This window comes from Candidatus Amarolinea dominans (assembly GCA_016719785.1).
GTDB classification, from domain to species: Bacteria; Chloroflexota; Anaerolineae; order SSC4; family Amarolineaceae; genus Amarolinea; species Amarolinea dominans.
The window spans coordinates 692,060-738,351 of record JADJYJ010000003.1 but is presented as its reverse complement, the minus strand read 5'-3'; the positions used below and the strand labels follow the sequence as shown (position 1 = coordinate 738,351).

Sequence of the window (46,292 nt, the reverse complement as noted above, 5' to 3'; positions counted from 1 at the left end):
CTTCGAGATCATCCCGGGGTATGCGAAGAGGGCAAGCGGCAGCAAAACGTCTTTCAGCGCCGGCAGCATCTACCAGGTCAACCGGCGTTGATCCTCCTCGAATTCGGGCCGCCTTGTCTGTTTCGACAAGCTCATCAGTACCGCTCGATCTCCGGCCCGTAAATCCCTTGGATATTGGCGGCTTCCAGGGACAGTCGTCATGCGCCAGATCCACTGGGGCAAGCGCTCCATCGGTCTGGCCTGTGATTTGTGGCGTTCGATTTCCGCCAACAACTCAACAACTTTCTTTTTCTCAAACCATTGATGTACAGTGGTCGGGGCCAGTCCCGGTGAATCAGTCTCTTTTGCCAGCGGCAGCTGGCAAGTGGATCGGGAGACGGCGCGCTGAAAACGACGCGGGATCGATCAGGGTCAAGCGCACGTTCCAGCACCAGGCGTAACGCCAGGGAGGTGTTTTCCGCTCAGGCATGCCCGCTTAATAGCCGGCTGCATACAGGCGTCAGGCGCGACGGCATCACCAGCGTGCGCAAGCCGGAACAGATACTGAGCCAGCTTGAACAGATCCTGCTGGACATGCTCCAAACCCTGTTGGTTTTCTAGGTTCACCCGGTCTTTGGGCGTGACAACGTTCCAGTCAATGATCTTGATGCGGCGATTCGCCCTGTCATAGCGTACATTGAGCAACTGAAAATCCTGGTAGCCGCGCCCTCTTTCATCCAGAAGTTGCAACACCCGGCAGACCTGTCGACCCACCAGGATGACTTCTTCTTCGCTCAGCCCCTGGTTGGCAGCTAACTGATTGATCAGATGTCCCTGCAGACCGTCAACGCCACGCCTGATTTCTTCATCCCGCTTCTGCAGATTGCTTACCAATTGCACCGAGGCCTGATCTTTCTCCCACATCACCCTCGCATCATCAAAACGTACTCTAGTTTCGACCGAAATGCCTCGTACAACTCATTCACCTGCGTCAATCGGTTTGGCGATCGTGCGGCGGCAGCGCCAGGGTATCCACCGATGAAACGGCCAAACTCCATGGCCCAGGAATGCTGGCGACATCTCTCGTTGGCTGACATCGTACACCTGTGGAATAGCATCCACTCCGTCACGTAGGTCCTCTTCTGCCTGGTAAAGCTGACGCAACACGCTGATCTCATCTTCGAAGGCGTCGCGCCAGAGATGCTCGCTTTCTGGTTTCAGAACTTTGAGCGCGACACGGTCGCGTTTGGTGCTGATCATCAAGGTCAAGCTCGCTCGCCAGCCAGACGGTGCTGGTTGCCCCCCGCCGAGGTACTTGCGAAGTTTGGCGTGGCGAGTAACGCCCAGAGAGCGGTGAGTCTTATCGGCGTCGTTCTGCCAGTCGTTCAGTGCTGGATTAGGTTCCGCCATAGTGCCATCCTTTTCCACGCTCAAACCAGCCAATCGGGGTCAAGAACCAGGCGTTTGCTTCGAATAGCGAACGAGTAATAACCACTCCGCATTAAGCGCATCGGTCGCGTCCGCGATCCATTCGGCCAAGCGCTCATCGCTCAGGTCATTCTGCGCCTGCAAGATTTCGAATGACCGCTTTCAGTTTCTGCCGGTTTCCTCGGTCCTGTCCCCACTGCTGGAGCGCATCCAGGGGTGATCGGCAGTGAGCCGACCAGATCTCGCGGTTCTGTATCCAGATGGATCATCAAACACCCGATAAGGGCCGTTACCCGTCGCAGGATCAACCAGCCCGATGAGCCAGGCGCACGAAATCCCTGACATCGTTAGGCTTTTGCTGCAAGATCAACATGGTGTTGGGGCTGAGCCAGGTTGTCTCCAAATCGGACGCTGCAGGCGGGGCAAGCTTCGCAGAGCCATTTCTTCGATCTGGGCAGCCTGCTGTTCGAGATCGAACAGATGCAGGGTAAGCGCCTGGCTCCGCGCCGCAACGTAACGTCGGCGCAGGCCTGGCAGGCATGTGATGCTGCGTAGAGGAATCCGGTGATGAAGCTCAAGTAAAAAACCCCAATTGGGTAACTGGATCGTCAGCCGCGCCGGTTCTGTACCTGTAGGAAAATGCTGTTGATTCACCCAGTTGGCGTCATAGCCGGCTTGATAGGTAAATTTGTGCAGCGGCAATGCCGCTTCGCCGACCTGATAGCCCAACATCAAAGGCGGCCCTTGCACCCGTGAAACGCGGGCATCAGAAGAGGTTTTGGCCGTATTCATCCCAGGCTGCCAATCTTGCGCCTCTTGCGTCAAGGCAGTGACTACTTGAAGCGTGTGTTGCCAGAGAACAGGAAAACGCTGCTTGTCGGGTGGAAAACGCCAATCTGACGGCAACGTTTCCTGGAACCCTGGGTACAGGACATCCAATCGCAAGGTCAGGGTAGCGTCCTGTCGGATCCAGGCCCAACGCACATAGTCCGGCAGCCTGGTCCGACAGGTGGATTTCGCAGACGACAACTGCCCATAAGCCGATTCGGGCACATCCTCAGCCAGCGACCCTGTGTAACCAGGTTTCATCTGCGCAGCTTGCCATTGCTCTGAAGCCTGATAGACCGAGTTCTCTGTGGCTTCCAGTGTGCTGCGCAGCCATTTCTGCCAGTCATCCAGTTCCTTCTGAGCCTGCGCAACGATCGCCTGCAAAGGCGCCAGCCGCTCTTCCGGCAGGCCCGCACGTGACAAGATTTCGTCCAGGCCAGCCAGCAAGGCGTAGCACGCCAGGAGATGGCCGCCTCTCGCGCCGGGATCGAGCAAACTCTGCAATTGCACCCGTAAGGCGCTGGCCAGCGCCAGTTCGGCGTTGATCGTTCCCGGCCACTGCCGCGGACGCTGTCCTTGAAAAACCGCCTTCTCGATGGCATTGAGCAGGTCATGCCCGGCGTTCTTGAGCAGTTCTCTGGCGCTGGTCTCGTCGGCTTCGATTTGCGCTCGACGCACGCTGCGAACGACGCCCCACTCTCGATTCACCAGGATGTCACGCGTCAGCCTGCTGCGCACCAGGCGCTGCATCTCAGGCATGGCAGCATAGTAGGCATGAACACCAAGTGCGTCAATAGCGGCGGCGTCAGCGGCTGCTGTTGGCATTCGGTTGCCGCAGTATTGAGTCCAGACTGGTGCTTGCGTCAGCGCCAACAACGCCAGGGCCATGCGATGAATGACATGATCGGCGGCCATCTGAGGGTTCACGTCTGAAGGCGCCTCACACAGAAACACCGCTTTGGCATCCTCTTGTCCCCTGGCCTCATGTGAGTGGAGGGCGCGGTTCTGTGAAGCCGGGCTGTACTCAACCGTGCGCGTGGCGTTCGGCTGCAGCAGACGCGTCAGATCGCGCAGCACGGCGGCTGCCAGTGGCTGTTCGTCATATCCCCAGTCCGTTCCAGGCAGGGCCAACATCCAACCGATGAAGGGGGATTTATTCTGCGCCTTGGCCACCAGGTGAATCAAATGAGCAACATCGAAGATCATACCGCTGCCAACCGGATCGAAGGCGCTGGCGACGACCCAGAAGTCGGTTTTCGGTTGGCGGCTCAGAATAGCCTGGAGCATGTTCCACAACTGCGATGGTTCGGACGTGATATCTTGCATGAAAACATCAAGCCCTGCGCGTCGCGACCACTCGCGCTCGTCCTGTCGCCGATAGGGCAGTTCCAGATATTCTCCGCGCGTCAGGTTGCTCTGCGTTTCTGACAACCCCCAGCCCAACGCCAGCGCTTCGCCAGCCGCGCGGATGACACGCAATGTCACCGCGCGCGGCTGGCCAGGCGCTGGCGGGGGCAGCCAGGCTGCCAGTGTTTCCACGACAGCCTGGCCGAAAGCGCCGATACCAACGATGGCCAGCGGAGCAAACGCGCCATCAAAACTAGGCGGCTTCACGCTCAGCCGCGTTGGCGCCTGGTGTAATCGGGATACTGAGGCAGCACCGGTAAAGCTGGGGCGGGCGCCGCCCGCGCTCCTGCTTCTGGGGCAGGCACGCGGGGTTCCTGCGCCGGGGCGGGCGCGGGCGCGGGCGGTTTCTTGTCCTTACCGGATCGAAACCAATTTACCATGCTGCGCCCTTGAAGTAGTAGGCGGCATAGTCGGCCAAATCGCGATAGACAGGATTCCGGAACGTTTCCTTGTCCGTGTCGGGGTCAATCATCCGTTCTGCGCGCTCCATCCATTGATTCGTGATACCGTCATCGCTGATGGCTGCCTGCACAGCTTGCTTGAGCGGGCTTGATTCTCCATCCTTCGCTTCGCGCTGCTTCAGGAGCGCAGTATTCAGGTCTTTCCAACGCAATTCTGCACCTTCACGCCCGCGCGCGTGATTGCGGTTGACGAGCACGAAGGCTTCTAAGGCCTCGAACGTACCCAAAGCGCCGCTTTGTTTGTTTGGTGTCAACCAGAACTCATACTCCCAGCCAGGCACCTGTAGTTCCCAATGACAGCGGTCAGGAAATTGCTTATCAGGAACTTCGCGTACCCAACCCAGGGCAAAACACTGCAACGCAAGCTGTAGCTCGCGCTGCTTACCCACCAGCGATACCATGCGCGCATTCAGGACGCGGTGCGCCTGACCTTCTGAACGCCACTTGGCCTCCAACTCGATGGCGGCCTTTTCTTCTCGCTGCGTGTATTGGCTCTGCAGCACACGTATCAGCTCCTTAAGACGATCAGGTGTGGCATCGTCAGCCTTCTTCAGGTTCTGATTCGTAAGCAGTCCTGCAGGTTTGCCATGTCTGGAACTCATCCAGCTTCAGACCCACCTGGGTACGGATCGCTGTCAGGCGATACGGATCTTCACAACCAATCACCTGCACGGGGTAGTTGTTATCCGGATTCTCACCGCCAGTTAGCTTCTTACGCACCTCTTTTTCCAGTCGGCCGGCATAGTCACGCGGATCCACTTCTCGATTAACGCTAATGCTGAAAGCCTCCATGCCGGGCTGCGCACTGGACACAAGGGAAGTCAACGGCTGCGTGAGATCGGTCAGGTCAGTAGCCAGCGTGTTGGCATTCTGATACGATTCGTGATTCTCGCACCACTCTAGAACGGGAGTCACCTTGTCCACCTGGCCAAATCGCTGTTCGCAGACGCGTTCAAGCGTCGCCACGTTCTGGTACTCGATCTGGCGCCTGGCTGCCGGCGTCAGTCCATCGCGCACTGCGGACAAGGCGCCGCTCGCCACGCCTTGAGGGCTGAGGTTGAGCGTCAGCGCCAGGCCGTTTCCCTGATCAACTGCATCCCACTGGACGCCCTCCAATGCCCACTCCATGTCACTGTCCGATACCTGGCTCTCACGGCTGGCGACCTGCACCGGGCGCTCGACCTGCTCGCTGCGTTGATCCTCCCGGATATTGGTGACAATGCGGTCGAGGTCGCCCTGAATCGAGGACAAGAGTCCGTTCATATCGAGCGCCTTGTCCCCTTCGAGTAAAGTCGTGGTCCATCGCTCCAGCTCGCGCCGTGTTTCAGTGCTGCGCATAGACGTGACCGCCTTGACGGCGTTATGGAGACATTCTTCACGTACATAGTTGAACAGGTTCACCTGTGCATGGAGGAGCCCTCTCTCGGCCTTATACCGCTTCAGGATGAGGTCCAGGCCTGATGAATCCCCCTCAGACCACCAAGCTTTTTCGTTGCATCGCGCGCCAGGCGCTCTCTTTGCCTGGGCTTCCCTGTTCAGGTTGGCAAGCGGTGCGCTGTGCCGCGCTTTTCGACGGCTTTCATGAATTCCTGGAAATCCTCGAAGTGCTTATCCAGGGCTGCCAACACGCGAATGGCGTACCCAATGCGCCACGTCGCTGATTCTCGGAAGGAGGTTGAGAACCTGCAAGCGCAGAATACCACGGAAGATGCCCACCTGTTCGACCGCACAGCGGCGGCGATGACGCCGAAGCTGCCGTAATCATCCGGTCCATCGGCCCCCATGCCGCCGAGATGATCGTGCAAGAACGTATTGATGTTCGTTGCAAACTCAATGAGAGCCGCATTGCTGGTGGGATCGCGCGGCGGCGAACTTGCATCGCTTGGCTTGAAACGCATCTCGAACGCGGCGCTCAACTCACGTGCGACATCCTGTCGCAGTTCATCATACTTCCCGGCCGCTGGAAAGACAATGACAGGAGCCAACCAGCTATCTGCCTCGCGTTCTTCCTTGCGCCGTGCGCCATAGCCAGCTCCAGCCGTTTTTTGCACTTGTTGTGGATTGTTGGCTCCCCCGACCAACACAATGCGTCCGATTTCGTTGAGGAGCTGTGTGACAGGCTGCTGGTCGCCGCCAAAGATGGCGGTTTGCGACAGGAAACTCAACGCCAAAGCAGGGGATTCCGGCGCTCCGCGTGGTTGCGCGTTCGCCACCAGGCGCCCACCGGACTTTCAGGGCGGGCATCGGTCAGTTCGCGCAGCATGCGATCGGCCAGTTTGAGCCGGTAGGTTTGGCGCAGGGGTGCGCTCAGGGGTATAGAACGAGTGGACGCCGAAAACTCCAAACCCCCTCAGCCAGGCGCCTGGGGTCGTTGGCTAGCGCCTGCGCGGTTCGTCGCTCGAAATTGGTAAACCAGGCGCCGGACTGATCGTCGAGAATCTGTCGAACCCAGGCCGATGCAGCCGGAAAGACGCCATACTTGGGATCGGTGTTGATTGGTTGCCCGCCGCGTTCGCCGTCAATAAAATAGATCCCGTCGAAGAGCCGGGAGTAGGCCACACTCTCATACTCACGATGACCAGGCAGAAAAGTCATGTTCGAGGCATAGCCTTCTGGTGGCATCATGGCGCGCGCCAGTTCACGCAAGGCCGCCCCCGCGCAGTTCCAGCTCGGCGCTGGGGCGCCCTGGGCTAAACGCCGTGGGCAAAACCACGATCGCGCGCGTGCGCACCGGGATGTCGCCGCACATCTTGCGAGCCAGGACACCAAACGGGATCATCATCGCAGAACCGGTTCCGCCGGCCACCGAGCCGACAACAATGATCTCGGAAACTGGCGCCGCGACGCTCTTTGCGAGCACTTCATTGATCACTGTGGGCAGTTTCTTCAGGATCTGTGAACGCACTTGCCCACCGAGGATATCTTTATAGACCGCCAGCAAACCAAACTGGCGGAACCGGCCAGCTCCACGATCCAAAATCCAATTATCGCGTCCCAAACCCGCCTTGTTCATCCAATAGTCCACATCGAACCAGTTCAGGTGGGGATGTTCTCCACGGGCGATTTCCTGCCCCAGCGGAAAACAATCACCGCCGATGTGGATCAGCTCGACATCACGCTCAAGCTCCACGGTGCCAATACGCTTGGCAGCCTTCTCATACATGGCCTGCTCGCCGCTGTAGATGCCGCCGGTAACTTGTTTCTGCGCCTCGGCCTGACTGACGGTATCGAAAGCGATCAGGCGTACGTTGGGAGGCATGACGCCTCCGTTCAGTTCGAGCAGGGCTTTCTTGAGATAGGTCAAGATCCACTGGCCGGTACCACCAACGCCGATAACTACGGCTGGTCTCGTCATTTTGTAGTTTCCCCTTTCGTGCAGATTCTGAGAACTGACAGCACATTATGCTGTGCGATAGAGATAGGCAACGACGCCAGCCCAGGCGGCGAACGCTGCCACAATCAGGATTACGAGCCAAAGCGTCTCGCGAATCCACCCGCTCGATGTCTTATCGAGCCGCATGGCGATTTTCTTTGTATAGTCAATCGTGACCGGCTCTCCCTCATTGACATCGTTGATTTCGAACGGCTCTTCACTGCCAGAATCGGAGGATGGCCAGACCAACGACGTATTGACTGCGACACGCGCCTCCGTCACCGTCGGAGGAACGCTCTTGACCTGGATATGGTCCAGATTGAGGAGCGGTATTGCGGCGCTCAGCACCTTCTGCTTGATGATTTGTTGTCGCCGGTTCAGGAGGCCAGAGATCTTGACGTCGCCCAAAGAGCCTGTTGAATCGAAGAAGCTGAGCGACGCGCCGACCAACGGGCCGCTGGCCAAATAAATGAGTCCTGCGCTTGCTGCAAGCAGCAGCACCAGGGCCAACAGGGCCAGCAGTGACCAGGGCTTGGTAAACAACGAGTCTCGACGCTCAAACGTGCGCGTGACAAGCGCGGTGCTGGTCGGGTACCACCCTGCGGCGGCGGCCTCAGCATTTGGCGTCACTTCCAACGCATAGGATCCGGGTTGATCTGCCTCCTTTGGCCAGTCGGCCACGAATCTTCCAAGTTCTTTGTCGGGACGGAAAGTCACATCGAATGCGCGGGTCTGAGTTGGTGAACGCAAACGCCCCGTAAAGAGGGCTTCATCCGTTGCCTTCTGGATATCTACTGCTGGTTGTAACTGCCCATCCTCAGATCGAACCTCCACGACAAGCGGAAGCGGTTTGACAGAGGAAACCACCCAAACGTCGGATGCAGTGCATAGGTTTCCGTAACCGGATGTGAGATCTGCCATACGAATTCTTGCGTTTCCACCAGACAGATCACGCGCACCGGACACCTGTTGCTTCGGTCGGAACACCCGTGTGCGGTAGTCATTCGTCAACTCTGTCACAATTTTGTAACAGCCGGGAGCATAGGCGGAGGCCGCCGCGCTGTTACTCCCCACTGCGGCGACATAGAGATTGTTGCCGGCCGTGCTCATGGGCTGGGTGTCAAGGAGTTGATCTTTGTCCGTGAATAGCTTGACTGTGAAGGGGCTGGCCTCTGGCGAGGCAATAGAAACCTGCGACAGGGGCTTGCCATCGGCGTCTGTCACCTGCGTCTCGACCTGAATCGGGTTGTGCAATCCGTCATCGAAGAACGAAAACCGCTCTCCTTCCGCAGGCCGTTGGATTTCGAAACTAAATTCCTGCAGGCGCTCCCGGTAGAATCGAACACTCGCCGACTGCATGATAGGGCGATAGCGGTTTCTAACATAGTTGGGCTTGAGATTTACCTCAAGGCGATACAGCCCGGCAGGGTCCGGGCTTTCCTCGGCTCCCAGAGACCGTAGTACTGCCGTGAAGGTGGGCCGGGCAGCACCTGCGTCGTAGTGTAAGTTCGCAGTCTCAATGAGCGTATTTGCGCTGTCGTACAGTTTTAGCTCAAAGGTGTCTGCGTTTGAATCAGCAATCACATCTGCCGGGCTAAAGGGCGCCGCCGCGGGTATTGGTGAACTGAATCCCCACTTGAATAGGAACCGCAATTGGTTTGCCATCCCTGACGTCGCTCGCCAACACAACATCATCCTGCTGCGGGGACAGTACCTGAAAGCCGAATTCCTCGACTGGTACCACCTTGAAACTGCCCTGCGCCTGGATCACTGTGATCGGCGTAGTGATCGGCTTAGACGAATCGAACGCGCGCGGGTTGTTCGTGGTTCCAATCAAGTCCCAGGTGTATGTTCCCTCGTAGGGAGTACGAATGTATACCGGCTCGCGCGTCTGACGATCACGCGCCTCATAAATACCGGCGAGGGCAGTCGTAATTGGTTTTATCAGACTATATTCATCAATAACATCTTTGCCTGAGGCGTCTTTGGAGCGCACGATCACCTTCAGGTCCAATGGGTAATTCTCTAACTCCTGAAGTGGAACTACGGTGCCATCTTTCTGTTGCTGCGAGAAACGGAAACTGAAGAAACTCGGCGCTATTTCATCATAATAAGGAGGAACGCTGATTGCTGGAAAGATCGTGGATGTAACGGGAGCGAGCAGCTCGCTGCGAGCGCCGTTCTCACCAATCCGAACATCCAAGTCGCGGCAGGCTTCGGCTCCTTCCACTTCAACGACGTATTTGCCAGGTGGCGGAAAATAAAAAACATATCGCTCATTCGGCCCGTCCTTGGTGTAGTCATCCACTTTCTTGCTTCCAGGTGTCGAAGTGCCGTTTTCGTATGTATCAGACTGCTTGTCATTCAGGATCGCCCTAATCCTGATTTTGACTTGATCGAGCGGGACCCCTGGGTTAGAGCCACGTCGGAAGATGTGGATAATCGCCACATCGCTCACATAGGGATTGATCCAGATCGGCTGCGTACAATCCCATGGATTGAGTTTTGAACCAAGAACCGGATCCAAAACATTGGCAACCAGGCTAGTTAGATCAGTATTCGCCAGCTTAGAATCAAGCGACGCGGCAGAATAAGCAGTTGACTGCCGTGTTCGTCGGCGATAGTTTCCCAGGTTTCCAACAGTGTTCTGTCTGCCAGATAGTCATAGCCGGCAATGCTGTTCGCATCACGAAAGGCGATAATCCACAGATAGGTGCTGGCTGCATTACCATCGCCTTTCCAGGGATACTCGGAACCGTTCTGATCGGTCACCGCCTTGAGTTGTTCCAAATAACCGTTGCGGACCCGTACTCTGTGGTATCCCAAACACACTTGTTGGTTTCGTCTACCTTGATGCATGGCCCGCCATCGGTTACCAACACAACCATACGGATCCGCATCTTCTCACCCAGGGGCTCCTGGCTCCACTGTTGGAGGACAGCAGCGCCAGCTCTGAGAGCGGCAATGTGGTCGGTAGCGCCGAGATCGTCGGTAACCGGGATGCTGGCTTTCAACGTGGTTCGCTCCTGCTTCCAGGCCGATAAAGCATCGAGTGCGGGAGAGATCGTCGTCGAGGGGAGGTAGATTCTGGTGGCCGATGTACCGGCACTGCCGCCCCCAAAACCGATGACAGAGATGCGATGCTTGACGCCGCTTCGGGAAATAGATGGCGTTGTCTCCCAGGATAATCAATGGCGGTCTTGACGGCGCGCTGCGCAGTTGATTCTGATCATTGTAGCCCATAGATTTGGACTGATCAATCAAGAACGCAACGTCGACTCCATTGCACTCTGATGAAATCGCCTGTGCAGTACTCTGAGATGGGTTTGCAAGAGCAAAACAGAACATGACGCCGAGGGTAAAACTAATCGCAAGCGCCTGCAGAAATCTGTTCGAAGCCATATAGTTCTCCTGCTGAATTCAGCTCGGCAAATGAATTTTGCAACAACAAAGGCCGCCACGCGCCCTACTTCCAGGCAAACGTAACGGCCTTCGGGAATCTTTCACCTCTAACAAGGCCACGAGAAGTTGCTATTTGGTTGAGCGGCCTGGGACGGGGGGCGGCCAGGGCCGGTGATCCGTCAGGTCGGTACGTCCAGGCTCTGCAGTTTCTCGATGTAACGCACCCGATTCTTCTGCAGAATGATCCTGACCTGGCCGTATTCACCCACTTCGGTTAGGAAAAGATCAACCATGCTGATCTGCCGCGGGGTCAGGACACGCAAAGGACGCTCCAGGATGACCTGGTGCGGATTACTTGGATTGTTCATACCTGCTTCGAGTTCATGCTGCTCTTTCCTGTGACGCTTGGTTGCCATTCGGCGAGGGCAAGCGCGGCGATGATATGCCGACGAGATGCTCAGGAACCGGTTGCGGTGCAGCTGCGCGTCTGTGCGCGCTGGTGAAATTTGCTGGCTGGACATTCACCACGAACGATGTGTCAATGTCTTACCACAATGATAATAGCAATTACAGACTAATGCAAATTCACAAGCACCGTCTTTGTTCTCTTGCGAACCTCAGTGGCCTTCATCTCCGTCGTGACGGGTTTGTACCCAATTTTGACCAGGCTGATCCCATCAGCCATCAGGCTCCTCTGCAGGCTCCTCCCCTCCTCCGCCTTGTCCACCAGCGTCTCTCCGCTCAGGCGCTCCCAGTCCTCGATGTTGACCATCACGGCCATGGGGCGACCGTGGGTGGCGATGACAAAGCGCCGGTGGAGAAATTTCACCCCTCGAGGATGTCCCTGGTGTTGAGTCGCAACTCGCTGACGCTCAGGCGCCGTATGTCCATTGATGATCCTCCTCATGCAGGCACTGCGATCATGCACGCGGCCGGTTGTTGCGCTTACTATAGCATAAAGACTCTTTCAGTGGTCTTCCATCTTTCTGTCAAAGTCTGTCAACTTTACAACTCGTGCGATTTGTACAACTCTTATGATTCGTGCAAACACGCGCCAGGCAAAACAGCCGGCCAGGTGGTGAACACCTGGCCGGCCAGATCGGGTCACTACAGCGGCGTCTGCTGGCTGAGGTAGTAGAGCACCCCACCCAGGATGAGGATCAAGATCAGGGTCGTGATGTCGTAGTTCCGGGACGTCTCGGGGCGTCGGCGGTTGTGCGGTTGCGACCAGCGCCTACGGCCGAATTCACCAGGACCACGAATCCTAACACGGCTGCGAATATCAAAAAGGTTTCCATCATACGCCTCCCGTTCATACGCCTCCCGTTACGATTTCATGCCCATCTTCGACAATCAGCTCAGGAACGGCCGGATCAGGCCAAACAGCGTGAGTAACAGGATGACCAGCAAGATCAGGGCGGCCAGGGTTGCCCCTGGATCGCGTTGGGTCGGGAGCGCCACAAGCGGCGAAATGAAAACGACTGGGGGCGAGTCTGGCGGCGGAGGGGCCAGGACAAAGATCACCACAACAACCAACAGTGCCAGTGCAATAACAACAGCCATCGTTACGCCTCCTTCTGTCAATCAGAACAAGAACCTGCGCTGTGCGATGCTGCGGGGAATCTACGTGGTCGTACGTGGAGATTGTAGAGATTTGGCTCCCGCCAAACCTGTCATCAATCCTACAGGTGCATGACAGGCAGCGTTCCAATGGGCTGAGGATGTTCTTGAAGGCGGCCATCATAGCATCAGTTGTCCTTTATGGCAACCGCGCCTGCCACGGCTCTCCCTACCCACCCTCATGATTGAACGGCTGGCCGCTCGGCGCCAGGCGGTAACCGAAGCCGCGCACGGTCTGGAGGTAGCGCGGGGACTTGGGATCCGGCTCGATTTTGGTCCTGAGCCGCCCCACCAGGCGATCCATGGCTTCGTTGCTGACGCCTTCCCGATTCTGCACATCGCTGTAGACGCTGGCGGCAATGTCGTCACGCGTGGTCAGGTGATTGCGGTTCTCCCACAAACAGTGCATGAGGCTCGCCTCGTTGGGCGTCAACTCGACGTTGAGACGCACGCCGTCGCGGTAAACCAGCACTTCGTCCGGGTCGTAGATCAGGCCGCGGGCAGATACCGCGGGCAATGCAGCCGGTGATGCAGCCGGTGATGCAGCGGGCGCTGGCTTGCGCCGCCCCAGCGTGCGCCGCAGCACTTCTTCAAGCTCGTGCAGCTCTTTGCCCTTCAATAGAATGTAGTCGGCGCCAAAACGCAGCCCACGCAGCCGGTTGCTCAAATCCTCGCTGGTCACCGACCACACCACGATCGGGATGTCACGCGTCAGGTCGTTTTCACGCAGCGCGAATCACCGCAAAGCCGTCCATCCCTGGCATCAGGATGTCCAGGATGATCGCGTCGGGCCGCTGCGCCAGCGCCAGTTCGACTCCCTCCGCGCCGCTGGCCGCCTCGCTGACCTGGTACCCCAACGGTGTAAACCAATCGGCCAGGCTCTCGCCAAACCCCGGCTCGTCATCAATCACCAATAGCTTCGCATCTGGCATTATGTCAACCCCTCAATTTCCAGGTAAAAAAATCATAAACGTCGCCCCGCCCCCCGGCGTGTCGTGGATTTCGATCTCGCCGCCATGCCGCTGCACAATCTCCTGGCAAATGGCCAGTCCCAAGCCAAGCCCCGTGGTTTGATCCTGGCTCGTGTTCGTGATCTGGAAATACTTCTCGAACACGCGCGTGCGCATCTCCTCTGAAATGCCGATGCCGGTGTCGCTGATCGTGATGCGTATGCGGTCCTTCCAGGTGTCATAACCCAGGGTGATGGCGCCGCCCGCCGGGGTGAATTTGATGGCGTTCTCGATCAGGTTATCCAGCACCTGCTCCAGGGTGTACTGATCCCCCCACACGGCCAGGCTGGCATTGGCAAAACGCTTGATGTCGAGATGCAGCTTCTTGCGCTGGGCGGGGTCTGCGGCCCGCCGCTGCGCCTGGCGCAAGAGAGTTCTCACGTTGAGCTGTTTCGGATCGAACGAGATGCCCGGATGGTCGCCGCCCGCCTCCAGCCGGCTGAGGAGCAGAAGTTTGTCAATCTGACGCTGTTGGCGCTCGGGTAACCCGTCAGTTTTCCAGGCGATCATGCTGCTTTTTGGTCAGAGCGCCCAGCTTGCCCGCCAGCAGGTTGCCGGTAATGTTCTTGGCCTGGGCGAGCGGCGAACGCAGCTCATGCGTTGCCTTGTGCAGCTCCGCGGTGCGCACTTCATTCGCACGCAGCAACTGCTGTTGGCGCTGCGCGCTGGCAAAGGCAATGGCAGCCTGCGTGGCAAAGGTGTGCAGACCGCGCACCTCGTCGTCGTTGAACTCATGTTCGTAGGTGGTGTAGACCGCCAACGTGCCAAAGACCCGGTCGCCGGTCAGCAGCGGCACGCAGAGCATGGAGACCAATCCCTGCTGGCTGGCCCAGTCCTTGTGCTTGAAATCCGGGTCCTGGGCGATGTCCAGCACATAGCGATGACGCTTCTCGCGCGCAACCCAGCCCATCACGCCCTCGTGCAGACCGATCTCCAACGCCGCGCCGCTGGCCGGCTCACCCGTGCGCGGGATCAGGATGAGGCGGTCGCCCTCCAACAGATGCAGGGTGCAATCGCTGTAGCTCAATGCCGGGCCGGTCATGATCTGCGCGATGCGGTCGCCAATCTGCTGGCGGTCCGGGGTGCGGCTGAGCAGTTCGTTGACCTCGAAGATGCTGGTCAGGCGCTGGGTCTGGCGCAGGTTGGAAATGGCGGTCGCCACCTGGCTGGCAATGGTGGAGAGCAGGTCGCGATCATCATCGCTGAAGCCAGCCTGGTCCAGCGCCCTCTGGCGTCAGTTTGTTGAGCACACGCAGCACGCCAAAGGTGTGGTAGGCGTCATCCAGCGGCACAGCGATCAAGTGCTGCGCCTGGCCGCTGCGCAAGATGTCGCGATAGCGCCGGCGATGCGCCTCGATCACCAGCGGGCAGTCGTTCACCTGATTGCAGGCCACGGCCTGGCCCAAAACGTGTCCCACGCTCCTGGTTGGCCTCGGCAGTCAGGTCATGTGGATCGCGGCTGGCCGCCGGCGGCTGACCGCCCTGGGCATGGCAAGGGCAATTGTCCGGATGCACAGGCGGCTGGGCGCAGCTCGCCAGGCCGGTCAGCCCTTCACCCACGCGGTAGATTTCGTCTGGAAACAGGCCGTCATCCTGGGCCATCGCTGTCCTGGCGGCGCAGGACGCCGTCCTTGAGCAGGAAGATCGAAGCTGTTTCAGCCCGCAACCGCGCCCGTGAGGTGACCACGGCGTGGTGCAGGACGGTCTGCAGGTCAAGCTCGCGATTGAGCGACCGGCTCAGCTCGTGCAAGAGGGCCAGGCGCTCCTTGCGCTCTTCCGCCTGCTGCCGCACCTGTTCGTACAACTCAGCGGTCTTCAGCGCCAGCGCGGCCTCGTGCGCGACGGTCTGCAGAAAGGTCTGGTCGGTCGGACGAAAGCGCTCGGCCAGCGACGACTGCACGCTGATCAGGCCGATGACGGCGTGCTCATACTGGATGGGCACGATCAGCGCGGCGCGCATGACGCGGCTGCCCGCGGGCGCAGCGGCCGGCGGCGGCAGGTTGTTATGCAGGCCGGCGACCCCGCTGCTCCACACGCCGCGTTCCAGGTCTGCCAGCGCCTGGGTGACGGTCTCCGCGCATGGGTACTGCCCGCCTGCACCGGCTGCTCATGCACCAGGCGCAGGCGCGTCTGCACCTGACCCACAGTCAGATGCAAGGTTTTCAGCGCGCCTCAAGCGTGGTCTGGCAGACGGTTTCCAGCGAAACCGGGTGGGTGGTGGTCTGGCCGATCTCACGCACCGCATCCATCTCAAGCTGGCGGCGGTAGTAGAGATCAGACTGATAGAGCGTCAGGGCCAGGCGATCGGCGAACTGCTGCACGACCTGCGCGTCGGCTGTGGGCAGACGCAGCGGTCCGCAGCGCAGCGTTGACAGCTTGAGCAACCCCCACACCGTGTCGTTGTGGACCAGGGGCACGGCGAGGATGCCACCCTCCGGCGAGCAGGGTGCAACCGGCGCCACCGGGGTTTGCGCCTCCGCCGGATGATCCTTGCCTTCCGGCCGCCAGGGCAGTTCTCCGTAGGCCAGGGCCTGCGCCAGCCAGGATGCCGTTTCGCCCTGCCAGGGATCGCCGGCGCTGGCGCGCTGATATTCGATGGGTCTGACCGGCGCGCTGTGTATCCCGGCCAGGCGTTGTGCGAGACCCGGTTCCAGGTTGATGGCACGCGGAGAGGGCAGGCGCCACGCTTCCACCGCGGGCTGCACCAGTTCCCGGCGCACGATCAGGCGGTTATTCTCACGGTCGAGGACGATCACGGCGGCGCTGTGATCGTATTTAATGAAGCGCTGCAGTTCATCCAGCAAGAAGCTATAGAGGTCAATCGGGTTCTCTTTGCGGTTGGCCTGTTCCATGATGCGCATCAGCAAACGCAGGCGGTGCGCATTCTGTTCATGCGCCAGCAGAACGCCAACCCGCCGCAGCCAGCGCTGTTCGCGGCCGGAGAACATGACGCCAGGCCGCAGCAGCGCCAGCACGCCGTTGGGCGCCTGGCCGCTAACGGCCGCCGGCAGGCCCAGGACCCCGCCGGGCAGTTGGGTGTTACCACCGGTCATGACCCGCGGCCACAGCTCGGCCGGCCACACGCAACGGCCCAGTCGGTAGGTCAAATCGAAACGGTTGCTGAAAGGGTCGGCCAGCGCCAGGCAGATAGCCTCGGCGCCAAAGAAGGTTTGCACGCGGCGCAGGCCAGCCAGGCGGGCCTTGTGCGCATTGTCGGGCGCGGCCCACAGCTCGCCCAGTTCGAGCAGGAGCTGATGGGCGTCACTCGTGGAATGGGCCTGCGGATCGGGCGGCTCCGCAGCGAGATCGTCAGATTGAGTCGGCGGCAGGGGTGTCATGGTGTGCCTCGATGACCACCCCTGCGCGCCAGGCTGGCGCGCAGGGGTCTTGCAACAACGGGCGATCAGCTGACCGGGGGTGGATTACGAACTTCAGGCGTTGACGCCGGCGCCGGGGCGCGCAGGTTGGCCAGGCCCAGGGCGGTGGCGCGGGTGTTTTCCTCGGTGGCGATGAGCAACGTCAGCACGCCGCCAGCCGCATAGAGGATGACGAAGTAAAACAGGCCGCAGACGACGGGCAGCAATGCAGCAATCCACAGGGCAGCGGTCGGAATGGTCAGCTTGAAGCCGAGCACATTCTGATAGTTGCCGCCGAGAATGAGCGCCAGGCCGGCGGCCAAGCCCAGGAGCAGGCAGATGGCGGCAAACAGGCGCAGCATGAAGCTGGTGAAGCGCAAGAACCCGAAACGCTTTTGCATGACGAGCCTCCTGTTACTTGCTCGTTGCGGGCTGGATCTGTTCGGCGCCCTTGGCCAGCGGGAACTCCATGTAGATGGTCAGGTCAAGGTTGGCGATGAACGGGGCAAACTTCGCCACCAGGTCGAGCGCGGCCGGGTCTACGCTGCCTGTGCCTTTGGCCAGTTCCAGCGCGTTGGCCAACTCGGCCTCGCCCCAGCCAATCAGCGGCAGGGGGTCGTTGTTGACCGAGACCTGCAGACCGGCGCTGCTGGACTGAATCGTGATGAATTGAACGTTGGAGCGCATCAGGGACTGGATGGTGTCCGGCGTCAGGTAGATGGGCAGGTTGGTCAGCCCCATCTGCGCCAGGGCAGCGGCATCCGGGCGGAACATCTGGCCGCCGCGCCAATGACCTGCGGCGCGCCGGCGGCATCGTAGACGATGGGCAACTGTACGACGGCCGCGGCCGGGCGCTGCGCCGTCGGCCGCGGGCGCGGTGGTTCCTGGTCTTCGGGGCGCACTTCGATCTTGGTGGCGCCGGCCTTGACGGGGATCATGAAGACCAGGTCAAGCCCGACGCTGCGCACCATGGGCAGAAGGGAAGGGATCCACTCAGCCAGGTGCATACCGTTGACCTGCGGATCGAACGTCTGCAGCATCTTGGCCGCATTTTGCAGTGTGTTCTGGTCCCATTTTACATATGGCAGCGCCTTCGAATTTACAAAGAGGTAAAGGCCATCGCCCCGATGCAGCAGTTCGATGTGCTGGATGTTGTTGGCCTGGAACTGGGTGACCTGCTCTGGGGTGAGCTGCAGCGGCGCCATGGGACTGCCGGTTAGCTTGGCAAGGTCGGCGAGCGACATGCCCATGACGGTGGGCGTGCCCTGTTCATCAATGTTGACGGTGATGCGGGGCAGTTCGATGAGGAACTCCTGGGGGCTGGTCTTTTCGCCTTGCGAGGTTGAAGGAACGGGGCGCGTGCCACAGGCCGTGAGCACAAGCACTGTGACGAGCAACAGAGAGACAATCCATCCGAATCGCTTTGACACCATAGTCAATTCTCCTGGTCAGGTATGTTGGCGCCCGAGCTGCGCCGGCTTGAGGTTGTGCGGGGGAAGTGAGTTTGTTGTGGACAAGCACGCCGGGGAACGAGGCCGCCGAATGAATTCGGGGCGAAGGGGCGTTCCGCCGCCAGATCGGCCTGCGCCGACCGCAGCTTGACGGAGATGAATGGGGCGAGTGGGACTCGAACCCACACGGACGGTTAGTCCTTCGGTTTTTAAGACCGATGCGTCTGCCTGTTCCGCCATCACCCCAGGAACTGGCGCTGATCTGTTGTCAGGTTTATTCTACACGCACTGACAAAAAATGTAAAATGGCGACTCACAAGAACGGTCTTCTGGTCGGACGACGTTGGACGAGAGAAGCGAACTCTGTGGCGGAGGGCATCGTCACGCCGGAGACGTGACCTACGGCTAACGGAAAGGCTTCTGCGTCCTGGCGTTAAGACACCTTCACGTCAACACCCTGATCTGGTTCGCCTGCGGTCCCTTGGCCGTGTGCTCGATGCCGTATTCGAGCAGCAAGTTCGGTTCGATCGCGCCGGCGTCCGCGGGCAGGGCGTCGCGATGAAAGAAGAGGTCCTCGCCCGTGGAGCGGCTGATGAAGCCATAGCCGCGGCGCAAGTTGTACCATTTGACCAGGCCGCGCTCGCGACTGACCGCGGGCAGCAGTTGCGCACAGGCCGGGCACAGCCGTCGCGTCGGTTCGATGCCGCCCGCGGCGCGCTGCTCGCCGGCCGTCCAAATGAAGGGGATGCCGCAGCGTTGACATTCGCTGGTGCGATCTCTGTATTCGTGCATGAAGGTCTCCTGGGGGTTGAACCGCCAAACTCCGTTTGACAGATACCCGGTTCTGGGCTAAAATTGGCGCGTGGTTGGCGACGTAGCCAAGTGGCAAGGCAGGGGTCTGCAAAACCCCGATCGCCGGTTCAAATCCGGCCGTCGCCTCTCAACCGGCTTCCGGGATTCTCAGTCCCGGAAGTTTCTTTTTGCGCAACGATGAATCAAGCGGGCATGGCCTTGCGCCTGCCCGCGTGGGCGACCGCAAGGGTGCGCCCCTACAAATTGGGGTCTGAGTCAGATCCCTCAGGGGGTATTTTAGTCCATTTCGGTGGTATGGTAAAATCGGTCGCCCCGAATTCTTTGGGGTAAGGAAGATCAAGAATGACAATGCAACGCATACGGTTTACCTACACGAAGGGTGAGCCGCTGAAGTGGATTGGGCACCTCGACCTGGCGCGCGTGTGGGAGCGGGTGCTGCGACGCACGCAGCTGCCGGTGGCGTACACGAAGGGCTTCAATCCGCAACTGCGCATTCAGTTTGCCTCGGCGCTGCCGGTGGGCTGCCGTGGTCGCGCGGAGCTGGCCGATTTGTGGCTGAATGAGCCGATAGCGCCGGCCCAGTTTGCGGCCGAGTTACAGCCCAAGCTGCCGCCGGGCATCGAGATTCGCGATATCCATGAAGTTGATCTGCACGCGCCCACGTTACAGGCGTTGATGTGGGCCGCGAATTATGTGGTTCAGATTTTGCCCGAAGGCGCGGTGGATGTGGCGCAGGCGGTCGGCCGCTTCACAGCCGCGGCGCAGGTACTCAAACAGCGCGCCCGCGACGGCAAGACCTACGACTTGCGGCCGCTGATCGAAGACCTGCGCGTGGAGGGTACGGATGACGAGGGCTGGGTCCACCTGGCGCTGCGCGTCAGCAGCCGACCAGGCGCCACCGGCCGCCCCGATGAACTGCTGGAGGTCCTCGGACTGACCGATTGCGCCCGCCGCATCGAGCGCACGCAGCTCATCCTGGCCGCGGAACCTGACAAGTCGGCAGGCAGACCGCGTGACGCAGACGCCGCGCTGGCCTTCGACGCGGACAGCGAGCGGGAACCCGTCGCCAAAGTCCTGCCCGCGCGCCTGACCCGCACAGGCTGGGGCGGCTTCGACTAATAGAAATTGTCAAAAACCGCAAATTGGGTATTGACAAGTCGCTGACCGTGTGCTATACTCCGATCAGTTAAACGCTTAAATGACCGTGTGCCGCCGAATGGATTGCGGCACTATTTTTTACACAAGGAGTTAAACGTTTAACATGGCGGGCACGACGACTATTCGCGATGTGGCCCGGGAGGCTCATGTCTCCATCGCCACGGTTTCTTATGTGCTGAACGACTCCCGGCGCGTCACCGAAGAGACGCGCCAGCGCGTGCTCGGCGCCGTGACCCGACTGGGCTACCGCGCCAACATCACCGCTCGCAATCTGCAGGCCAACGAGACCCGCCTCTTTGCCTATACCTGGCAACCCAGCCCGCCCGACCAGTTCAATCCTATCCTCGACAGCTTTCTGCAGGCCGCGGTCGCGGCCGCCGCCCGCCGCGGCTATCGCTTCCTGGTTTTTCCCACGGCGACTATCGCCGATGAACTGGCCACCTATCAGGCGTTGATCTTGGAAGGCCAGGTGGACGGCTTCGTCCTGTCCAACACGCATCTGGAGGATGAGCGGGTGCGCTGCCTGTTGGATGCAGGCTTTCCATTCGTGGCCTTTGGCCGCTCGAACCCGGGTTGGGATTTTTCCTGGGTGGACGTAGATGGCACGGCCGGCGTGCGCATGGCTGTCGAACACCTGCTTGCACAGGGGCACCGGCGTATCAGTTGCCTGTCCTGGCCGGCGCCTTCGTTAGCGGGCCAACATCGGCTGAATGGTTTTCTCGCCGCCATGCAAAAGGCGGGGCTGGCAATAGATCCGGCCTGGATCGAGCGCGCGGAAAACACGTACGCGGACGCTTACGCCAGCACCCGACGTCTGCTGACGCTCCCGCCAGATCGTCGCCCAACGGCCATTGTGACGATGTCTGACCTGATGGCGATCGGTGTCATCAACGCGGCCTGGGATGCCGGCGCTGAGCCGGGGCGTGAGCTGGCGGTCATCGGGTTCGACGATGCGCCCGTTGCGCGCTTCCTGCGACCGTCGCTGACCAGCCTGCGTCAGCCAATCGCCGAGGTGGGGGAGCGCCTGGTAGGCATGCTGGTTGACCTGTGCCGCGCACAGCGCAGCACGGAACACGAGGTACTCTTGCAGCCGGAACTCATTGTGCGGGCATCGAGCGACTTCCATGTGGAGAGCTAAGCAACTGTGAAACTTGAAGCGATCATCTTTGATCTCGACGGCGTGATAACCGACACCGCCGAATACCACTACCGGGCGTGGCAGCGACTAGCCGATGAAGAGGGATTGCCCTTCAATCGGCAGATCAACGAACATCTGCGCGGGGTCTCGCGCCGCAGCTCGCTGGAGATCATCCTGGCGGGCCGGCCGGCGACTGAGGCCGAGATCGCCGAACTGACCGAGCGCAAGAACCGCTATTATGTCGCCATGCTTGCCGGGGTCACGCCGGCCGACCTGCTGCCTGGCGCGGTGGATCTGCTGCGGGAGTTACGCGCGGCCGGCGTCAAGGTGGGCATCGGTTCCGTCAGCAAGAACGCGCACACCGTCCTGGATCGCCTCGGCATCTGCGATCTGTTGGACGCCATCGCCGACGGCTTCAGCGCCGAACGCAGCAAGCCCGCGCCTGACCTCTTCTTGAAGGCCGCCGAGATGCTGGGCGTGCGTCCAGCCTTCTGCGCGGTGGTAGAAGATGCCGCGGTGGGGATTGATGCGGCGCTGGCCGCGGGCATGTGGGCGATCGGCCTGGGGCCGGCGTCGCGGGTGGGTCATGCGCACGCTCGCTTCGAGAGCCTGGCGGGGGTGACGCTCGCCGCCATTCGCACGGCCCTGCAGGACGCCGCGTGGACGATTGCGGAGCCGATCTTCGTACCGGACTCGCAGAGCCACATGGAAACCGTGTTCACCATCGGCAATGGCGCCATGTGCAGCCGCGGGGTCTTCGAAGAGGGGTATCCGGGCGCTATGCCGGCCTGTTTCGTCCACCGCGTGTGGGACGACATGCCCGTCAACTACACCGAATTGGCGAACATCCCTGCATGGTGGGGCGTGGACATCTGGGCCGATGGCGAGCATTTCCGGCTCGATCGCGGCCGGGTTCTGGGTTACCATCGCCAGCTCGACCTGCGCACCGGCGCCCTCTCACGGCAGGTGCGCTGGCAGCCGCGGGAGGGAGGGCCAGTGCTGGAACTGGACTTCGAACGCTTCATCAACCTGGCTGATCCCCACGGCGCGGCGCTGCAGGTGACGATCACGCTGGCCGAGGGACAAACGGTGCTGCGCGTGCGCACCGGGGTGAACGCGCACGTGGAGAACACCGGGCTTCTGCATTGGAATCTGGTAGATCAGGTCGCGGGCCTGGACACGGCAGCCGTGCAGGTGCGCACCCGCGCCACCCAAACCGATCTGGCGGTCGCCGTGGCGGTCAAGCTGTCAAGCGCCAGGCCGTGGCAGTCCAGCCGCTGCGACGCGGAGGGTCAGCCCGCGACCGAGTATCACATGACTCTGACCGCGGGCGCAAGCGCAACGCTGCACAAGTTCGTGGCGGTGGTCAGCAGTCACGATGCCCCCGACCCGCTGGCGATCGCCCAGGCGACAGTGCAGGCCGGCCAGGCTGCCGGGTATCGTGCCTGGCGGGCGGCTAATGATGCAGCCTGGGCCGAAATGTGGGCGGCCTCGGATGTGCAGATCGAAGGGGACAACGAGGCCCAAATCGCGCTGCGCTTCAACCTGTTCCAGTTGCTCATCGCAGCGCCGCAGCACACCGACCGCGCCAGTATCGGCGCCAAGACGCTGAGCGGTTTCGGCTACCGGCACCACTCCTTCTGGGACACCGAAATTTTCATGCTGCCCCTCTTCACCTTCACGCAGCCGGCCCTGGCGCGCCACATGCTGATGTACCGCTGGCACAACCTGCCAGCCGCACGCGCCAAGGCGACGGCGAACGGTTTTGCGGGCGCGCAGTTTCCCTGGGAAAGCGCTGACGACGGCCGCGAAGTGACTCCCACCTGGGTGCCCCACGCCGCCGATCGCAAGCAGCTCATCCGCATCTGGACGGGCGACATCGAGATTCACATCACGGCCGACATTGCCTACGCGATCATGCAATACTGGCAAGTGACCGGCGACGACGCCTTCATGCGTGATTACGGCGCCGAGATGGTGCTGGACGGCGCGACGTTTTGGGCCAGCGCGGCGCAACTCGAAGCGGATGGCCAATACCACTATCGCAATGTGATCGGCCCGGACGAATATCATGATCGGGTTGACGACAACGCCTACACCAACACCCTTGCCCAGTGGCACCTGGAGACGGCGTTCAACCTGCTGGCCTGGCTGAAACGCCAACACCCGACCCGGCACGCCGAACTGGTCGCGGCGCTCGACCTGACCGAGGCCCGCCTGCGGCACTGGGATGACGTGCGCCGGCGCATCGTCCTGCCCGGCGATCCTGCCAGCGGCCTGATCGAGCAGTTTGCCGGTTTCTTCAGCCTGCGCGATGCAGACCTGGCGATGCTGCGCGACCCTGGCCGCAGCCGGTCCATGCAAGGGCTGTTGGGCATCGAGGGGTGTGCTGCCACTCAAAACCTGAAGCAGCCCGACGTGTTGATGCTGCAATACCTGCTGCCCGAGCGCTTCTCGCCCGCGCAGGTGCGCGTCAACTGGGAATACTACGACCCGCGCACCGACCATGAGCTTGGCTCCAGCCTCGGCCCCAGCATCAGCGCGGTGATGGCGTGCCGCATGGGTGAGCACGAGCGGGGACACCAACATTTCCTGCGGGCGGCCCGGGCTGATCTATTGGACGTGCGCGGTAACGCGGAGGATGGCATCCATGGCGCCAGCGCGGGAGGGCTATGGCAGGCAGTGGTCTGCGGATTTGCCGGCCTGCGGCTGACGGAAAGCGGATGGGAGATCGCGCCCAGCCTGCCTGATGGCTGGACGCGCCTCGCGTTCAAGTTCTACTACCGAGGCCGGTTGGAGAGCGTGGAGATCACGTGTTGAGAACCCGAGCCGCCTCAAGGTCCTGGCAGACGGGGAGGCGACTCGGCAGCAGCAAGCCTACGCAAGCGTAGGCCCGGCGCCGGGGCCTATTCTAAGCATAGAACCGGCGCCGGTCAAAACGGATACAGGAGTCGTTGGAAAAGATACAAAAGGAGGTGCAAGAAGGCACAAGAAAGGGTACGCCAAACAAGATTTTGCAAGCTATTCGCTGATTTCTCTCCAGGAGGAGAACCATGAAAACGTATCGTTATAGAACACTGTTGATCGTGATCGTGCTGGCGCTGATCGTGGCGGGCTGCGGGCCCCAGGCCACCCCGGCGCCGACCACGGCCCCGGTTGTTGAAGCGACCAAAGCCCCGGTTGCCCCGGTTACCCCGGTTGTTGAACCGACCAAAGCCCCGGCATCCACCTACGGCCTGAAGGCCTTCGAGGTGGAAGCGGGCGCGAAGATCGTCTTCTCAGGCTGGGGTGATGAGACCGAGCAGAAGATCTACCGAGATTCCATCGCACGCTTTGCCGCAGTCTATCCTGACGTCACGGTGGATTTCCAGCCGATTCCGGCGGACTTCCAGACGAAGGTGAAGGCGATGATGGCCGGCGGCACCGCGCCGGACGTGCTCTACGTGGACGACCAGTTGATGACAGCCTTCGGCGCCAGCGGCCAGCTTCTGGCCCTGGACGAGGCCATGGCCCAGGCCGGTACGACACGTGACGACTTCATCGGCGCCCTGCTGACCATCTTCACGCTGGATGGCAAGACCTACGCCCTGCCCAAGGACTGGGGCACGTTGGGCCTGGTTTACCTGCCCGAGGCCTTCAAGGCTGCCGGCATCGCCGAGCCGACCGAGACCTGGGGCTGGACTGAGCTGAAGGCTGCGGCCGAGGCGATTCAGAAGACCGGCAAGTTCGGCGGCTTCTGCATGGGCCCTGACTGGGCGCGCTTCGCCCCCTTCGCCTTCGGCAACGGCGGCGCCTACGCCAACGCGGACAACAGCGCTCCCACCCTCGACACGGCTGAGATCAAGGACGCGGCGAAGTTCGTGACCGACCTGAAGACGGCCGGGACGATCGTGACCGCGGCCGATGTCGGCGCGGGCTGGTGCGGTGAGGCCATCGGCAAGAAGCTCGTGGGCATGACCTACGAGGGCGGCTGGATGGTCAACTTCATGCGCCAGAACTACGCAGACGTGACGTGGAAGGCCGCGCCGCTGCCGACCGGGTCGAAGGGCAAGGCCGATGTGATCTTCACCAACGGCATCGGCGTCAACAAGGCCACCAAGTTCCCCAAGGCCGCGACCGCTCTCGCCATCTTCCTGACCAGCCGCGACAACCAGGCGGAGATCGTCAAGACCGGTTTCGCCTACAGCACCCACCCCGACCAGCTCGACATGGTGGTTGACGCCAACGACAAGGCCATCGCCCAGGGCGGCACCTTCGCGCTGACCCGCGTGGCCTATTGGGGTCCCAACACCGGCAAGGTGAATGATGCCGTCTCCAAGGCCCTGGAGCGCATCTACCTGGGCGACCAGACCGTGGATGAGTCGTTCAAGCAAGCCCAGAAAGAGGCAGCTGAATTCCTGACCGGCGGCGGCGCGGGCAGCGGCCCGATTGCACCACCGGCTGCGACCCTCAAGAAACTCGACGTGGAAGCGGGCGCGAAGATCGTCTTCTCAGGCTGGGGTGATGAGACCGAGCAGAAGATCTACCGCGATTCCATCGCACGCTTTGCCGCAGTCTATCCTGACGTCGCGGTGGATTTCCAGCCGATTCCGGCGGACTTCCAGACGAAGGTGAAGGCGATGATGGCCGGCGGCGCCGCGCCGGACGTGTTCTACGTGGACGACCAGTTGATGACGGCCTTCGGCGCCAGCGGCCAACTTCTGGCCCTGGACGAGGCCATGGCCCAGGCCGGCACGACACGTGACGACTTCATCGGCGCCCTGCTCACCATCTTCACGCTGGATGGCAAGACCTACGCCCTGCCCAAGGACTGGGGCACGTTGGGCCTGGTTTACCTGCCCGAGGCCTTCGAGGCTGCCGGCATCGCCGAGCCAACCGAAGCCTGGGGCTGGACTGAGCTGAAGGCTGCGGCCGAGGCGATTCAGAAGACCGGCAAGTTCGGCGGCTTCTGCATGGGCCCTGACTGGGCGCGCTTCGCCCCCTTCGCCTTCGGCAACGGCGGCGCCTACGCCTCCGACGATTTCAAGACAGCAACCATTGACACAGCCGAGATCAAGGACGCGGCGAAGTTCGTGACCGACCTGAAGACGGCCGGGACGATCGTGACCGCGGCCGATGTCGGCGCGGGCTGGTGCGGTGAGGCCATCGGCAAGAAGCTCGTGGGCATGACCTACGAGGGCGGCTGGATGGTCAACTTCATGCGCCAGAACTACGCAGACGTGGCGTGGAAGGCCGCGCCGCTGCCGACCGGGTCGAAGGGCAAGGCCGATGTGATCTTCACCAACGGCATCGGCGTCAACAAGGCCACCAAGTTCCCCAAGGCCGCGGCGGCTCTCGCCATCTTCCTGACCGGCCGCGACAACCAGGCGGAGATCGTCAAGACCGGTTTCGCCTACAGCACCCACCCTGACCAGCTCGACATGGTGGTTGACGCCAACGACAAGGCCATTGCCCAAGGCGGCACCTTCGCGCTGACCCGCGTGGCCTACTGGGGTCCCAACACCGGCAAGGTGAACGACGCCATCTCCAAGGCCCTGGAGCGCGTCTACCTGGGCGACCAGACCGTGGATGAGTCGTTCAAGCAAGCTCAAACCGACGCGCAGAACGCGTTGGACGGCAAGTAAGTCACATCCGAGGCAGGGGGATGGGGGGATGAATGAGATTCCCCGATCCCCCTGTCTCGCCCGAGAAGACGAGAGGAGGTGCAGCATGACAGCAACTGGGGTGCGTTTGCCCGCATCAGAACCTGGCAGTAGCGGGCGAGCACTGGCCGCAACCGCCGCCTTTCTCCTGGTGGCGTTCATCACGTTCGGGGCGGCGCTGATCTCCGCGCCGACCAAAGGCATCAGGATTTTCCCCTTAGGCCCGTACATCAATGAAGCGATCAACTCGGGCCGTTGGTTCGTCATTGCCGGCGCCGTGTTGGGGATTGCGTTAGGCGCCATCGCCGCGATTACCGTCTACCGGACCTGGCGCAACCGGGGCCAACGCCAGGAGATGCTTGCAGCTTACGTCTTCCTGGCGCCGTACCTGATCATCACCGTGGTCTTCACGGTTGGCGTTCTGCTCTTTGCGCTCTACATCGCCTTTCACAAATACGACATCTTCACAGCGCCGCAGTTTGTCGGGCTTGATAACTTTGCCAAGGCGTTCAGGACGAAGGATTTCGTGCAGTCGCTCGTCAACGTCTTCTGGTATGCGTTGGTGGTGACCATCGTCCAGACCGTGTTCGCGCTGCTGATGGCGATCTTGCTCAACAGCAAAATGCGTGGCCGTGAGTTCTTCCGCACGATCTTCTACACGCCCAGCGTCACCTCATCGGTCGTCATCTCCATGATCTTCTGGTGGCTCTACCTGAAGACCGGATACCTCAACTTCGGCCTCGAGAAGTTGATGGGCATCTTCGGATTGGAGTGGACGCGCGTCGAGTGGCTGAACAACCCGCGCGGCCTGTTCCAACTGATCGCCATGGCCTTCGGGGGCAACATCTCGTCCGACCTGTGGTACCTGCGCGGGCCTAGTGTCACCTGGATGGCGATCATGTTCCAAAACATCTTCACCACCATCCCCACCTTCATGCTGATGTTCCTGGCCGGGCTGCAGGACGTGCCGCCCACCCTGTACGAGGCGGCATCTATTGACGGCGCCACCAATCGCCAGCAGTTCTTCAAGATCACCGTGCCCATGCTGCGACCCGTGTTGCTGCTGGTCATCGTCCTCAGCACCATCGGCACGCTGCAGATCTTCGACCAGGTGAAAATTCTGACCAGCGGTGGCCCGCTGGGCACGAGCTTGACGCCGGTCTACCTGGTGTACCGTGAGGCTATCGGCACGCAGGGTGAGATCCAAATGGGCTACGCAGCCGCGATGGCGTTCATCCTGGCTATCATCATCTTCGTCTTCACATTCCTGCAGCGCCGCTTCATCGAGAGCGGCACTGAGCAGTATTGAATTGAATGGATAGGAGGAACATCATGGCAGTTGCAACCGCGCCCCGCATGCTCCGTGTGCCAACCTCGGAAGAGGCCGCTCGTACGCGGCAACGCCAGGCGGCGCTGAAGTATGTTCTGCTGGGCCTGATTGGCATCGTCTCGCTGACGCCGTTCATCCTGGCGTTCTTGGGAACGTTCAAGACGGACGCCGAGATCATCGCTTATCCCCCCAAATTGCTACCCGATCGCTGGCTGGTGCAGAACTGGATCAAGACCTGGGGCACCAATTTCGGGGAGGGCGCCACCTTCCCGCGCTGGCTGGCCAACACCGCCGTGGTTGCGGTTGGCTCCGCCGTCCTGCAGGTCGTTGCCTGTTCGATGGCGGCCTACGCCTTCGCCCGCCTGCGCTTTCCGGGCAAAAACGCCGTCTTCTCCTTCATGCTGGCCAGCATGATGATCCCCGGCGCCGTCACCCTGATCCCCGCCTATGTGGTGATGACGAAAATTTCATTCGTGAACACCTACTGGTCACTCCTGGTGCCGGGGGCGATCAGCGCGGGCAACATCTTCCTGCTGACCCAGTTCCTCAAGGCGGTGCCGCGCGAGCTGGAGGAAGCCGCGTTCGTGGATGGCGCCTCGCGCTTTCGCATCTACAAGGACGTGGTGCTGCCCCTGGCCCGGCCGGCGCTGCTGACGGTGTTCATCTTGCAGTTCCAGGGCATGTGGAACGCCTTCATGGCGCCGCTGCTCTACTTGAACACACCCAAAATGTGGGTGCTCAACGTCGCCATCTCCAGCTTCCAGCAGCAGTACAAGGCCGCGTGGAACCTGACCCTGGTGGCCGCCATGTTCAACGCCATCCCGGTCCTGATCCTGTTTGCGTTCTTCAGCCGATATTACATCGAAGGGGTCAGCTATGCGGGGCTGAAAGGGTAGAGGGAGATCGGAGTGCCACACCTCCTTCAGCTTTTCGCCCGCGCCATCCGTCTCTGGTGGCGTGAATTTCTCTTCCTGCTGGTGCTCAACCTGATCTGGCTGTTGGCGCAGGCGACGGTGGTGCTCGGCCCGCCGGCGACGGCCGCGCTGGTGGCAGTGGCCGCGCAGGTCGCGGACGATGAACTGGTGGATTTCGGCGATTTCTGGCGCGCGCTGGCCGCGAACTTCAGGCGCGCGTGGCTTTGGGGCGCGGCACAACTGGCCGTCTACGGGGTGCTTGGCTTCAATTTCGTCGCCTACGCCAGGACAACGGACTGGCCGGTCCTGGCGCTGCGCTACGCGTGGGGACTGCTGGCGCTGGGCTGGTTTGCAGTCAATCTCTACTACTGGCCCCTGAACCACGCCCAGACCGACAAACGCTTTACCACCACCCTGGGCAACGCCGCAAAAATGGCGCTGCTCAATCCGGGTGCGACGATCGTCTACGCGCTGCTGGCGCTCGTCCTGATCGTCGGCAGCACCCTCTCTGGGCTGCTGCTGGGTACCGTGCTCGGGGCGTGGCTGGCACTTTGGGGGGTGTTGGTTGTGCGCCAATTGCTTGGCAGGCAACCGCGCCGGTGATGGCCGTGGTGCAAATGCCCTGTCTGACCGGCGGTTATTTCGCCACGAACTGACGCGCAGCAGGAGTTTCAGCACAGACATCGAGGAGATCCATCAGCCATGAAGTTACAACGACATCCCGGCAACCCCATCTTGCTGCCCGACCCGGCCTCCGACTGGGAGTGTTATCATGTCTTCAATCCCTCGGTCATCCACCACAACGGGCTGTTCCACATGCACTATCGCGCCCAGGGGCTGGACTGGGTCAGCCGCATCGGTTACGCGGTGAGCGCCGACGGGGTGCATTGGAACCGCCTGCGCCGGCCGGTGTTAGCGCCGCAAGACGGCACTGACTCGCGCGGGATCGAAGACCCACGGGTGACCGCGTTGGACGGGGCATTCATCATGTGCTACACCGCCTACGGTCGCGAGTTCCATGGGACGGGCAACCCCACCCACGCTGGCGGCGGCATCTTGCCCATGCTCGCCCGCAGCGAAAACCTGATTACCTGGGAACGTCTCGGCCCGCTCGTGGTTGGGGAAGACAACAAGGATCATGTCCTGTTCCCGCGCAAAATTGGGGGACGCTACGCGGCCTTGCACCGGCGCCGACCAGACGTTTGGCTGGCGACCTCCGCTGACTTATGCACCTGGCATGAGGCCGACATGGCGCCGATTTACGGCCCGCGCGCGGCTGAGAGTCGGCCAGAGATCACGGACGGCGGCTGGGACTCCAAGAGCATAGGCAGCAACGGCGTGCCGATCGAGACGGCGGCCGGTTGGCTGTGCATCAACCACGGCTACGATGCCAATCATGTCTACCGCTTCGGCGTGATCCTGCTCGACCTGGAGGACCCGACGCGGGTGATCCGCCGGCCCCAAGCGCCGATCTTCTGGCCCGAAGAGTTGTGGGAACTGCGCGGCGACGTGCCAAACGTGGTCTTTTCCTATTCTTGCCAATTAGCCGGCAGGCACTTGGCCTGCCGCCTTTTTTGGCAAAAAATCAGTTCAGCAAAACTGCTGCGCAAGCGGCAATCCAGCATATCGTTGCGCCAGTACAAAGTCTGGGCCTCTGCGCCTGGCGCGTAACGGTGAAGGAAGCAAAAAGAGATGTTTGCAATCGTTGAAACGGGTGGCAAGCAGTACAAAGTGAAGGCGGGCGATGTCATCGAGGTCGAACTGTTGCCGGTCGCTCCCGGCGACACAATCGAACTCGGGCGCGTCCTCCTGGTTGCGGATGGGGACGAGGTCAAAGTAGGCACGCCGGTTGTCACGGGTGCGTCTGTCAAGGCAACCGTGCTCCAGGAAACGAAGGGACGCAAGGAGATTGTCTTCATGTATCGTCCCAAGAAGCGTATCCGTCAAAAGACCGGCCATCGTCAGAAGTACACGCAATTGCGCGTGGATGAAATCGTACTCTAGGACGAGTTGATAAGTCGGAATTAGGGCCGAGTAGGAGAAACTATGGCACATAAAAAGGGCGGTGGCAGTAGCCGCAACGGTCGTGACAGCAACGCGCAGCGCCTGGGCGTGAAGCGTTCCGATGGACAGCAGATCAACGCTGGTTCGATTATCATTCGCCAGCACGGCACCGCGGTCAGGCCAGGCATCAACGTCGGCGTTGGCCGTGACTTTACCCTGTTCGCTTTGATTGATGGCTTCGTCAAGTTCGAGCCGCATTCCAAAGACCAGAAGCGGGTCAGTGTCTATGCACAACGGGCGCTGCCTGCCGCGGTCCGGAGTCTGTCCGACCAGCCGTCTGGCCCAGTCGCCTGACCGGGTCAACGCAGCGTCAAGTGTAATGCTATTTCCCAGCGCCTTTGGGTCGTGGTTGGGAACCATGACCGGTCAGGGGCTGGAAGAAAAGAGGTTTCCCAATGCGTGAAAAGATTCATCCAACCTACTATCATGATGCACAGGTCACCTGTGCGTGCGGCAACACCTGGATTACCGGGTCGACGCGCAAAATGCTTCGCACCGACGTATGCTCGAACTGCCATCCCTTCTTCACCGGCGAGCAACGCATCGTTGACACCGGCGGTCAGGTCGAGCGCTTCATGAAGCGCCTGGAGACAAAGACGAGCAGGGCCGTCCAATTGGAGGCGCAGCGCGTGGTGCGTCAGCAACAGCAGGATTCGACGCGCCTCGCCAAGCGCCGTGGAGACGCCTAAAATCGTGACCCGCACGCAGCCGCCAACGACTGCGTGTGGCGCCAACGACGGTTGCCAAGACAGAGACGAAAGACGAAGGCCGAATCGGACCCTACGATTCTGTGTCCTTCGTCTTTTGTTTTGGAAGAACGGGAATTTTTTGCCACGAATTCCACGAATTTTCACGAAGTGATAGTTCGTGTCATTTGTGGCAGAGAAAATTTGGCATAGACAACGGAGAGAGATCATGCCCTTCATGCAGCCCAAAGGGGGTTGGGTCGAACTGATCTGCGGCAGTATGTTCAGCGGCAAAACCGAGGAGTTGATTCGCCGCGTGCGCCGTGCCCAGATTGCCAGGCAGAATATACAGGTTTTCAAGCCCCAGATTGACAACCGCTATGCGGTCGCGCGCGTGGCGTCGCATAGTGGCCTGCAGTGGGACTCACACACCATCAACGATCCCGCCGAAATCTGGGACTTCCTGGCGGCTGAGACCAATGTCGTCGCCATTGATGAAGTGCAGTTCTTCGACTGGACCGTGGCCGACATCGCCTCCAGCCTGGCCGACAAGGGGCTGCGGGTCATCTGCGCCGGCCTTGATCTCGACTTCCGCGGTGAACCGTTCGGCCCCATTCCGCTGCTGATGGCCCAGGCCGAGATGGTGGACAAGCTGCACGCGATCTGCGTGCAATGTGGCGCACCCGCCGCGCGCACCCAACGCCTGATTGACGGCCGGCCGGCCAACTACGATGACCCCGTCATCATGGTCGGCGCCAATGAAGTCTATGAGGCGCGCTGTCGCGACTGCCACCAGGTGCCGGGCAAACCGGGTCGTTAGTGAGTCGTCAGGACTTGTCGAAGAGTCTGTTCCCGTTCTTTCCCGGTAAAACGTGAGCACGAGCGGGAATTCGTTTCCTGACAAGTCCATGGATCAGAAGGGTTGGGATTTTCGATGGTCGCTGCCTGGTTTCAATGCTTCCGGGGTTGCCCGGGCAAGTATTCTCTGTACGATGTCATGTACACCTGCCCTACCTGCGGCGGGCTGCTGGAGGTCGCGCACGACATGGCGGCGCTGCGCGCGCGCAGCGCCGCGGGCTGGATGTCACTCTTCGAGCGTCGCGCCAGCACCACGCAATGGCCGTATGGTTCGGGCGTCTGGGGCAAGCGCGAGTGGGTGATCCCCGATCTGGCGGACGACAACATCGTTTCGCTGTTCGAGGGCAATTCCAACCTCTTCTGGGCCGAGCGTCTGGGCAAGCAGATCGGCCTGCCTGATCTGTGGGTCAAGATGTGCGGCAACAGCCACACCGGTTCCTTCAAGGACCTGGGCATGACGGTGCTGGTCAGCGTGGTCAAGCAGATGATCGCGCGCGGGCAGCCGATCCGCGCGGTGGCCTGCGCCTCGACCGGCGACACCTCAGCCGCGCTGGCTGCGTATGGCGCGGCGGCCGGGATTCCAACGATCGTTTTCCTGCCGCAGGGCAAAGTCAGCGCTGCGCAGTTGATTCAGCCGATCGCCCATGGCGCACTGGTGCTGGCGCTCGATACCGATTTCGATGGCTGCATGAAAATCGTGCAGGAAGTCACGCAAGACAACACGATCTACCTGGCCAACTCCATGAACTCCTTGCGCATCGAAGGCCAGAAGACGGTGGGTATCGAAATCGTGCAGCAGTTCGACTGGGCCGTGCCAGACTGGATCATCATGCCGGTGGGCAACCTGGGCAACATCAGTGCGCTGGGCAAAGGCCTGCTGATGATGAAAGAGCTGGGGCTGATCAACCGGCTGCCGCGGCTGGTGGCGGCGCAGGCGGCCAGGGCCAACCCGCTCTATCGCAGCGCGCAGACCGGTTTTCAGGAAAAGGTCGTCATGCAGGCGCAGCAGACCCTGGCCTCGGCCATCCAGATCGGCAACCCCGTCAGCTACGAGAAAGCGGTCAGGACGCTGCAGGCGTTCGAGGGCGTGGTGGAGCAGGCCACAGAACATGAGCTGGCCGACGCGGCCGCCCGCGCCGACCGCACCGGTATGTACACCTGTCCCCATACCGGCGTGGCGCTGGCTGCACTCTTCAAGCTGGTGGCACGCGGGGTCATTCAATCTCACGAACGGGTCGTCGTCATCTCCACGGCGCATGGCCTGAAGTTCACGCAGTTCAAGATGGGCTATCACGAGGACACCCTGCCCGAAGTCGAAGCAGTGGCCGCCAACCCGCCCGTCTACCTGCCGCCAGACGCCAGGGTGGTCAAAGAGGTGATTGCCCGGCGCATTGGGTGAGATGGGATACCGCGTGAGCAAGGCGATATCAAGCGACCGGCCATGAAGACCGGTCGCTTGTTCACTCCGCGGGTAGGTCAATCAATGGGCGTGCGCGGGAGTTCTGGATGTGTGAGCGGAATCTTGCTGCACCATGACGAGGAGTAGCTGGCGCCATGCGTCCAGCGTGGGCACAGTGCGCAGTGCGGTGCGCAGAGTGCGCAATAGTTCGACATCCTGAACCCTGCGCACCTCTGGCAGCAACGTCAAGCTGCTGGTGCCGAACCGCAATTCAAGCCCCAACTCAATCGCTGCCAGGAGTTCGACGCGAGAACCCTGCTCCATCCCCTGCTCCATCCCTTGCTGGATGCCCTGCTGGATGCCCTGCTCGATGCCCCTCTGCATTCCAATTCGTTCGACGCTTGTGATGTATGGCATATGCTCTGCCTCCTCAATCTCCTGTACTTCTTGCCAGAAAATCTGATCAAGCCCTTCTGGAAGCTGCATGATCCAATCAATGAAGCGAAACAGGTTGACAATATCTTGTTGCTGGTAACCGCGCCGGTACAAACGCCGCATCAGCCAAATTTTGGCGGCCAACCGTTCGTCGTCAGCGTGCCGGGTCTCCAATGACTTGAGGTGGGCCATGACGATTACGGCAAAGGGGTTGCTGCTGGCTTCCAACTCGTCCCATCGTGCCCGGTAATCGAGCAGCTTGACCACGGGAAACCTGATGCCAATCTCGCAGTCCCACAGGTTGTAACTGAACTCAGTCGGGCGCCAGGTCATCGTTTCATCGGCTAACACTGCCAGGCTGGCGACCTGGCGGTGATACCGGTCATACAGACGATAATTATACACGTACATGCGCTCGGCGAAGCTGGACTCAGTCTGGCTCTGCACCTCGACATGAACAAGCACCCAGATTTCTGACCCGCCCTGGCGATAGACCCTGACCAACTGGTCTACCCGACGCAGTCCCAACTCACTCTCACCGGTTACCTGACGCAGTTCTTTGTCCAGGAACTCGTGCTTGTGTCCCCAGTCAATGTCGGCATACGCCTTCGGGAAGAAGAGCGCCATGAATTCTGGAAAGTAGCGCTCAAGGGCCTCTTTCCACGGATTGTCGTAATCGGTCAGTCGTTTGCGCATTCTCAGGCTCCCGTGGGTGATTTTACCACATGCGTTGTCCTGACACAATCCTTCACAAGGGAATGTATCTCAGTTTCGCGAGCGAGTTTATCTGCTCAGGAAGCGTTTTGTACGTTGACTGTCACGCGCACCTCCACCTGGCTGCCATCCAGGCGTGTGGCAACCACGCGCAAGATGTAGGTCGCGTCGGCCACGGTGGTGCTGTTCCATGCTGCCAGGATGCCGGCCGGCTCCACGGGTGTGGTGATCTCCACGGTCAGCGGCAGCCACACATCGGGATCGGGCGCCTGCCCCAACTCGACGCGGTAACTGGCGAGAGCCGCACCATACGCCGCGCCGCTGATGTCCACCACACCCGCGACCGTGTCACCGTCCAGCGGTTGATCCAGGCGCAGCACCAGGGCATCGCCCGGCGGCGGCGTGGCGGTGACCCCCGGCGTGGGCGTGACCGTCGCTTCTGCGGTAGGCGTTGGCGTCGCCAGGAAGTCGGGGGTCGGGGTAAATGTGGGCAGGAACTCTGGCGTGGGCGTGAACGTGGGCAGAATCTCCGGCGTGGGCGTAAACGTCGGCAGGATTTCCGGCGTAGGCGTGTCTGTTAGCGCGGTTGCGCCGACAAACAGGCGCACGCGGGCTTCGAACTCGCGGCCGCTGCGATCCCACACGCGCACGCGCAGGGTGAAGGGGCCAGGCGCCAGGCGGGTGGTGTCCCAGCTTGCCAGCGGGCCGCCATCCACCGCTGTGAAGAACGGCCCTTCCACATGTCCCCAACCGAGCGGATCGTGGCCTTCGCCGTACTCCACATCATAGCGATCGAAATCGGGCAGGGATGTCTTGCCGATCAACATGACCGACCCGGTCACTGTTTGACCCTCTGCCGGCTGCTGAATGAAGATGTCAGGCGCCTGGCAGTTGGTGGCCACCTCCGTGGGCGGCTGCGGGATGCCGTGGTCAATCGCCCACTGGCGCCCCTCCGGCGGATAGACGACATAGTCGCGTAGTTCCACCAGTTGCTCGGGGCATTCGGGCGGCGCCAGGAACTCCTGCTCACCCGCCTTGAAGATGCGCACCTTGCGGTGGATGTCGAACTCGGCGCTCAACGGCCCGCGGCCCTTGACGAACACCTCGGCGCGGCGCACAGGGCAGGTTGCGCTGGGCACCGTGCCTGAATCGGCGCACACCTCGATCAACTCGATGTCGGCCGGCACAGGGAAGGGCAGTTGCGGCTCGTCCTTGAGGGCCGTCGCCAGGAAGCCGTTCCAGATCGGCCCCGCGCCGGCCACGCCGCTGACCCCCTGCATCGGCGTGCCGTCGCTGTTGCCCACCCAAACGCCCACGGCCAGGTCAGGCGTGTAACCCCCAGTCCAGTTGTCGCGATAAGCGTTAGTGGTGCCGGTCTTGACCGCGGCCGGACGGTCGCCGGGCAGGCGCAGGCTGCTGTTGGGGCCAAAGGCCGGCGTGCGAGCCTCGTTGTCCGCCAGGATCGAAGTAATCTGATAGGCGTAGTTGGCCGGCGCGGCCCGTTGCCCGGAAACCGGTTCGATGAGCAGCGCGCCGTGCGGCTGATTGGCGGCCTCACGGCAGGGCGCCGCGCTGACCTCCTCCACTCCCTGGCCGAGCAGTTGTCCGTTCGCAGCAATCACGCATTGGATCGCCACGGGCGGCACGCGCACCCCTTGATTGGCCAGCACGGCATAGGCGCCGGTCAGTTCCAGCAGCGTCACCTCACCGCCGCCCAGGGTCAGCGACAGGCCATAATCGCCGGTCGTCAGGCTCTTGACCCCCAGGCGGCCGGCCGTCTCGATCAGCCGCGGAATGGTGACGTGCTGCAGGGCCTTGACCGCCGGGATGTTGTAGGAATTCGCCAGCGCGCTGCGCACCGTCACCAGGCCGTGCTCCTTGTCATCGTAGTTCTTGGGGACGTAAGGCGGGCGGCCGGCGCCATCGGGAAACTCGGTGCTGATGTCCATCAGCGTGGTGGCGGGCGTCCACCAATCCTGATCCAGTTGCAGGACGGTCAGGTAGGTCAACGGCTTGATGGCCGAGCCGGGCTGGCGCGGGCTGATCGTCACGTTGACCTGGCCGGAGATCTCGGCCGCGTTGAAATCTACGCTGCCGAGCATCGCCAGAATTTCGCCCGTCTGCGGTCGCAGGGCCACCAGCGCCGCGTTGGTCACGTGCTGCTGCGGCGTGAAGCGGGCAATGCGCGTGCGCGCAGTCTCTTCGGCCAGCTTCTGCAGATCGTTGTCAAGCGTGGTGTAGACCTGCAGGCCGCCCTTGTACAGAATTTCCGGGCCGTAGGCACGCTCCAGTTGCTCGCGCACGTAGACCACAAAGTGCGGCGCCTCGAAGGTGTAGTGCAGCGGCACCAGCGGAATGGACTGCGCATCCCAGGCCAGCCAGGCTGCGTCCGCCTCCTGCGGCGTGATGTAGCCCTCCTTGACCATCAGGCGCAGCACCACGGCCTGGCGCGCCTTGGCCCCGGTCGGGTTGGTGTACGGGTCATAGTAGGAGGGCGCTTGCGGCAGACCGGCCAACAAGGAGGCTTCGGCCAGGGTCAGGTCAAGGGCCGCCTTGCCAAAATAGGTCTGGCTGGCCGTCTCGATGCCATACGCAGCGCTGCCGTAGTAGATCTCGTTCAGGTAAATTTCCAGGATGCGGTCGCGCGGGTAGGTGCGCGTGATTTCGGCCGCCAGGATCGCTTCTTTGACCTTGCGGCTGATCGTGCGCTCCGGGGACAGGAAGACCAGCTTGACCAACTGCTGGGCAATCGTGGAGCCGCCGATGACCGCCTCGCGTGCGCGGATGGCCCGCCAGACGACACGCGCCAGGCTGATCGGGTCAACGCCGAGATGCTGGTAGAAATTGGCATCTTCGGTGGCAATGGTGCCCTGGATCAGGCTGGGCGCCATCTGGTCAAGCTTGACGAGGGAGCGGCGCCCGGCGCCCGAATCGAACACCTCGTTCAGCGGCTTGCCGTTACGGTCATAGATACGCGTGCTGACGAAGAGCGCCGCGCGATCCTGCAGCTCATCGGGCGCCGGCAGCTCGGACGCCAGCAAGACATAGCCGATGGCGCCGCCGGCCGTGAAGAGCAGGCCCAGGATGGTGCTGATGATGAGTGCGATCAGGAATCCGTCGGCGAACCGCCCGCGGCCGGCGCGGCTGCTGCTTGGCCGCGGCGGCTCAGCGCCTGGCAGGCGTGGCGGTGGATTCCCGTGCCCGGCCGGTCGTGTCAGCACGGGCGGCGGCTCCGGCGGAATCACAGGCGAACGCATCCAATCAGGCAGCCCCTGGTTCGGATTCGCTAACAGTGAGCGGGACGACTGCCCCCAATTCGGGTTATCTTCACCTGGCCTCATGCCTCACTCCTTGAAAGAAACAAGTTTTATCTTTCTTTTTTATCTTTCTTGCACAAACGTCAGTTCCCCGCCCACACCGTGAACTCCGACTGCGGGCCGAAGCGGATGTGCGCGGCGTGCGGCAAGGGTTGGGTGACGTGCGGCGTCAGGCGCTGCCCGTTGACCAGCGTGCCGTTACTACTGCCCAGGTCGCAGATGCTGAGGTGGCGGCCGTCCCATGTGATCAGCGCGTGATGACGGCTGACCTGGTCGTCGTTGGCCAGGATGATGACGTTGTCAGGGGTGCGCCCCACGGAGTTTTCGCCCGGACGCAGGGCCAGCCGGCCGCCGGTGGAGTCAACGAGAAAGGCCTGGACGGTGATGGGGGGCGGCGCGGCGGGTCGCAGCGGCGCGGCGGTTGCGGGACGACGCACGGTAGGCGGGCGGCGCAGCAGCAAAACGAGGAGTACGATACTGCCGATGAGGCCCGCGAGGCCCAGGCAGGTGGCCGCGCCGAGCACCACGATGAGCGCAGACGAGGCGCGGCGGGCACGCGGCGCTGAGGGTTCAACCGGCGCGGGCACGACCGCGACGGCCGTGGCGGTGACGCGCACGATGGCCGGCGGCGTGACGGTGGCCGGCGCAGCACCATCGGCCGGCAAGGCCAGGCTGCCAAAACCGGTGGCCATATCTGGCCCCGCGACGTCCAGGTCAAGCGCATGGGTGGTCAGATAATCGCGCACGTCGTTTGGCGCCAAGGCGGGAAAGGCACTGAGCACCAGTGCGGCCGCGCCGGCCACATGGGGCGCGGCCGCGGAGGTGCCGGGAAACGAATCGGGCGCATAGCTGTCTGTGGTGACGCGATCGGGCGCGACGATTTCCGGTTTCAGGCGCTCATCATTGGTCGGTCCCTGCGAGCTGAAGTCTTCCAACTCCTGCGTGTCCCAGCGCATGGCGCCTACGGTGACAGAACCACGGGCATCAGCCGGTGTGCTCAGGCTGTAGGCTGCGGAGGGAAATTCGATCTCCCCGTTGAGCGCGAACAGATCGAAGGTCACGGGGTGCGTGGCGCCGGCTGCCTTGATGAGAATGAAGTAGGTGGCAGCATCCAGGTCGGTCAGGCGAAAGCCCTCGACCGGCAGATCGCCGGCCTGCCCCGTCTGCGCATCTCCCGATGAGGCCACGGTCTCATTCTGTGCGTTGACCAGGAAGAGATCGAAATCCTGATCGTGATCTTCCCAGTCGTTCCAGTTCAAGATGATGGTGGCGTCGCCGCGGGTCGGCGGGCGGTAGGCCATCGCGTTGGTGCCGTCGGGGAATTCGTGCAGGCCGTCGCCGTTGCTGTCGGTGAAGACGCCGCGGTAGTGCTCCGTGCCCTCGTTGCCGCTGGCGTTGACCCACACCACGCCCTGGGCGACGGCGTTGTCCACAATTTTGGCCTGGCGGCCACTGCCATCCATCGGCCCCAACGAGGACCCGGCCGAATGTGAGATGATGTCAACGCCCTGGGCCAGCAGCCAATCCACGGCGCGGCCGAGGCCGGTTTCAGTGCCGCCGTAGTAGGCCAGGAACAGTTCTGCGTCGGGCGCCATCGCGTGGATGATCTCGGCGCAGGCGGCGCCGTGTACTTCGCCCGTCGCATCGGGTTCTTCATCCGGCACAAATGAACGTGCGGTCACTTGCGCCGGCAGCGCCCCTCCCAGGAGCGTCCGGTAGCCATCGAAGCCCAGGTCGAGCACGCCGATCTTGATGCCCTGGCCGGTGAAGCCGGCGCGCTGCCAGGCTGTGGCGCCGGTCACCTCCACCCCTTCCATGGCAATGGGCGCCAGTTCAGATGCTGACGCCGGCGCAAACCTCGGAATCCACGACGGGCGGGCGGGGGCATTGGCCAGGGGGTGAGCCGGCAAACGGTTGACTTGCGTGGGGAGAGGCAGGCGCAGCTTGATGATATGGTCAAGCTGGGTCAACTGCTCGAACAGCTTGCCGGCATCCTCGTTCTGAGCGAATTGCTCGATCAGGCTCATGGGCACGGCGATGTCAATCAAGTCCTGGTAGCTGCCTTCGATGATGATGCCCAGGGCCTGCAGCTCGGCCGCGACGCCGGCCGTGTTGGCCGCGGCATCAATGACCAGCGTGATGCGCACCTGGTCCCTCTTGTTGAGCAGGGCGCGCTGTTGAGCCAGCGCGCGCGCCGCGTCCACGCCGCCGCGCTCGAAGGCCAGCACGAACTCTTTGTAGACCGAACCGAGCGATGCGTCCTGCAGCAGGCGGCCAATCCGCGGGTAGCGCGCGGCCAGGTCATCCAGGGACGGGGCGGGCGTCAACAGACGGTCGGTGGGTGGCTCGAATGCGGGTTTGGCCGCGGCGGGCGCCAGCCAGGGCTGGGCGACCGTCCACAGACCGTATCCGGCCGCGGCCAGCACCAGCGCACTGACGGCGATGAGGCCAATCAAGAAGCGGCGGTTATGTCGGAGGGATGAATGCATGAGTAAAACCTCGGATACGAGCCGTTATGTGTGAATCCAAAACGGCTTGGCCTCCTGTCCGGTGCGCTGGTAGGGATCGAGCTGCACCACGGCCACGGTCCAGTAAACGTCAATCCAGTCGTCGGTCGGAATCTCCTGGACGCCAGGCGTGGCGCGGATGGAACCAACATACAGGGTGTAGACATGGTTGGGGTTGGCGACGTAGGGCACGGGTGGCGCGACACCTGGATGATCGGGGTTGTTGGCTTTCCACATGCGCAGTTCGAAGCCCTCGTTACTGCTGAGTGCGCGCCCCGTCCATTTCCATTGGAAGTTCTCCGAGTCCCGCGGCCACAGGGTGTAGCCGTCCACGGGCGACTGGAGGATGGGGGTAGTCGCCACGTTGGCCGGTCGTGGGGTCGGCCGGCGGGTCGGCGCGGCAGGAACGGAGGTGTCGGTTGGCGTTGCGCTTGGCCGCGGCGGCGTGGTCGCGGTGGGCAGCGGCGGCGAGGTGGGCAGTGACGTTGCGGTGACGATGACGATGATGGGGGTCACCGTCGGCAAATTGGTCGTCTGGCCCTGATCGGTACGACTGCCGAGCGGCGTTACTGTGGCGCCTGCGACCGGCGGATTGACGGTGTTCTCTGCGACTGCCGGTGTGGCGGGCACCGGCGCCAGAGTTGCGGTGGCGATGGCGACAACAGTCGGTTTTGCGGTCGAGCGCCCGCCGGAGGCCATGCTTAGCGCCACGATCAGCAGTAAGACAACGGCGCCGCCGCCCAGGGCGAACCATCCCCAGACCGGAAAGCCGCGCGCGGGGCGCGGCGCGGTCTGCGGCCGCGGGGTGGAGATGCGGCCACCGGCGGGGCCTGTGCTGCGCGGTTTGCTGTCGGGGCGGCGGCCTGCAATCACGGTGGGCGGCGCCAGGTTGGTATTCACGCTGCGCAGCGCGCCTTCGATCTCCTGCTGAAACGCGACAATGCTGGCGGGGCGGCGCCCTGGCTGCGTCTCCAGCCCATGGACCAGCGCCGCTTCCAATGCCGGGCTGATGGCGATGTTCATCTCGCGCGGTGACTTGAGCACCATATTCGCGATCGCGCGCTGGATGCTGTCGGGTGGCGTCTCCCCGGTGAAGAGCGCATAGAGGGTTGCAGCCAGGGAGTAGATGTCCGAACGCTGATCGGTATGCGCGGCGCCGTACTGTTCCGGCGGTGAGAAGCCGGGCGTGACGCCGAGGGCGCCGGTGGCGGTGCGCTGCTGCTGCGAGCCTACCTTGCTGAGGCCGAAGTCCACCAGTACCGCGCGGCCGTCCGGTGTCATGCGAATGTTCTGCGGCTTGATGTCACGATGAATGATGGGCGGGTTCTGGGTGTGCAGGTAGTTGAGCGCATCGCAGATCTGACTCAGCCACTGCATCACTTCCTCGGGCATCAAGCGCCCGCGGCTGCGCAGCATCTCGGCCAGGTTCATGCCTTCGACGAAATCCATGACCAGGTACTGAACGCCCTGCGCTGTGATGAAGTGATCAATGACACGCGGCAAATTGGAATGACGCAGGCGGGCCAGCACCTTGGCCTCCTGTTCGAATTGGGTCTGCGCGTCGGGAGTGGTCAGGTTATTCTCTTTGAGCGCCACCCACTGCTCCAGGCGCATGTCCCAGGCCCGGTAGACGGCGCCCATCCCGCCCTGCCCCAGCATGCGGTCCAGGCGATAGCGATTTTCGAGAATGGATCCAGGGTTCAGAGCCATTTTTTCTTCTCCACGGCAGGGGAAAGCGGTCGTGTACTCAGTTTGGCGCTCTCAGCGGGCTTCGAACACGGTGCAGGAAACAACAGCGATGAGATGCAGGAAGCACCGGTCTCGAAGCAGCATGGGCGGCGCCAGATGGCCGCATTATACCGCAGATCGGCCAAACATGCACGTGGGCAGAAATCCGGCGGTAATCCCCTTGACCTCGTCGAAGCCGCCGTCGTTTGGTCCCCCAGCAGTTCCAAATGTAGCCATCCATGTGACTGGCCAGCGCCAGGCCGTCCTGGTGGGCGCGACGCGTCCCGTAGGGACACCTGACCTTAGCCATCTGACGGATTGCGCTCGGGGCGGCCTCATTCAATCGTCCCTACGGGACGACGGGTGTGGGGGGGCATCGCTCGCTCAAGTCAAGGTGCCCCTACGGGGCGCCGCATTTCCAAATGTGGCTCTCCAACGCCCACAATCCCTCTTGCTGCCCACCTATCTCGGGGATTTTGGGCCAAAACCGCCCGAACGAGGAGCGCAGGCCCATTTACGGGCAGCCATTCCGGGTACATTTGGAATTCCTGTTGGTCCCCTCAATGGCTTGACGAGAGGCCCGGGCGGGGGTAAAATCTAATCGGCAAACAGGCAAAGGATGCGCTCTGTCCTCTATGACCTCAGTGAGCTTGATCCAGCGCAACAGAAGCAACTTGCTGCTGTCTTGGATGGTCTTCTCGCGATGGTGAGAGGCCAGAAGCGCTTATCTAACCACGAATAGTGAATCGTAATGCTATCAACAGGTGGAGGCAAGAGTATGAATCATAACCACCAAGATGTATTGGGCGAGCTTTACCGTGTTTTGGATTTCAAGCCCGGCGAGAATTTGGTTTCACAGATACAAACCGATGAAGTCTACCAGTCAATGCTCTTCAGGCAGGCAAAGCAAAAACTGGGCGCGGATGCGGTTTTCTTTTTCAAGCCGCGCGGTAGCAACATCAGTGTCCCCTACATCTACTTTCGCCGCCTGGAAGCGCAAGACCCCCGGCAAGTATCGGTCGAGATCGCCGAACTCCACAAGTTGGCCTGGAATATGGGCAAGGCGCCTTTGCTGTTTGTTGTGCTGACTGATGGGCGAATCCTGATCTACAACACCTTTCAAAGCCCTACCGATCCCGTTCCTGGAGTTGAGTATGGAACGGGCCTCATTGATAGTTTGGATATATACTCTGCGGCAGAAGGTGAACGGCAGCGGCTGCTTGCCTATCGCCGTTCGGAGCTAGAATCGGGACGGTATTGGCAGGTAAATCGAGATCGCTTCGATCCCAAGCAACAAGCGCACTATACCCTTCTCAATCACCTTAAGATTACGCGGCGCAAGTTGCTTAGTTTGCTGTCTGAGAGCATGCCCGCAGCTACAGCCGCAGAGATCGTTCATAGCCTGCTCGGGCGTTCAATTTTCATCAAATACTTAGAGGATCGTAGAGATTCCGCTGGGAGAAATGTGTTTCCCGAGGGTTTCTTCTCGGGTTTTCGGCACGGTGCAACATGCTTCATGGACGTGCTATCCGACAAGGACGCTACGTATCGTTTGTTTGATTATCTCAACGCAAAGTTTAACGGGGATATGTTCCCTATCCAGGAAACTGAAAGGGACCGTGTAACAGGCGAGCATCTGCTGAGGTTACAAGAATTTCTCACCGGAGAGCAAGAGTTGGTTACAGGGCAACTCAGCCTATGGAAGTTCTATTCGTTTGATGTCATTCCGATCGAGTTCATCAGCAATGTGTACGAGGAATTCTTCCACATTCAAGCTGCCGACGCCACGGAAGGCTCGGCCAAGAATGAGACCCACTACACCCCCCATCATCTTGTCGAGTTTCTCGTTGACGAAGTGTTCCCGTGGGATGGGCAGAAAACCGCTTTCACCATCTTGGATCCAGCATGCGGATCAGGGATTTTTCTCGTTGAGATCTACCGCCGTCTCATTGCGCATTGGTTCCAGGCTCATCCAGATCAAAGCAGTATCACGCCATTTCAACTCAATGATCTGCTGGTACAAAATGTTTTTGGTGTTGATCTTAATCCAGAAGCCATCCGGGTAGCGGCCTTCAGCCTGTACCTGACGATGTGCGATTTCCTGGAACCCCGTCAAATCTGGGAGGATGTTCGCTTCTCACAACTTCGTGGTCATAACCTGTTCTGCTCTGATTTCTTCGCGGATGACCTGGAGTTCGTGAAGCGGAAATATGATCTCGTCATCGGGAATCCCCCATGGGCAAGCAGGCTTACCCATGCTGCGATACAGTATCGTGCGCGCATGAAAACCGAGCACCCTAAGCGGGAAATTGCCCCCGACAATCAAATCTCGATAGCATTCCTCTGGCGCGCCGCTGAGTTCTGCGAGCAAGATGGCCGCGCCTGCCTGATCATGCCGAGCAAGGGGCTTCTGTTCAACCGATCTAACCCCCACAGAGTTTTTCGGAAGGAGTTCTTTGCGCGCTACAACATAAAAACCGTCATCAACTTTTCGGTGATTCGCCATGCTCTGTTCAGCAAGGCGGTCGGCCCAGCTACCGCGATCATTTACGCACCTTCCGAGCCTGACGATACCAAGCCGATTCTGTACTGCACTCCAAAACCCGCTCATTCTCTCGTTGATAAATGGCAGTTCGTGATTGACTCACAAGATATCGCTATGCTGCCGCGTTCTGAGACACGAGAAGATGACGTTATCTGGAAAGTGGCAATGTGGGGGGGGCCTCGAGACTATGCGCTCATCAAGCGGCTGATGTCCCCTGCGTACACAACTCTCGGCCAGATTTGCAAAGATAGACAGTGGGTAAATGGAGAGGGTGTCATTGTTGGAAAGGAAGCACAACGGAAAAACGATGCTTCTTGGTTGGTTGGCAAACCCTATGTCGAGGCAAAGAGCCTGAATCGCTTCGCGGTGAACGAGGCGGCTTTGCCATTGTTTGAAATATCCAAGCTGCAGCGGCCCAGGCCAGATCAAAAGGCGATATTTTCCGGGCCTCACGTTCTGCTCAAGCAGAGTCCGCTGACCGGTGAATCAGGGTTCAGGGCAGCACTGCTGTTGGGTGATGCCGTTTTCAGACATTCCTTGATCGGAATAAACGGGCCAGTACATGATTTGGATCTTCTCGTAGAGTGCTGCATTGCGCTCAATAGTCGTGTTCCCCTGTACTTTGCGATGATGTCAAGCAGACGATGGCTGGTTGAGCGTGATGAACTCGAAGAAGCAGAGGTCATGACCTTGCCCATGCCAAAAGACCGCTCTAATCAGCCTGTCACC

General features: G+C 61.2%; 43 protein-coding genes and 2 tRNA genes (1 of these 45 cut by a window edge). 15 read left to right on the top strand and 30 right to left on the bottom strand.

Annotated features, from left to right (window positions below; translation table 11 throughout):
• Nucleotides 1–411: 411 nt before the first annotated feature.
• From IPM84_06535 to IPM84_06410, 26 genes are all read right to left on the bottom strand, one after another.
• A complete protein-coding gene (locus tag IPM84_06535; protein MBK9092425.1) occupies nt 412–903 on the bottom strand; it encodes a hypothetical protein in 492 nt (163 codons plus the stop codon).
• Nucleotides 904–957: 54 nt separating this feature from the next.
• Nucleotides 958–1,407, bottom strand: coding sequence for a hypothetical protein (locus tag IPM84_06530; GenBank protein MBK9092424.1), 450 nt, complete (start codon nt 1,405–1,407; stop codon nt 958–960).
• Nucleotides 1,408–1,773: 366 nt separating this feature from the next.
• The gene (locus IPM84_06525; protein MBK9092423.1) at nt 1,774–3,849 is read right to left on the bottom strand and encodes a hypothetical protein; all 2,076 of its coding nucleotides are present in this window, start codon (nt 3,847–3,849) and stop codon (nt 1,774–1,776) included.
• A 166-nt stretch (nt 3,850–4,015) separates the two neighbouring features.
• Nucleotides 4,016–4,606 carry a hypothetical protein gene (locus IPM84_06520; protein MBK9092422.1) on the bottom strand — a complete coding sequence of 197 codons (591 nt, stop codon included), beginning with the start codon at nt 4,604–4,606 and terminating at the stop codon, nt 4,016–4,018.
• Nucleotides 4,607–4,643: 37 nt separating this feature from the next.
• Entirely contained in the window at nt 4,644–5,441 is a 798-nt protein-coding gene (locus IPM84_06515; GenBank protein ID MBK9092421.1) for a hypothetical protein, read from the bottom strand.
• Between the two features lie 197 nt (nt 5,442–5,638).
• Entirely contained in the window at nt 5,639–6,316 is a 678-nt protein-coding gene (locus tag IPM84_06510) for a hypothetical protein (GenBank protein ID MBK9092420.1), read from the bottom strand.
• A 94-nt stretch (nt 6,317–6,410) separates the two neighbouring features.
• Nucleotides 6,411–6,728 (bottom strand): hypothetical protein, encoded by a 318-nt coding sequence (locus IPM84_06505; GenBank protein ID MBK9092419.1) that lies wholly within the window; start codon nt 6,726–6,728, stop codon nt 6,411–6,413.
• 13 nt (nt 6,729–6,741) lie between these two features.
• On the bottom strand, nt 6,742–7,458 hold the full coding sequence (locus IPM84_06500) for a hypothetical protein (protein MBK9092418.1): 717 nt from the start codon (nt 7,456–7,458) through the stop codon (nt 6,742–6,744).
• Between the two features lie 45 nt (nt 7,459–7,503).
• Nucleotides 7,504–9,141, bottom strand: a complete 1,638-nt coding sequence (locus tag IPM84_06495) for a hypothetical protein (protein ID MBK9092417.1) — start codon at nt 9,139–9,141, stop codon at nt 7,504–7,506.
• Nucleotides 9,071–10,003 carry a hypothetical protein gene (locus IPM84_06490; protein ID MBK9092416.1) on the bottom strand — a complete coding sequence of 311 codons (933 nt, stop codon included), beginning with the start codon at nt 10,001–10,003 and terminating at the stop codon, nt 9,071–9,073. The genes IPM84_06495 and IPM84_06490 overlap by 71 nt, the downstream gene beginning before the upstream one ends.
• Nucleotides 10,004–10,023: 20 nt before the next feature.
• On the bottom strand, nt 10,024–10,266 hold the full coding sequence (locus IPM84_06485) for a hypothetical protein (protein ID MBK9092415.1): 243 nt from the start codon (nt 10,264–10,266) through the stop codon (nt 10,024–10,026).
• Between the two features lie 791 nt (nt 10,267–11,057).
• Complete coding sequence (locus IPM84_06480) at nt 11,058–11,246, bottom strand: hypothetical protein (protein ID MBK9092414.1); 189 nt, start codon at nt 11,244–11,246, stop codon at nt 11,058–11,060.
• 206 nt (nt 11,247–11,452) lie between these two features.
• Nucleotides 11,453–11,707 (bottom strand): hypothetical protein, encoded by a 255-nt coding sequence (locus tag IPM84_06475; GenBank protein ID MBK9092413.1) that lies wholly within the window; start codon nt 11,705–11,707, stop codon nt 11,453–11,455.
• Between the two features lie 524 nt (nt 11,708–12,231).
• Nucleotides 12,232–12,441 carry a hypothetical protein gene (locus IPM84_06470; protein MBK9092412.1) on the bottom strand — a complete coding sequence of 70 codons (210 nt, stop codon included), beginning with the start codon at nt 12,439–12,441 and terminating at the stop codon, nt 12,232–12,234.
• A gap of 226 nt (nt 12,442–12,667) precedes the next feature.
• Nucleotides 12,668–13,180 carry a response regulator transcription factor gene (locus IPM84_06465; GenBank protein ID MBK9092411.1) on the bottom strand — a complete coding sequence of 171 codons (513 nt, stop codon included), beginning with the start codon at nt 13,178–13,180 and terminating at the stop codon, nt 12,668–12,670.
• Between the two features lie 40 nt (nt 13,181–13,220).
• On the bottom strand, nt 13,221–13,430 hold the full coding sequence (locus IPM84_06460) for a response regulator (protein MBK9092410.1): 210 nt from the start codon (nt 13,428–13,430) through the stop codon (nt 13,221–13,223).
• Nucleotides 13,431–13,442: 12 nt separating this feature from the next.
• Complete coding sequence (locus IPM84_06455; GenBank protein ID MBK9092409.1) at nt 13,443–14,018, bottom strand: HAMP domain-containing histidine kinase; 576 nt, start codon at nt 14,016–14,018, stop codon at nt 13,443–13,445.
• A complete protein-coding gene (locus IPM84_06450) occupies nt 13,999–14,670 on the bottom strand; it encodes a GAF domain-containing protein (protein ID MBK9092408.1) in 672 nt (223 codons plus the stop codon). Before IPM84_06450 ends, IPM84_06455 begins: the two co-directional genes overlap by 20 nt.
• Before the next feature lie 34 nt (nt 14,671–14,704).
• Nucleotides 14,705–14,926 carry a hypothetical protein gene (locus IPM84_06445; GenBank protein MBK9092407.1) on the bottom strand — a complete coding sequence of 74 codons (222 nt, stop codon included), beginning with the start codon at nt 14,924–14,926 and terminating at the stop codon, nt 14,705–14,707.
• A gap of 170 nt (nt 14,927–15,096) precedes the next feature.
• Nucleotides 15,097–15,543, bottom strand: coding sequence for a GAF domain-containing protein (locus tag IPM84_06440; protein MBK9092406.1), 447 nt, complete (start codon nt 15,541–15,543; stop codon nt 15,097–15,099).
• 127 nt (nt 15,544–15,670) lie between these two features.
• Nucleotides 15,671–16,846 carry a GAF domain-containing protein gene (locus tag IPM84_06435; protein MBK9092405.1) on the bottom strand — a complete coding sequence of 392 codons (1,176 nt, stop codon included), beginning with the start codon at nt 16,844–16,846 and terminating at the stop codon, nt 15,671–15,673.
• Nucleotides 16,847–16,911: 65 nt separating this feature from the next.
• Nucleotides 16,912–17,265, bottom strand: coding sequence for a hypothetical protein (locus tag IPM84_06430; GenBank protein MBK9092404.1), 354 nt, complete (start codon nt 17,263–17,265; stop codon nt 16,912–16,914).
• A 13-nt stretch (nt 17,266–17,278) separates the two neighbouring features.
• A complete protein-coding gene (locus tag IPM84_06425; protein MBK9092403.1) occupies nt 17,279–17,638 on the bottom strand; it encodes a hypothetical protein in 360 nt (119 codons plus the stop codon).
• Nucleotides 17,596–18,297, bottom strand: a complete 702-nt coding sequence (locus tag IPM84_06420) for a hypothetical protein (GenBank protein MBK9092402.1) — start codon at nt 18,295–18,297, stop codon at nt 17,596–17,598. The genes IPM84_06425 and IPM84_06420 overlap by 43 nt, the downstream gene beginning before the upstream one ends.
• A 179-nt stretch (nt 18,298–18,476) precedes the next feature.
• Nucleotides 18,477–18,561, bottom strand: a tRNA-Leu gene (locus tag IPM84_06415).
• Between the two features lie 198 nt (nt 18,562–18,759).
• Nucleotides 18,760–19,107: a cold shock domain-containing protein gene (locus tag IPM84_06410; GenBank protein ID MBK9092401.1), complete on the bottom strand. Its 348-nt coding sequence runs from the start codon at nt 19,105–19,107 to the stop codon at nt 18,760–18,762.
• A gap of 76 nt (nt 19,108–19,183) precedes the next feature.
• On the opposite strand from IPM84_06410, the gene IPM84_06405 reads away from it, so the two are divergent.
• The 14 genes from IPM84_06405 to thrC all read left to right on the top strand — a co-directional run bounded on the left by IPM84_06405 (nt 19,184) and on the right by thrC (nt 34,317).
• Nucleotides 19,184–19,254 (top strand) — tRNA-Cys (locus tag IPM84_06405).
• A gap of 216 nt (nt 19,255–19,470) precedes the next feature.
• Nucleotides 19,471–20,247 (top strand): DUF2344 domain-containing protein, encoded by a 777-nt coding sequence (locus IPM84_06400; GenBank protein MBK9092400.1) that lies wholly within the window; start codon nt 19,471–19,473, stop codon nt 20,245–20,247.
• Nucleotides 20,248–20,389: 142 nt separating this feature from the next.
• On the top strand, nt 20,390–21,424 hold the full coding sequence (locus IPM84_06395; GenBank protein MBK9092399.1) for a LacI family DNA-binding transcriptional regulator: 1,035 nt from the start codon (nt 20,390–20,392) through the stop codon (nt 21,422–21,424).
• A gap of 6 nt (nt 21,425–21,430) precedes the next feature.
• On the top strand, nt 21,431–24,244 hold the full coding sequence (gene pgmB, locus IPM84_06390; protein ID MBK9092398.1) for a beta-phosphoglucomutase: 2,814 nt from the start codon (nt 21,431–21,433) through the stop codon (nt 24,242–24,244).
• Nucleotides 24,245–24,477: 233 nt separating this feature from the next.
• On the top strand, nt 24,478–27,048 hold the full coding sequence (locus IPM84_06385) for a sugar ABC transporter substrate-binding protein (protein ID MBK9092397.1): 2,571 nt from the start codon (nt 24,478–24,480) through the stop codon (nt 27,046–27,048).
• Between the two features lie 85 nt (nt 27,049–27,133).
• Nucleotides 27,134–28,375: a sugar ABC transporter permease gene (locus IPM84_06380; GenBank protein ID MBK9092396.1), complete on the top strand. Its 1,242-nt coding sequence runs from the start codon at nt 27,134–27,136 to the stop codon at nt 28,373–28,375.
• Between the two features lie 23 nt (nt 28,376–28,398).
• A complete protein-coding gene (locus IPM84_06375; protein MBK9092395.1) occupies nt 28,399–29,292 on the top strand; it encodes a carbohydrate ABC transporter permease in 894 nt (297 codons plus the stop codon).
• A gap of 12 nt (nt 29,293–29,304) precedes the next feature.
• Nucleotides 29,305–29,913, top strand: a complete 609-nt coding sequence (locus tag IPM84_06370; protein ID MBK9092394.1) for a DUF624 domain-containing protein — start codon at nt 29,305–29,307, stop codon at nt 29,911–29,913.
• Between the two features lie 99 nt (nt 29,914–30,012).
• Complete coding sequence (locus IPM84_06365; GenBank protein ID MBK9092393.1) at nt 30,013–30,981, top strand: glycosidase; 969 nt, start codon at nt 30,013–30,015, stop codon at nt 30,979–30,981.
• A 21-nt stretch (nt 30,982–31,002) separates the two neighbouring features.
• On the top strand, nt 31,003–31,314 hold the full coding sequence (gene rplU / locus IPM84_06360; protein MBK9092392.1) for a 50S ribosomal protein L21: 312 nt from the start codon (nt 31,003–31,005) through the stop codon (nt 31,312–31,314).
• 42 nt (nt 31,315–31,356) lie between these two features.
• Nucleotides 31,357–31,668, top strand: coding sequence for a 50S ribosomal protein L27 (gene rpmA / locus IPM84_06355; protein ID MBK9092391.1), 312 nt, complete (start codon nt 31,357–31,359; stop codon nt 31,666–31,668).
• Between the two features lie 101 nt (nt 31,669–31,769).
• Entirely contained in the window at nt 31,770–32,063 is a 294-nt protein-coding gene (gene rpmE, locus IPM84_06350) for a 50S ribosomal protein L31 (GenBank protein MBK9092390.1), read from the top strand.
• A gap of 226 nt (nt 32,064–32,289) precedes the next feature.
• Nucleotides 32,290–32,880 (top strand): thymidine kinase, encoded by a 591-nt coding sequence (locus tag IPM84_06345; protein MBK9092389.1) that lies wholly within the window; start codon nt 32,290–32,292, stop codon nt 32,878–32,880.
• A gap of 114 nt (nt 32,881–32,994) precedes the next feature.
• Entirely contained in the window at nt 32,995–34,317 is a 1,323-nt protein-coding gene (gene thrC / locus IPM84_06340) for a threonine synthase (protein MBK9092388.1), read from the top strand.
• Between the two features lie 81 nt (nt 34,318–34,398).
• On the opposite strand, the gene IPM84_06335 is transcribed toward thrC, so the two are convergent.
• The 4 genes from IPM84_06335 to IPM84_06320 all read right to left on the bottom strand — a co-directional run bounded on the left by IPM84_06335 (nt 34,399) and on the right by IPM84_06320 (nt 43,000).
• Complete coding sequence (locus tag IPM84_06335; GenBank protein MBK9092387.1) at nt 34,399–35,448, bottom strand: cytosolic protein; 1,050 nt, start codon at nt 35,446–35,448, stop codon at nt 34,399–34,401.
• Between the two features lie 95 nt (nt 35,449–35,543).
• Entirely contained in the window at nt 35,544–38,807 is a 3,264-nt protein-coding gene (locus IPM84_06330) for a transglycosylase domain-containing protein (protein MBK9092386.1), read from the bottom strand.
• 59 nt (nt 38,808–38,866) lie between these two features.
• On the bottom strand, nt 38,867–41,272 hold the full coding sequence (locus IPM84_06325; protein ID MBK9092385.1) for a S8 family serine peptidase: 2,406 nt from the start codon (nt 41,270–41,272) through the stop codon (nt 38,867–38,869).
• Nucleotides 41,273–41,296: 24 nt separating this feature from the next.
• Nucleotides 41,297–43,000 (bottom strand): protein kinase, encoded by a 1,704-nt coding sequence (locus tag IPM84_06320; GenBank protein ID MBK9092384.1) that lies wholly within the window; start codon nt 42,998–43,000, stop codon nt 41,297–41,299.
• Between the two features lie 796 nt (nt 43,001–43,796).
• On the opposite strand from IPM84_06320, the gene IPM84_06315 reads away from it, so the two are divergent.
• Nucleotides 43,797–46,292, top strand: the 5' portion of a protein-coding gene (locus IPM84_06315; protein ID MBK9092383.1) for an N-6 DNA methylase. Its footprint extends 585 nt past the window's final position; 2,496 of the gene's 3,081 nt are visible here — the first part of the coding sequence; it begins with the start codon at nt 43,797–43,799; its stop codon lies off the right edge, out of view.

Bases quoted from the DNA above. Each gene is read 5' to 3' on its own strand.
- IPM84_06535 (MBK9092425.1), bottom strand. From the start codon at position 903: ATGTGGGAGAAAGATCAGGCCTCGGTGCAATTGGTAAGCAATCTGCAG.
- IPM84_06515 (MBK9092421.1), bottom strand. From the start codon at position 5,441: ATGCGCAGCACTGAAACACGGCGCGAGCTGGAGCGATGGACCACGACT.
- IPM84_06505 (MBK9092419.1), bottom strand. From the start codon at position 6,728: ATGATGCCACCAGAAGGCTATGCCTCGAACATGACTTTTCTGCCTGGT.
- IPM84_06500 (MBK9092418.1), bottom strand. From the start codon at position 7,458: ATGACGAGACCAGCCGTAGTTATCGGCGTTGGTGGTACCGGCCAGTGG.
- IPM84_06495 (MBK9092417.1), bottom strand. From the start codon at position 9,141: ATGGCAAACCAATTGCGGTTCCTATTCAAGTGGGGATTCAGTTCACCA.
- IPM84_06480 (MBK9092414.1), bottom strand. From the start codon at position 11,246: ATGAACAATCCAAGTAATCCGCACCAGGTCATCCTGGAGCGTCCTTTG.
- IPM84_06470 (MBK9092412.1), bottom strand. From the start codon at position 12,441: ATGGCTGTTGTTATTGCACTGGCACTGTTGGTTGTTGTGGTGATCTTT.
- IPM84_06460 (MBK9092410.1), bottom strand. From the start codon at position 13,430: ATGCCAGATGCGAAGCTATTGGTGATTGATGACGAGCCGGGGTTTGGC.
- IPM84_06455 (MBK9092409.1), bottom strand. From the start codon at position 14,018: ATGATCGCCTGGAAAACTGACGGGTTACCCGAGCGCCAACAGCGTCAG.
- IPM84_06435 (MBK9092405.1), bottom strand. From the start codon at position 16,846: ATGACACCCCTGCCGCCGACTCAATCTGACGATCTCGCTGCGGAGCCG.
- IPM84_06430 (MBK9092404.1), bottom strand. From the start codon at position 17,265: ATGCAAAAGCGTTTCGGGTTCTTGCGCTTCACCAGCTTCATGCTGCGC.
- IPM84_06425 (MBK9092403.1), bottom strand. From the start codon at position 17,638: ATGTTCCGCCCGGATGCCGCTGCCCTGGCGCAGATGGGGCTGACCAAC.
- IPM84_06420 (MBK9092402.1), bottom strand. From the start codon at position 18,297: ATGGTGTCAAAGCGATTCGGATGGATTGTCTCTCTGTTGCTCGTCACA.
- IPM84_06410 (MBK9092401.1), bottom strand. From the start codon at position 19,107: ATGCACGAATACAGAGATCGCACCAGCGAATGTCAACGCTGCGGCATC.
- IPM84_06400 (MBK9092400.1), top strand. From the start codon at position 19,471: ATGACAATGCAACGCATACGGTTTACCTACACGAAGGGTGAGCCGCTG.
- IPM84_06395 (MBK9092399.1), top strand. From the start codon at position 20,390: ATGGCGGGCACGACGACTATTCGCGATGTGGCCCGGGAGGCTCATGTC.
- IPM84_06385 (MBK9092397.1), top strand. From the start codon at position 24,478: ATGAAAACGTATCGTTATAGAACACTGTTGATCGTGATCGTGCTGGCG.
- IPM84_06380 (MBK9092396.1), top strand. From the start codon at position 27,134: ATGACAGCAACTGGGGTGCGTTTGCCCGCATCAGAACCTGGCAGTAGC.
- IPM84_06375 (MBK9092395.1), top strand. From the start codon at position 28,399: ATGGCAGTTGCAACCGCGCCCCGCATGCTCCGTGTGCCAACCTCGGAA.
- IPM84_06365 (MBK9092393.1), top strand. From the start codon at position 30,013: ATGAAGTTACAACGACATCCCGGCAACCCCATCTTGCTGCCCGACCCG.
- rplU (MBK9092392.1), top strand. From the start codon at position 31,003: ATGTTTGCAATCGTTGAAACGGGTGGCAAGCAGTACAAAGTGAAGGCG.
- rpmA (MBK9092391.1), top strand. From the start codon at position 31,357: ATGGCACATAAAAAGGGCGGTGGCAGTAGCCGCAACGGTCGTGACAGC.
- rpmE (MBK9092390.1), top strand. From the start codon at position 31,770: ATGCGTGAAAAGATTCATCCAACCTACTATCATGATGCACAGGTCACC.
- IPM84_06345 (MBK9092389.1), top strand. From the start codon at position 32,290: ATGCCCTTCATGCAGCCCAAAGGGGGTTGGGTCGAACTGATCTGCGGC.
- thrC (MBK9092388.1), top strand. From the start codon at position 32,995: ATGGTCGCTGCCTGGTTTCAATGCTTCCGGGGTTGCCCGGGCAAGTAT.
- IPM84_06335 (MBK9092387.1), bottom strand. From the start codon at position 35,448: ATGCGCAAACGACTGACCGATTACGACAATCCGTGGAAAGAGGCCCTT.
- IPM84_06330 (MBK9092386.1), bottom strand. From the start codon at position 38,807: ATGAGGCCAGGTGAAGATAACCCGAATTGGGGGCAGTCGTCCCGCTCA.
- IPM84_06325 (MBK9092385.1), bottom strand. From the start codon at position 41,272: ATGCATTCATCCCTCCGACATAACCGCCGCTTCTTGATTGGCCTCATC.
- IPM84_06320 (MBK9092384.1), bottom strand. From the start codon at position 43,000: ATGGCTCTGAACCCTGGATCCATTCTCGAAAATCGCTATCGCCTGGAC.